54 protein-coding genes and 1 pseudogene (2 of these 55 running past the window's edge) are annotated in these 56,060 nt (G+C 71.2%); 26 read left to right on the forward strand and 29 right to left on the reverse strand.

All coding sequences use genetic code 11. From position 1 onward, the window contains the following. The 5 genes from OG432_RS02340 to OG432_RS02360 all read right to left on the reverse strand — a co-directional run. Positions 1 to 524, reverse strand: partial view of a molybdopterin-dependent oxidoreductase gene (locus tag OG432_RS02340; protein WP_328307178.1) — the 5' end (the start) only. 1,153 nt of this gene lie to the left of the window's left edge; only the first 524 of its 1,677 coding nucleotides appear in the window; it begins with the start codon at positions 522 to 524; the stop codon falls past the left edge of the window. 342 nt (positions 525 to 866) lie between these two features. After that, a complete protein-coding gene (locus OG432_RS02345) occupies positions 867 to 1,409 on the reverse strand; it encodes a hypothetical protein (protein ID WP_328307180.1) in 543 nt (180 codons plus the stop codon). Positions 1,410 to 1,921: 512 nt separating this feature from the next. Further along, a complete protein-coding gene (locus OG432_RS02350) occupies positions 1,922 to 3,622 on the reverse strand; it encodes a HoxN/HupN/NixA family nickel/cobalt transporter (protein WP_328307182.1) in 1,701 nt (566 codons plus the stop codon). Further along, positions 3,619 to 4,908, reverse strand: coding sequence for a tetratricopeptide repeat protein (locus OG432_RS02355; protein WP_328307184.1), 1,290 nt, complete (start codon positions 4,906 to 4,908; stop codon positions 3,619 to 3,621). The genes OG432_RS02350 and OG432_RS02355 overlap by 4 nt, the downstream gene beginning before the upstream one ends. A 145-nt stretch (positions 4,909 to 5,053) precedes the next feature. After that, positions 5,054 to 6,649: a DUF4331 domain-containing protein gene (locus OG432_RS02360; RefSeq protein WP_328307186.1), complete on the reverse strand. Its 1,596-nt coding sequence runs from the start codon at positions 6,647 to 6,649 to the stop codon at positions 5,054 to 5,056. A gap of 652 nt (positions 6,650 to 7,301) precedes the next feature. On the opposite strand from OG432_RS02360, the gene OG432_RS02365 reads away from it, so the two are divergent. Both OG432_RS02365 and OG432_RS02370 read left to right on the forward strand, forming a co-directional pair. Continuing rightward, the gene (locus tag OG432_RS02365; RefSeq protein WP_328307188.1) at positions 7,302 to 7,886 is read left to right on the forward strand and encodes a sigma-70 family RNA polymerase sigma factor; all 585 of its coding nucleotides are present in this window, start codon (positions 7,302 to 7,304) and stop codon (positions 7,884 to 7,886) included. Then, complete coding sequence (locus tag OG432_RS02370) at positions 7,883 to 8,638, forward strand: anti-sigma factor (protein ID WP_328307189.1); 756 nt, start codon at positions 7,883 to 7,885, stop codon at positions 8,636 to 8,638. The genes OG432_RS02365 and OG432_RS02370 overlap by 4 nt, the downstream gene beginning before the upstream one ends. 325 nt (positions 8,639 to 8,963) lie before the next feature. Here OG432_RS02370 and OG432_RS02375 read toward each other — a convergent pair whose 3' ends face one another. From OG432_RS02375 to OG432_RS02390, 4 genes and pseudogenes are all read right to left on the reverse strand, one after another. Then, positions 8,964 to 9,449: a peroxiredoxin gene (locus OG432_RS02375; protein WP_328307191.1), complete on the reverse strand. Its 486-nt coding sequence runs from the start codon at positions 9,447 to 9,449 to the stop codon at positions 8,964 to 8,966. A gap of 102 nt (positions 9,450 to 9,551) precedes the next feature. Continuing rightward, complete coding sequence (locus OG432_RS02380) at positions 9,552 to 10,202, reverse strand: fasciclin domain-containing protein (protein ID WP_328307193.1); 651 nt, start codon at positions 10,200 to 10,202, stop codon at positions 9,552 to 9,554. A 111-nt stretch (positions 10,203 to 10,313) separates the two neighbouring features. Further along, positions 10,314 to 10,775, reverse strand: a pseudogene (locus OG432_RS02385) (Ig-like domain-containing protein); the annotation flags it as partial. An 816-nt stretch (positions 10,776 to 11,591) separates the two neighbouring features. After that, entirely contained in the window at positions 11,592 to 11,789 is a 198-nt protein-coding gene (locus OG432_RS02390; protein ID WP_328307195.1) for a hypothetical protein, read from the reverse strand. On the opposite strand from OG432_RS02390, the gene OG432_RS02395 reads away from it, so the two are divergent. The 3 genes from OG432_RS02395 to OG432_RS02405 all read left to right on the forward strand — a co-directional run bounded on the left by OG432_RS02395 (position 11,788) and on the right by OG432_RS02405 (position 13,955). Next, complete coding sequence (locus OG432_RS02395; protein WP_328307197.1) at positions 11,788 to 12,459, forward strand: hypothetical protein; 672 nt, start codon at positions 11,788 to 11,790, stop codon at positions 12,457 to 12,459. The genes OG432_RS02390 and OG432_RS02395 overlap by 2 nt on opposite strands. A gap of 6 nt (positions 12,460 to 12,465) precedes the next feature. Further along, positions 12,466 to 13,215, forward strand: coding sequence for a class F sortase (locus OG432_RS02400; protein WP_328307199.1), 750 nt, complete (start codon positions 12,466 to 12,468; stop codon positions 13,213 to 13,215). Between the two features lie 281 nt (positions 13,216 to 13,496). Continuing rightward, positions 13,497 to 13,955 (forward strand): hypothetical protein, encoded by a 459-nt coding sequence (locus OG432_RS02405; RefSeq protein ID WP_328307201.1) that lies wholly within the window; start codon positions 13,497 to 13,499, stop codon positions 13,953 to 13,955. A 227-nt stretch (positions 13,956 to 14,182) separates the two neighbouring features. Here OG432_RS02405 and OG432_RS02410 read toward each other — a convergent pair whose 3' ends face one another. The 5 genes from OG432_RS02410 to OG432_RS02430 all read right to left on the reverse strand — a co-directional run bounded on the left by OG432_RS02410 (position 14,183) and on the right by OG432_RS02430 (position 16,822). Beyond that, positions 14,183 to 14,503, reverse strand: a complete 321-nt coding sequence (locus OG432_RS02410) for an ANTAR domain-containing protein (RefSeq protein WP_328307203.1) — start codon at positions 14,501 to 14,503, stop codon at positions 14,183 to 14,185. A 251-nt stretch (positions 14,504 to 14,754) separates the two neighbouring features. Further along, entirely contained in the window at positions 14,755 to 15,180 is a 426-nt protein-coding gene (locus OG432_RS02415) for a hypothetical protein (RefSeq protein ID WP_328307205.1), read from the reverse strand. After that, complete coding sequence (locus OG432_RS02420) at positions 15,180 to 15,800, reverse strand: hypothetical protein (protein WP_328307207.1); 621 nt, start codon at positions 15,798 to 15,800, stop codon at positions 15,180 to 15,182. The genes OG432_RS02415 and OG432_RS02420 overlap by 1 nt, the downstream gene beginning before the upstream one ends. Positions 15,801 to 15,925: 125 nt before the next feature. Then, the gene (locus tag OG432_RS02425) at positions 15,926 to 16,288 is read right to left on the reverse strand and encodes a PRC-barrel domain-containing protein (protein WP_328307209.1); all 363 of its coding nucleotides are present in this window, start codon (positions 16,286 to 16,288) and stop codon (positions 15,926 to 15,928) included. Between the two features lie 348 nt (positions 16,289 to 16,636). Further along, entirely contained in the window at positions 16,637 to 16,822 is a 186-nt protein-coding gene (locus OG432_RS02430; protein ID WP_328307210.1) for a hypothetical protein, read from the reverse strand. Positions 16,823 to 17,144: 322 nt separating this feature from the next. On the opposite strand from OG432_RS02430, the gene OG432_RS02435 reads away from it, so the two are divergent. Then, a complete protein-coding gene (locus OG432_RS02435) occupies positions 17,145 to 17,549 on the forward strand; it encodes a DUF1003 domain-containing protein (RefSeq protein ID WP_328307211.1) in 405 nt (134 codons plus the stop codon). Positions 17,550 to 18,326: 777 nt separating this feature from the next. Here the strand turns inward: OG432_RS02435 and OG432_RS02440 are convergent. Both OG432_RS02440 and OG432_RS02445 read right to left on the reverse strand, forming a co-directional pair. Continuing rightward, complete coding sequence (locus OG432_RS02440) at positions 18,327 to 18,635, reverse strand: hypothetical protein (protein WP_328307212.1); 309 nt, start codon at positions 18,633 to 18,635, stop codon at positions 18,327 to 18,329. A gap of 476 nt (positions 18,636 to 19,111) precedes the next feature. Beyond that, positions 19,112 to 20,077 carry a pirin family protein gene (locus OG432_RS02445; RefSeq protein WP_328307214.1) on the reverse strand — a complete coding sequence of 322 codons (966 nt, stop codon included), beginning with the start codon at positions 20,075 to 20,077 and terminating at the stop codon, positions 19,112 to 19,114. Between the two features lie 192 nt (positions 20,078 to 20,269). Between OG432_RS02445 and OG432_RS02450 the strand changes: the two genes are divergently transcribed. From OG432_RS02450 to OG432_RS02460, 3 genes are all read left to right on the forward strand, one after another. Continuing rightward, on the forward strand, positions 20,270 to 21,082 hold the full coding sequence (locus tag OG432_RS02450) for a COG4705 family protein (protein WP_328307216.1): 813 nt from the start codon (positions 20,270 to 20,272) through the stop codon (positions 21,080 to 21,082). A 103-nt stretch (positions 21,083 to 21,185) separates the two neighbouring features. After that, positions 21,186 to 21,587 (forward strand): tetratricopeptide repeat protein, encoded by a 402-nt coding sequence (locus tag OG432_RS02455; protein ID WP_328307218.1) that lies wholly within the window; start codon positions 21,186 to 21,188, stop codon positions 21,585 to 21,587. Positions 21,588 to 21,848: 261 nt separating this feature from the next. Then, positions 21,849 to 22,898, forward strand: coding sequence for a M4 family metallopeptidase (locus OG432_RS02460; RefSeq protein WP_328307220.1), 1,050 nt, complete (start codon positions 21,849 to 21,851; stop codon positions 22,896 to 22,898). Positions 22,899 to 22,937: 39 nt separating this feature from the next. Here the strand turns inward: OG432_RS02460 and OG432_RS02465 are convergent, their stop codons facing one another. From OG432_RS02465 to OG432_RS02475, 3 genes are all read right to left on the reverse strand, one after another. Next, on the reverse strand, positions 22,938 to 24,194 hold the full coding sequence (locus OG432_RS02465) for a phosphodiester glycosidase family protein (protein ID WP_328307222.1): 1,257 nt from the start codon (positions 24,192 to 24,194) through the stop codon (positions 22,938 to 22,940). A 331-nt stretch (positions 24,195 to 24,525) separates the two neighbouring features. Next, complete coding sequence (locus OG432_RS02470) at positions 24,526 to 25,017, reverse strand: GNAT family N-acetyltransferase (RefSeq protein ID WP_328307224.1); 492 nt, start codon at positions 25,015 to 25,017, stop codon at positions 24,526 to 24,528. A 10-nt stretch (positions 25,018 to 25,027) separates the two neighbouring features. After that, positions 25,028 to 25,999, reverse strand: a complete 972-nt coding sequence (locus OG432_RS02475; RefSeq protein ID WP_328307227.1) for an ArsR/SmtB family transcription factor — start codon at positions 25,997 to 25,999, stop codon at positions 25,028 to 25,030. A gap of 59 nt (positions 26,000 to 26,058) precedes the next feature. Between OG432_RS02475 and OG432_RS02480 the strand changes: the two genes are divergently transcribed. The 3 genes from OG432_RS02480 (at position 26,059) to OG432_RS02490 (ending at position 29,147) form a co-directional block, all read left to right on the forward strand. Beyond that, entirely contained in the window at positions 26,059 to 27,276 is a 1,218-nt protein-coding gene (locus OG432_RS02480) for an MFS transporter (RefSeq protein WP_328307229.1), read from the forward strand. A 63-nt stretch (positions 27,277 to 27,339) separates the two neighbouring features. Further along, positions 27,340 to 28,068, forward strand: coding sequence for a rhomboid family intramembrane serine protease (locus tag OG432_RS02485; RefSeq protein ID WP_328307231.1), 729 nt, complete (start codon positions 27,340 to 27,342; stop codon positions 28,066 to 28,068). 65 nt (positions 28,069 to 28,133) lie between these two features. Next, positions 28,134 to 29,147: an SDR family NAD(P)-dependent oxidoreductase gene (locus OG432_RS02490; protein ID WP_328307233.1), complete on the forward strand. Its 1,014-nt coding sequence runs from the start codon at positions 28,134 to 28,136 to the stop codon at positions 29,145 to 29,147. 52 nt (positions 29,148 to 29,199) lie between these two features. Here OG432_RS02490 and OG432_RS02495 read toward each other — a convergent pair whose 3' ends face one another. Further along, positions 29,200 to 30,639: a dihydrolipoyl dehydrogenase family protein gene (locus OG432_RS02495; protein WP_328307235.1), complete on the reverse strand. Its 1,440-nt coding sequence runs from the start codon at positions 30,637 to 30,639 to the stop codon at positions 29,200 to 29,202. Positions 30,640 to 30,765: 126 nt separating this feature from the next. Here OG432_RS02495 and trxA point away from each other — a divergent pair, with 126 nt between their 5' ends. The 10 genes from trxA (at position 30,766) to OG432_RS02545 (ending at position 42,129) form a co-directional block, all read left to right on the forward strand. After that, positions 30,766 to 31,131: a thioredoxin gene (trxA, locus tag OG432_RS02500; protein WP_328307237.1), complete on the forward strand. Its 366-nt coding sequence runs from the start codon at positions 30,766 to 30,768 to the stop codon at positions 31,129 to 31,131. 340 nt (positions 31,132 to 31,471) lie between these two features. Continuing rightward, the gene (locus OG432_RS02505) at positions 31,472 to 32,002 is read left to right on the forward strand and encodes a hypothetical protein (RefSeq protein ID WP_328307239.1); all 531 of its coding nucleotides are present in this window, start codon (positions 31,472 to 31,474) and stop codon (positions 32,000 to 32,002) included. A 588-nt stretch (positions 32,003 to 32,590) separates the two neighbouring features. Further along, on the forward strand, positions 32,591 to 34,702 hold the full coding sequence (locus OG432_RS02510) for a hypothetical protein (protein ID WP_328314975.1): 2,112 nt from the start codon (positions 32,591 to 32,593) through the stop codon (positions 34,700 to 34,702). A 98-nt stretch (positions 34,703 to 34,800) separates the two neighbouring features. Next, entirely contained in the window at positions 34,801 to 36,351 is a 1,551-nt protein-coding gene (gene pelF / locus OG432_RS02515; protein WP_328307241.1) for a GT4 family glycosyltransferase PelF, read from the forward strand. Continuing rightward, positions 36,348 to 37,736, forward strand: a complete 1,389-nt coding sequence (locus OG432_RS02520; protein WP_328307243.1) for a hypothetical protein — start codon at positions 36,348 to 36,350, stop codon at positions 37,734 to 37,736. Before pelF ends, OG432_RS02520 begins: the two co-directional genes overlap by 4 nt. Before the next feature lie 121 nt (positions 37,737 to 37,857). After that, positions 37,858 to 38,859: an SDR family NAD(P)-dependent oxidoreductase gene (locus tag OG432_RS02525; protein ID WP_328307245.1), complete on the forward strand. Its 1,002-nt coding sequence runs from the start codon at positions 37,858 to 37,860 to the stop codon at positions 38,857 to 38,859. A 31-nt stretch (positions 38,860 to 38,890) separates the two neighbouring features. Further along, complete coding sequence (locus OG432_RS02530) at positions 38,891 to 39,604, forward strand: nucleotidyltransferase family protein (RefSeq protein ID WP_328307247.1); 714 nt, start codon at positions 38,891 to 38,893, stop codon at positions 39,602 to 39,604. Positions 39,605 to 39,611: 7 nt separating this feature from the next. Next, positions 39,612 to 40,520, forward strand: a complete 909-nt coding sequence (locus OG432_RS02535) for an NAD-dependent epimerase/dehydratase family protein (RefSeq protein WP_328307248.1) — start codon at positions 39,612 to 39,614, stop codon at positions 40,518 to 40,520. Beyond that, a complete protein-coding gene (locus OG432_RS02540; protein ID WP_443058542.1) occupies positions 40,517 to 41,179 on the forward strand; it encodes a spherulation-specific family 4 protein in 663 nt (220 codons plus the stop codon). Before OG432_RS02535 ends, OG432_RS02540 begins: the two co-directional genes overlap by 4 nt. Next, a complete protein-coding gene (locus tag OG432_RS02545) occupies positions 41,176 to 42,129 on the forward strand; it encodes an endo alpha-1,4 polygalactosaminidase (protein ID WP_328307251.1) in 954 nt (317 codons plus the stop codon). The genes OG432_RS02540 and OG432_RS02545 overlap by 4 nt, the downstream gene beginning before the upstream one ends. A gap of 33 nt (positions 42,130 to 42,162) precedes the next feature. Here the strand turns inward: OG432_RS02545 and OG432_RS02550 are convergent, their stop codons facing one another. The 5 genes from OG432_RS02550 to OG432_RS02570 all read right to left on the reverse strand — a co-directional run bounded on the left by OG432_RS02550 (position 42,163) and on the right by OG432_RS02570 (position 47,336). Then, on the reverse strand, positions 42,163 to 43,086 hold the full coding sequence (locus OG432_RS02550) for an AEC family transporter (protein ID WP_328307253.1): 924 nt from the start codon (positions 43,084 to 43,086) through the stop codon (positions 42,163 to 42,165). Positions 43,087 to 43,138: 52 nt separating this feature from the next. Then, positions 43,139 to 44,575 carry an aldehyde dehydrogenase family protein gene (locus tag OG432_RS02555; RefSeq protein ID WP_328307255.1) on the reverse strand — a complete coding sequence of 479 codons (1,437 nt, stop codon included), beginning with the start codon at positions 44,573 to 44,575 and terminating at the stop codon, positions 43,139 to 43,141. A 55-nt stretch (positions 44,576 to 44,630) separates the two neighbouring features. Further along, the gene (locus OG432_RS02560; protein WP_328307257.1) at positions 44,631 to 45,815 is read right to left on the reverse strand and encodes a thiolase family protein; all 1,185 of its coding nucleotides are present in this window, start codon (positions 45,813 to 45,815) and stop codon (positions 44,631 to 44,633) included. Positions 45,816 to 45,956: 141 nt separating this feature from the next. Beyond that, complete coding sequence (locus OG432_RS02565) at positions 45,957 to 46,256, reverse strand: hypothetical protein (protein WP_328307258.1); 300 nt, start codon at positions 46,254 to 46,256, stop codon at positions 45,957 to 45,959. 57 nt (positions 46,257 to 46,313) lie between these two features. Beyond that, positions 46,314 to 47,336, reverse strand: a complete 1,023-nt coding sequence (locus OG432_RS02570) for a LacI family DNA-binding transcriptional regulator (RefSeq protein WP_328307259.1) — start codon at positions 47,334 to 47,336, stop codon at positions 46,314 to 46,316. A gap of 238 nt (positions 47,337 to 47,574) precedes the next feature. Between OG432_RS02570 and OG432_RS02575 the strand changes: the two genes are divergently transcribed. Both OG432_RS02575 and OG432_RS02580 read left to right on the forward strand, forming a co-directional pair. Then, complete coding sequence (locus OG432_RS02575; RefSeq protein WP_328307263.1) at positions 47,575 to 48,822, forward strand: MFS transporter; 1,248 nt, start codon at positions 47,575 to 47,577, stop codon at positions 48,820 to 48,822. A 343-nt stretch (positions 48,823 to 49,165) separates the two neighbouring features. Beyond that, positions 49,166 to 49,876 (forward strand): alpha/beta fold hydrolase, encoded by a 711-nt coding sequence (locus OG432_RS02580; RefSeq protein ID WP_328307266.1) that lies wholly within the window; start codon positions 49,166 to 49,168, stop codon positions 49,874 to 49,876. A 24-nt stretch (positions 49,877 to 49,900) separates the two neighbouring features. Here OG432_RS02580 and OG432_RS02585 read toward each other — a convergent pair whose 3' ends face one another. From OG432_RS02585 to OG432_RS02595, 3 genes are all read right to left on the reverse strand, one after another. Continuing rightward, positions 49,901 to 50,539, reverse strand: a complete 639-nt coding sequence (locus tag OG432_RS02585; protein ID WP_328307268.1) for a cysteine hydrolase family protein — start codon at positions 50,537 to 50,539, stop codon at positions 49,901 to 49,903. A gap of 228 nt (positions 50,540 to 50,767) precedes the next feature. Continuing rightward, on the reverse strand, positions 50,768 to 51,760 hold the full coding sequence (locus tag OG432_RS02590; RefSeq protein ID WP_328307270.1) for a GlxA family transcriptional regulator: 993 nt from the start codon (positions 51,758 to 51,760) through the stop codon (positions 50,768 to 50,770). A 207-nt stretch (positions 51,761 to 51,967) separates the two neighbouring features. Continuing rightward, positions 51,968 to 53,404, reverse strand: a complete 1,437-nt coding sequence (locus OG432_RS02595) for an APC family permease (RefSeq protein WP_328307272.1) — start codon at positions 53,402 to 53,404, stop codon at positions 51,968 to 51,970. Between the two features lie 157 nt (positions 53,405 to 53,561). On the opposite strand from OG432_RS02595, the gene OG432_RS02600 reads away from it, so the two are divergent. Both OG432_RS02600 and OG432_RS02605 read left to right on the forward strand, forming a co-directional pair. Next, complete coding sequence (locus OG432_RS02600; protein ID WP_328307274.1) at positions 53,562 to 54,737, forward strand: ROK family transcriptional regulator; 1,176 nt, start codon at positions 53,562 to 53,564, stop codon at positions 54,735 to 54,737. 93 nt (positions 54,738 to 54,830) lie between these two features. Continuing rightward, a complete protein-coding gene (locus tag OG432_RS02605) occupies positions 54,831 to 55,307 on the forward strand; it encodes an SRPBCC family protein (protein ID WP_328307276.1) in 477 nt (158 codons plus the stop codon). Here OG432_RS02605 and OG432_RS02610 read toward each other — a convergent pair. Further along, positions 55,264 to 56,060, reverse strand: partial view of an AMP-binding protein gene (locus tag OG432_RS02610; protein WP_328307278.1) — the 3' portion only. Its footprint extends 643 nt past the window's final position; the window shows 797 of its 1,440 coding nt (coding positions 644–1,440); its start codon lies beyond the right edge, outside the window; the stop codon is at positions 55,264 to 55,266. The two genes, OG432_RS02605 and OG432_RS02610, sit on opposite strands and share 44 nt — an antisense overlap.

Here is a 56,060-nt window from a genome sequence, read left to right on the forward strand (position 1 = left end):
GCGTTGGAGCCTGCCGATGGGACCCGACGATCGGCGGCATCCGGTTCACCTACGGCGCGGTGGGGCGAACGGTGCGTTTGCAGGCGGCCGATCAGCCAGAACAACAGCCCAGCGGCAACCACCGTCCCGACGATCGACGGCACCGCGTCTGCTGCTCCGGTGGAGTCGGGGCGGCTGGTCGCCGCGAGCGCCCCCACCCCACCGAAGAGCAGCACCCCAGCAGCGCCGATCCTCCGGTAGCGCAACGCGACAACGCCGAGCAGCATCGCGAAGAGTGCCAGGACCGCAAGGATGCCCAGCTGAAGGACGAGTTTGTCGTTCGTGCCGAAATGACGGATCGCCCAGTCCTTGACCGCGGGCGGCGTCCGGTCGATCGCGGCGCCCCCCACAGCAACCACCGGGCTCGCCTGAGGGCGCACCGCGGCCGACACCAACTCCGCCACCGCCAACGCCGCGTACCCGGCCAGCAGACCGCTCAAGGCCGCCAGCACTACGCGAATCCAGCCACTCCAAAGCTTCGCCATGCATCGTATTCGACACCGCACACCCCCAAGGAGACCGTCAACGCGTGCTCAATGCGACCAGGAGCCACACGGATGGCCGCTGGACTCTCGCGGAGGAGGGAGCAGCGTTGAGGGCCAGGCAAACGCGCATGGCGCAGCGGTGTGGCTCCGCGGCCGGCGTTCACACCGATCACGCCCACAGCGCCGACCATCACGAGGCGCTCGCGGATCACGCCTCGGCCTGACGGCCGCAAGGCCCAGGAGCGCGGTGGCGCGGTGGCCCGGTGGCGCGGTGGCCCGGTGGCCTCACAGTCGCCGGGCCCAGCCCTTCGCGACCCCGCCAGTCATGGGGCGGAGTGCCCATCAATGATCCGCACACTGATGCTCGGCCAGGAGTGCTTCACGGAGCTGCTGGGCCGCGGCGTCCGGGGGCAGATCCAGGAGGTCGGCTGCCTCGCGGTATGTATGACCGCCGAGAAGAACCAGGCCCAGGAGCGCCTGTTCGGTCGAGCAGAATGACTCGGGCGAGACCGACGGGGATGGCCTGCTGCGGATACCTTTCCGTTGGTCGGCGGCGGGCCCGCTGATCGCGGGACGCACGCTTCGATCAGGATATTGGGGCGGGCAGCCCGCTGCCCGCCAGAGTTCCTCGGCGAGGCGGCGCCGTTGGCAGCGCGGGTCATCCGCAAGGTCGTGCGGATGCGCGCCGAGGCAGGCCATGGCCGTGACGAAGGCACTGCTTGCCTTGCGGTTGTCCTCGCACAGCAATCGGGCGAGGGCGAAGAGCGGCTCGGCGTGCTGGTCGTACGCCTCGCCGAACTGCCCTCCAGTCCGGGGGCCCGATTCAGCGTCAACACGGCTGGCATCTTGGCTCGGGGTGTGCGCGTGCTGGAGAGTGTGTTTCATGATCGGCACCGCCTGCGGCCGGAGGGATCGGACGGCCGGGTCTGGGGCGCGTAACTCCACCCTAGACCTCTCGTCCGAACTCGTCTGCCCCGCCGAAATCGCCCGAGCACAGCGACGGGTGCGCACGAGGCGGCATCCGGCGGCACATGCGGATCGGGGAACGGCGCCACCGCTGCCCCGTTGGCCGAGTGCGTCGGATCGAGCGGTCCAGCCGATGGTTTCTGTGGTGTGCTTGCCGTCAGCTGAGACGCCGCCGCCGGGTATCTCGTTGAGGCGGATGCTGAACCCGGTGCTACTCACGTTGTGCAGCCGGACGCCCCGCGTTTCCGGGCCGGTGCAGGTCTGCACGGTTACCCGCACGATCACGCCCGAGCCCGCCGGGAACGGAGTGGGCAAGTCGACCTGCCTGAAGGGTGCGCACAGCCGAGGAAAAAGCCTTTCCCGGCACCTTCGCGAGCTACGCCCAGACTCGCCGACAACATCACGCCTGCAAGCTCAGTAGCGGAACGGTGTCACGTGATGGGTGTGACGGCGGTGATAGTGAGCCCGACACCGACGATGACGACAAGGACCGCGGTCATCCCGGGCCCGATTCCTGCGAGGTGACGCAGAGCAGCTCGCGATCGAGCGGAGAGCCTCGGTGTGCGCGTTTCCAGGTGGTCGCGGAGGCGCACGAGGAGGAGTCCCGCCGCGGTGAGGGTGGCGGCCATGCCGAGGCCGTAGGCGACGACGAGGAGGACCCCGAAGGCGGTGCGTCCCAGGGCGACGGCGCCGAGGAGAACGACGAGGGCGGAGGGGCTGGGGACCAGACCGCCGGCGATGCCCATCCCGATGAGCCCGCCGCGCCTCTGCCGACGGGCATGCGCGTGATGGTGGTGGAGAGCACTGCTGGAGGGGCTGGTTTCCGTTTTGGTGAGCGTGGCCACCGCGCCAGGCTCTCCCTGCACCGGCGTGACCGGGCGCCGGCGCTGCGGCAGGCGGTCCTTGAGGCTCCAAGGGGCTCCGGGGGGCGGGGGGTTGTCGTGGCTGTGGTGGTGGCCGTGACCATGATCGTGGCCGTGGCCGTGGTCGGATTCATCATCGTGATGGTGGTTGCCGTCGCCATGATGATGGTGACGGTGGCCCGAGCCGTGGTGATGATGGTGACCGTGGGATGGCCGGCCGCGCAGGTTGGCGATCAGGAGCCACAGGCCGATGCCAGTGACGATCAACCCGCTGGCGGCACCGAGCCATTTCAGGACGGTTTCGCCGGCGAGGTGTGTGGCGGAGGGCAGCACGAGTCCGAGTACGAGGACGCCTGCGGTGTGGGTGAGGGTGACGGTCGCTCCGACGGTGAAGGCGTCGCGCTTGGTTCCACGTCGTCCGGCGAGGTAGGCGGCCATGATGGTCTTGCCGTGTCCGGGCAGCACCGCATGTGAGGCGCCCAGGACAAGAGCCAGGAGGACGGCCAGGAGGCCGACGGGCAAGGTCAGTTGGCGGTCACCGATCAGCGAGTCGAAGCGCGCGGTAACGGCCTCGGAAATCCCCGAGGCCCAGCCGCTCCCTGGCAGGACCGCTCCTCCGGGTCCGCTTGCCGTGATCCCGGGTTCGGTGTGCATGTGTGCGGTGTGCTGGTTGAGCGGGCTCGCGGTGGGATCCGCCGGGTAGTGGCGCAGCTCATCGGTGGGTGAGGTGGCGGGGAGTTCCGTGCCGGTGATCGCCAGCCCCTGGCCGTGAGCGGTCATCTCACGCCAGCCGATCCGCTGGGTGTCGTAGGTGGTGCGGACGTTGATGTCGGCGGGTTGGGCGAGGTCGGCGGTAGCCCCGTAGGTGCAGGTCAGGCGGCTGGTCTTGAGGCCGGCCTGACCGCCCTCGTAGGTCAGACCGTGCGCGTCCGAACTCCAGCTCAGCGAACGGGTGTTGACGTCGACGTGGAGTTGCCTGCCCAGCTCGGCGCAGGCGAGGTGGCTGTACGCGCGGACCTCGTCCTGCGTGGTGTCGCCGTCGTGGTTCAGGTCGATGCGGGTGCGTTCCTGGAGGGTGGAGATCTCCGCGCGGTCGACGATCACTGTCGCTTCGACGCGGTCGGGGCGCAGGGTGAGACCCGTGTGGTAGTTCACGGTGAAGTTGCCCAGGGGGTGGGCGAGGGCGGCATGGGCCGCGGAGAGCATGACCGCTGAGGCGAAGGCTGTCGCGACGGCGGTGGTCGCCGTGCGGCGCAGGGTGAGATTCATGAGGTGGTGCCGATCCGCAGGAGCAGGGCACGCGCGGCGGGTGCGTGCAGGGGATGGAAGTGGGGATCGAGCCGCAGTGCCGCCTGAAGGTCCGCGCGGGCTTCGGTGTCGTCGCCGAGAGCGTGGTGGATGACGGCGCGGTGGTAGTGGAACAGCGCGCTGTGCGTGCCGAGGGCCAGGGCCTGGTCGGCCTGGTCGAGGGCCTGCTGGTCCTGTCCTGCTTGGTGCAGGGCCCAGGCGTAGGCGTCATGGATGGCGAGGAACGGCCTTGTTCGCAGGGCTTCTTGGCCCATGGCGGCGGCCTGTTCGGGGCGGCCGTGGTCGGCTTCGAAGAGGATGGCGTCGGTGTCGGGCGGGTTGTTCCCGGTGCGGCGGAGAGTGTCCTGGGCGCGGAGCACGTCGTATTGGGCGTCGGCTTCGGCCTGATGGTCCAGAGACTGCTGGAGTTCGCCGAGTCCGAGGAGGTAGTGCGGCAGCGGTGCGATGGCGATGGCCGCTTCGTAGTCGCGTACCGCGCCGTGTGTGTCGCCCAGGGCGGTACGGGCTCGGGCTCGGGCTTCGAGGAGCGCGGAGTCGTGGGGTGCGCTGCGCAGCCCTTGGTCCGCCTGTGCCAGGGCGCCTCGCGCGTCGCCGTCCTGCAGGTCCAGTGCGGACAGGCAAGCGCGGGCGAAGGCTTGTTCGCCCGGGGTGGCGGCCGCTGTCCAGGAGCGGCTCATCAGCTCGCGTGCCCGTGCGGTGTTGCCGCGCAGTTCGAAGGTGTAGGAGGCGCGGGCCAGGGCGGAGGCGTCCGGGCGCAGGTCGTTCATGCGCTGGACCGCGGTGTAGGAGTCCTCGTAGCGGCCGAGCTGGGTGTAGGCGTCGGCAAGGACTCCGTAGGCGACCGGGCTGTAAGGGGCTGCCGTGGTGGCCCTGCGGGCCCAGGTCAGGGCGGTGGGAAAGTCGTGGCGTGCGGCGGCCAGAGCTCCCATGGCGATCTCCGCGTTGGCGTTGCCGTCCCGCTGGACGGCCAGGGACCGCTCCAGCGCCTGCTGCGCGCGCAGATAGGTGGCGGGATCGGGGGTGGTTCGGGCCTGCTGTACGTACGCCATCCCCAGGGCCGCCCAGGCTGCGGAGTCCTGCGGCAGATGTTTCACCCGCGCACGCAGGGACTCGATGGAGCCTCTCGCCGGTACGGGACCGACCGGTCCCGCGGCCGGCTTCTGGCCGTCGTCGCCGGGCGAAAGACCCAGGGCGCCGACGGTGAACATGACCGCGCCCAGGGCCAGGGCAGCGACGGCGCTGCGCATCGCCCGCCCAGCGCGCCGTGGACGGACTTCGGGTGCGGGGGCGTGCGGGTGCATGAGGTGTCCTCCCCTGGTGCGGTGCGCGTGTCCGGCCCCGCACCCCGAGGGCGGCGCCGGACACGCGTGACTGCTGGTCTCGGAGGCGAGGTCAGCTGGTCTTGGTGCGACGGCGCAGGCGCCAGCCGCCGGCACCCAGCAGGAGAGCGCCGGCGGCACTGGTGCCGGCGGCCACAGTCTGCCCGGTGGCACCGTCACCGGTGGTCCGCTTCAGGGCGGACCGCTGGGCGCGGTCGGATTCACCCGGCCCGCTGTTGACCGACTTGGTGTGGGGAAGTGCCAGGTAGGGGAACGTGGTTCCGAACGGGACCTCGTTGGCGTCGACCTGGTCACCGTCGGCCAGAGCAGGAACGAGCTGCCCGGTCTGGGCGGCGCCTTCGACGGCCTGCAGGGAGATGTCGATGACGTCGTCCGTCAACCGCCGGCCGTTGGGGAATCCGGCGAGGTCACCCGCCAGGACGCCGAGCCGGTTGGGGTTCGCGGCCGGGTGCACACCCATGTTCAGCCGCAGTTCCTCGGCCGGCACGATCCTGCGCCGGTTGGCGTCCTTGTTGAGGCGGTGGGCGTTGAGATCCGCCTGGATCGGCCCGCACGCCTTGCACAGGCCGGTCAGGTAGATCTCGAAGAGATCCTTGCGCGGAGTGGCCGGCGCCGGAACCCCGTACACCTTCTGGATCAGCTTGGGCAGGATCGGGTCCAGGACCTTGTCCACGACGGGCTGCACGGTGCGGTCCTGGTCCGGGTTGAGCGTGTTGAAGGCGTCCTTGTACTTCAGCGGGACGACGACCTCGTTGACCAGCGGGTTGCCCAGCCGCGAGACCTGCTTCCACCGGTCCGGGTGCTGGGAGCGGGAGTCGGAGACCTGCACGCCCTGGCGGTCGGTGGTCGACCAGATGCCGACCACCGGGTTGCGGTCGCTGTTGCCCTTGAGCGCGAGCTGCTTCTTGGGGATCTGCAGGGCCACCGAGTTGACGTTGTAGCCGGCCAGGGTGTCCTGGCCACGCTCGGAGAGGTTGCCGCCGTAGAGGAGGTCGAAGACACGCAGGTCAGCGAAGAACGGGTCCTCGGCCTGCCCGGCGAACGTCTTGCCGCCTCCGGGGAGCGTGCGGATGGCCTGGCCGCGCAGGGAGGCGTAGTTCGGCATGGACGCCGGCCCCACCCGGGACGGTGCGGCGGGAACGTTGGAGAGCAGGACCTTGCTCTCGTTGCCGTGGGAGAGCACCAGGTCATAGACCTGGCGGAAGTTCAGGTTCGGGCTGTTGAGGGAGGTGACGGGGCCGGTGTTGTAGAGGAACTGGTTGGCCGAGTCGCGGACCTGGTTGTGGAACCGCCAGGTGTAGGTGGTGTCGGCGACACCGTCTCCGTCGCTGTCGATCTTGATGTTGTAGCGGAGGTCCTCGCCGAAGGCGTAGAAGTTCGGGCCGCCGTTGGGCTCCTCGAACGGGATCCAGTTCGCCAGGAGCGTCACGGTGTCGGGCTTGTCGGGGCTGGTGAACGCGTACACGTCGGTGTTGTCGGCCCGCGGGTCACCGGCGATCAGCGGTGCCTCACGGTGACTTGAAGCTGCGCTGATGCCCGGCGCCAGGGTCAAGACGCCCAGGCCGGTCGCCATGGCGCCCGCACCGAGGACGAGCAGGGAATGGTCCAGCAGGCGGCGCGAACGCGGCGTGCCCTGAGTTGCCTTCACGGAAATCCTTCCGAGGGAAGCTCCCCCGGCCAGCGGCGAGTTGGGCGCGGCAGGAGGAAAGGAGGCGGAATGACGTCCCGTTCCTGAGGCGAGTGAATCCGCGCGCCCAGGACGCAGGAAGGGCAGCCGATAGGACCGTCGGGGGCTGGGACAGACATCCACACGCACTGCGCAAGCGACACAAAACCACGACCGCCACCGCGGCCGGGGTCATCCGCATGCCCCTCCGAGACCCTCACGGGCCCGAAACAACCACTAACCCCCAGGTCAGGACCGTGCAGCCACACTGCGGAGGCGCGGGAATCCGAGGGCGACACGCTCTCACGTCCTTAGCCCAGATGTGCACCAGCACCCTTATGTGCGAGCAGCGTGCAGTAACGACGAGGGGGTGGACCAGTTCGGACGCTCTCAGCCCAGTGGGAACCGGCCGGGCACCTGGTACCCGGCCGGGCGGACGACGCATGGACGCTGCTCGTATGCCAGGGCCCTTGGCCGCCCGCTCGCTGACAGCGCAGCCCGCGCCGTCTGTTCCGGAGAACGGCCTGCTGGAACTCTCCCGAGATTTCTGTGGATACCTATGAGCTGGAGCAATCCATCAGCGCACCGGTTCCGAATCGGGTGTGTACGGATCGACCTTCAGAAGGATCACCGCGTGAAAGAACCGGCGCACATCAGCGGGCTGCCCTTGGCCGGGCCCGATCTGCCCGACCTGCTCGACCGCGTGGCACAGGGAGACCAGCAAGCATTCGGCTCTCTCTACGACGCGGTGGCCGGCCCCGTTCTCGGGGTGGTACGCACCGTCGTACGTGACCCGGCCCAGTCCGAGGAGGTCACCCAGGAGGTCATGGTGGCCGTGTGGCAGACCGCCGCCCGCTACCGCCGGGACCGGGGCAGCGTCATGAACTGGGTACTCACCCTCGCCCATCACCGGGCCGTGGACCGCGTCCGTTCCGCCCAGGCCGCCAGCGCACGCGACCACAAGGCAGCCCTCCTGGAACAGGCCCCGGCGTTCGACGAAGTCGCCGAAGAGGTCGACCGGCGTCTGGAGCAGGAACGGGTACGCCGCTGTCTGCGTAACCTCACCGAGCTCCAGCGCCAGTCCGTGACCTTCGCCTACTACCGCGGCATGACCTACCGGGAAGTCGCCGAACTGCTTGCCGTGCCACTAGGCACGGTGAAGACCCGACTGCGCGACGGACTGATCCGGATGCGCGACTGCCTGGGGGTGACCGCATGATCACAGCCGACGTGCACACGCTGACCGGCGCCTACGCGCTCGACGCACTACCGGACGCCGAACGCGCCGCTTTCGAAGACCACTTGGACGCCTGTGCCGTATGCGCGCAGGAGGTGCGGGAATTCACCGAAACCGCCGGCCGGCTCGGGCTCGCCGTGTCGGTGAGACCGCCGGTCGAGCTGAAGACCACGGTCCTGCGGCGGATCACCATCGTCCGCCAGGACTCCCCTCACACTCCCGGGCCGCCAGGACGCGCCGGAAGCCGAGTTCGCCGAGCGCGCTGGTCCCCCTTTGCACTGGCCGCCTGTCTCGCGGCGGCGGCCGGGCTCGGCGGGATCGCGGTCTGGCAGCACCAGCAGGCCGATGACGCCCAGCAGCGGGCGGACGCCTCCCAGCGCCAGTCCCAGCAGCTTGCCGACGTCCTCGCGGCGCCCGACGCGAAGGCCACCACCGCCACCCTGAAGAACGGCGCGACAGCAACGCTCGTCGTGGCCCGCAGCAAGAACCAGGCCGCCTTCGTGGCCACCGGACTCCCGCATCCTCCGGCCGGCAAGATCTACCAACTGTGGTTCAACGACTCCGGAACCATGCGCCCGGCCGGACTGATGGACCCAGCACGCACCACCGACGCCGTCCTCCTCGCAGGATCGGTCAACCGGGCCTCCGGCATGGGCATCACCCTGGAGCCCGCTGGCGGCTCACCCGCCCCGACCTCAGCCCCGCTCGCGCTGATGGACTTCACCACCGCCTGAGCGACGCGGAGTCGTCCCGGACGTTGGCACCTGCGCCAAAAGCCGCATGCACAACCGCAGCATGCGGCATCGCCACCCTCCGCCGGCTCTCGGCAAACACGGGCCTCTGGGGCGTGTCTGATCAATGAAATTGATCGTCACCAATCATCGGAGAAGGATCCTCCGACCTACTGCGGAGCCGAAGCGGCAGCCGCCGCCGGGCGCAACGCATGTCTCCAGCGGCAGCCCAGCCGCCGCCAGAGCCCCGACTCGGCGCCTCTTCAGCGGGCTTGGCCGCCATGGGGCAGCCAAGCCCGGCGCGGACACGCCTGCGCACCCGTGCGCCTCAAAGCGCCGCGAGTCGGGCAAGTTGTCGGCTCAGGGTGTCCACGCTCTGGAAGGTGGCACCGAGCAGGGTGACGTGTTTCCAGAAGAGGGTGCCGTCGGGGCCAATGAGGAACACCGCCCGCCGCAGTCCGATCCCAGGGGCGGTGATGCCGAAGGCGCGCGCTACAACCCGCTCCGTGTCGGCCAGCAGCGGCATCGCGAGCTGGTGCTTTCGAGCGAATGCCTCGTGGCTGTCCAGCGACTGCGGACTGATGGCCCACACGTCGGCACCACAGTCGGCGAACGCCTCAAGGCCGCTGGAGTACGAGCACAGCTGGCGGGTGCAGACCGGCGTGTCGTCACCCGGGTAAAAGGTGAGAACCAGGGGCCTCCCGCGCTCCGCGCACAGCCGGTACTCGCCACGCTCGAAAACATTTTGGCTCAAGATGCCACCGGGCAGTGCGAAATCCGGCACGAACCGACCCTGTTGCGGAATGGCCGCCACGGCGCCCTCCTCGTTGGATGCCTCGACACCATGTGCGGGGGGGGCAGGCCGCGATACGGCCCACCCCCACCTCACAGAAGTGCAACTAACCCTTCACTGAAGCTACTTCGGCATCAGAACCGTGTCGACGATGTAGACGGTGGCGTTGGCGGTCGGCACGTTGCCACAGACCACGTTCGCACTGTCATTCACCTTGTACTCGGTCCCGGAGCCGGTCGTGGTGACCTTGCCCTTCTCCAGGGTGTCGAACGAGCCGTTCTCCAGCTGCTTGGGCGCGAGCTTCTGACCGACCACGTGGTACGTGAGGATCTTGGTCAGCATCGCCTTGTCGTTGAGCACCTTGTCCAGATCGGCCTTCGGGATCTTCGCGAACGCGTCATTGGTCGGCGCGAACACGGTGATGTTCTGTGCGTTGTTGAGGGTGTCGACCAGACCGGCCTTCTTCACCGCGGTCACGAGCGTGGACAGGGCCGGGTTGTTGGACGCTGCGGTCGCCACGGGGTCCTTGGCCATCCCGTCGAACGAACCCGCGCCGTCCTTCGGCACCGAAGCACACGCGGACCCAAAAGGCTTGTCCGTCATGGCCGCGTCGCCGCCGGCGGACGACTGTGCGGCCGGCGGCGCAGCGGCCTCGGAGGACGAGGAAGAGCTGTCCTTCTTGCTGTCGGAGCCTCCGCAGGCGCTCAGCGCGAAGGGAAGAACGGCGGCAGCGGTGACGGCGATCGCGGCACGACGGAAACGCAGGGCATTCATGACTACTCCTGAAGTGAAAGGGTGAAATAGAGCGTGCTGGCCGTTAAGGGCCGGACACGCCAGGTGGAGGTGGGGAGTTGCGGTACGCAGAGGCCGCGGGTGGCGGCGCGTTCAGTCCACGGTGACCACCGCCGAGTGCCAGCCGCCCGCGCCGTCGGCAATGGTCCGGGCGCGCTGTTCGGGCTGTACCTGTCCGGTGCGGTCGGTGGCGCGGACCGTCAGCGTGTGGCCGCCGGAGGTTGCTTTCCGTGGCAGGGACCACTGGCGCCAGGTGTCCGTGGTGTCCTCGGCGGCCAAGTCGGCCCGCATCCAAGGACCGTCGTCGTCCACCCGCACCTCGACGCGGTCGACACCCCGGTGCTGTGCCGAGGCCGCTCCCGCGATCATCACCGTGCCGTCCACCGATCGGGCCACCAGCTGATCCGCCGGACCGCCGCGCGACGGCGGCTTCGCGCCGGCCTCTTTCAGCAGGTCGACGAGAGGGACACCGACCAAGCGGGCGTTGCCGACATAGGGGCCGCCCACGTCGTTGGACAGGGCGGCCGGCGGAAGGCGGACCCCTCTGCTCACCACGTTCATCACGGGTCCTATTCGGAGCCCGCGAGCAACGGGATTGGTCCCTCACCCCAACGAGTTCACATCCGCTGGGGGCTGACGAAGACCGGGCCCGTCGCATCGCTCCCACCGGGAATGCCACCCGCTGGAACAGGTAGCTGCACGCGTGCGATCGGAGTCGAGCGGAGCCGAGCCGGAACCGGTGGCTCACTGCCTCGGACACCGCGCCGACGGCGGATACGGATGGGATCCACCATCGGCGCGGGTCCGGATGTCACCTTCCCCAAGGCTGGCCCGTCATGGTCACCCCACGCGGGCCACGACTACTCGCTCGCTCAGTGCCCCTCACCGAAGCCGCCCCGGTGGTCCATGGGCCGGCCGTGCATGCCCATGTGACCGTGCATCTGGGAACCCCTGGTCATTGCGAGGCGCGCGAACTGGCCTGTCGTGCGCTGGATCTGCATCCCCGGCTCCGTATCGTCGCGCACGCCCTCGCACACGCCGAGCACGAGCTCGCAAGCGTCGGGTGGTGGTGCGGTGATGGAGCACGCCGGCCGTGTGTGTTCGCCCGTGTCGACGGGGGCGCGGGCTTGGGTGTCCTGATGTCCTGCGCGACGAAGCATGCAGAAGGCGCAGGCAGGGGTAGCTGGCACAGCTCCGCAGACGACTGACGGACATCGACACCCATCCGCCGGGTCCGCGGCTCCGAATCCCCTCAGAGGCCCGATTTCGATGCGCCCCGGACCCGGCGTTCGGCCCTTCCCGTCATTGACTCAAGCAGCCGCAGCCCGCCACGGCACGCGTTCCCGTCCCATCGGAATGCAGAGGTGGTGATCACCTGCACCCCGCTTCGCGACGAGTCATCGCACGTCTGAGCACCACCACGCAGTTGGAGGAGAGCACGATGACGAACACGAGGAAGACAACGGCCAGGGTCCTGGCCATGACGGCCCCGGTGGCGCTTCTCGCACTGCCACTGGCCTTCACCAGCTCGACGGCGAGCGCGCGGTCGAGCGACAGCACGACGTACATGGCGACGCTGAAGCCTCTCAACCATTCCGGCGGCTCGGGCATGCTGATGCTGCAACTGACCGGCTCCAAGGCCGTGGTCACCGAGGACGTCAAGGGGCTGGCAGGGACGTTCATGAAGGCGCCGTTCCCGCACGTACAGCACATCCACATCAACGGGATGGGCAAGTGCCCGGACGCCTCGGCGGACAAGAACGGTGACGGCGTCGTCAGCACCACCGAGGGCGGGCCGGCCTATGGCGCGATCGGCACCACGCTCGGCCTGACCGGCGACACCAGCCCGGCAGCCGGCACGGACATCAAGATCGCGCCGTCCGGTGCGGACTTCCACTACTCCCGCACCATCACCCTGGACGCGGCGACTCAAGCCTCGATCAAGGCCGGCAAGGCCGTCATCGTCGTCCACGGTCTCGATCCGACGACGCTGAGCGCCAAGGCCCAGGCCGAGCCCAGCGACCTCGTGCCGTCGCTGCCGCTGGCCGCGACCTCCCCGGCGCTGTGCGGGCCACTGGCCACCTCGCAGATGGCCATGGTTCCCAGTGGCAGCGTGAACACCGGCGGTGGCGGGACCTCGGGCATCCATGACTCCTGGCTGTTCGCGGCCGGCGGGGGCCTGACAGTCGCAGCCGGCGGCACCCTGGTCCTGCGTCGACGGACCAGCGCCGAGAAGTAGGCCGTCATGTCTTGGCCGACACGACTGTTCGGCAGTGGCCGCCGACGCCTGCTGGCGTCGGCGGCCGCCGTCCTGCTCCTGGCAGCGGGAGGGACCGTGTCCCTCGGGATATCCAGCCAGCACCACGCGCCCCAGCCGCCGGCTTCGGCCGCGCTGCCGACGGGCGTCCCCCCAACTTCCGCCCCGGACAAGGCATTTGGGGCCGGAGGTAACACGCCGAGTCCGACCGGCAGCCCGTCCGGCGTTCCGGCGGGGCCCACGGCCGCAACACCGGCGGCCCGGAACGCCCCGGCTGTGACTCCCACCGCGATCAGCATCCCGGCGATCGGTGTGCACCACAGGCTGCTGAGCCTCGGGCAGAACAAGGACGGCACCCTGGAAGTGCCGCCGATGTCCGACGTCTCCGCACCGGGCTGGTACCGGAACTCACCAGCCCCCGGCCAAGTGGGCCCGGCGGTCATCCTCGGCCACATCGACGGAACCACCGGAGCCAAAGGCGTGTTCTACGCGCTGGGCGCACTGCGCCCCGGCGACACCGTGAGCGTCACTCGCAGGGACAACAGCGTGGCCGTGTTCAGGATCGACGGCGTCAACACATACCCCAAGGACGCCTTCCCCACCCTGACCGTCTACGGCAACACCACCAACTCCCAGCTCCGTCTGATCACCTGCGGCGGCCGGTTCGACCACGCCACCCAGCATTACCTGGACAACACCGTCGCCTACGCCACCCTCACCGGAATCCACCCGGCCTGACCGCACACCGACCCGCACCCTCATCCCCATCCGTACGAGGAGGGACGATGAAGAACCAGAGGCAACCGAACAACGCAGCAGGACCTCCCAGTTGCCCACACCGTGATCGACGGAGGAGCCGCCTTCTCGCTCTGGCCAGTGCCGTGGCCTTCGCCGCTCTGGCGGGCGGGTGCGCCTCAGGGAACGGCGCCACCCACTCGGCGCCCGGTGCAGCCGCACCCACCAGCGCATCAGCGCCCACCGGACCATCAGCGTCCGCGGCGGGATCCGTGCCGCCGGGCATGCGCATGCCCGGCATGACGCAGGCCGCCGCGCCTTCGGCGTCGGCGCTGATGGTGTGCGGGCCTGAGATCCGCGAGGACGTGGTCAAGATCCTCGCGCCTCCTCACACGCCGACCACGACCACCACCTGGACCGATCACCTCTACACCTGCACCTACCACCTGCCCGGCGGCCACCTGGTCCTGTCGGTGAAGGAGTCCCCCAACACCGCCTCCGCCAACACCTACTTCCAATCGCTCCGCAAGCAGTTGGGCACCACCACCCAGCTGACCGCCGCCCAAGCCCTGGGCAACCCCGGCTATGAATCGGCGGGCGGCACGGTCGTCATCCTCAAGGACGGCAAGACCCTGCGCGTCGACGCCACCGGTATGCCGGCTACGTCCGGACCCCACCAGCTCTCCCGAGCCGACCTGGCCTATGAAATCGCCAGCGACATCCTCGGCTGCTGGAGCGAATAGCCAAGGAGCCCAACGGCCGGACGCAAGGCACCCGCTGTTGATGGCCGGACACTCCCCGGACCATCCACCGGCAGCGCTACGCTACGCAGCGCAGCGCAGCGCATCGAAGCGGTCCGGAGAACGTGCTGGACAAGGCCCTCCGCGCTGGATCGTGCCGGAAGGACAACCCCTTCCTGGGCGAAGGCAGCCTCGTCAGCCACGAGAGCCCCGATCCTGGCCCTGGCGGGTCAGTGTTGTTCTGCGGAACGGAGCCGGCGCAGAGCGCGGCCGATCTCGTGCTGCATGACATCGGGGAGCTCCTCGCCTTCCGGGCCGGCCACCAAAGCTGCGGCCACCGCTCGCAGGCTGACGTCGCAGTGCCGGGCCACGTCCACCAGCAGGGCGCGGGCTCGCTGCCCAGTGCAGGGCACCAGGACGGTCACCATGCCGAGTGCCCGCTCGATCACCATGCGGGTCGCGGCAGCACGCCGTACCTTCTCGCTCTGCGCACGAAGTGATGCCAGTTGGCGGTCGAAGCCGGCCTCTGGGCCCGACGTCTCGATCGTCATTGACCACCATTCATGATGCTCTTCGTGCGTCGTGCCCGTTCGGTACATGAGATCCACCTCGCCGTGAGATCCGTTGCTGCGGGAGAGCTGACGCTGACGCCCCTGATCACCGTGGTCCTGTGGGGTCCTGTGTGGTCCTGTGTCTCGACGGGCGACATTACTGAGCGCTCATGGCTCCCGCACTGACAGGGACACAGAGGCACTTCACTTCGGAGAGGGCCTCTGGCCACTGGAGACACGGTGGCTCGCGTCTACATCTGGAGCAGCTGTTCGGTGATCTCCCGGTACGCCTGCAGGGCGACGCGCAGGTCCTCCGTTTCGGCCTGGGTGTCCGGGCTCTGCCAGTTCGCGCGGAGGGCGCGTTGGCGTTCCCCGAGTGCGCCGTTCAGACGGCTGACGACCTCGTCGAAGGTGCCGTCGGCCTCCTCCACGGCGTGGCGCGGGCTGTCGATGAAGTTGTTGACGGCCTGGCGGAGTCGGACGGAGAGCTTGTCCCGTTCACCGGCCGGAAGCAGCTGCTGCTCGAAGCCCGCGGTGCGGGGCTGGCCGTCGGAGCCGGTGAACGGTGCACGCGGGTCCGTGGCGGGACCGGGTTCCGGAGCTTGCGGAGTGTGCCGCCCGGGAGGCTCCGGGCGGGGGGCCGCAGGCTGCCGTGCGCGTTCGGCGTCGTACATCATCAGGTGGTGCTTCCCTTCGTATGGTGCCCACCGGGGGCCTGGTGTTCCGGGTCGCGCCCGTCGTGGTGGTGCGAGCGGTGCCGGCCCGAGGGGGCGGCTTGCTCAGTGGTCAGTGCGGTGACGAGGCCGCGGGCCTGCACCATGGCCTCGCGCATCTCTTCGGTGCTGCCGTGGCCATGGGCCGTGGTGTGCAGGTCGCGGTAGCCGCGGACGTGATCGCTGTGGTGGACGGAGAGCGCGGCCATCTGATTCTCGAACGGGTCGCCCGGCGGGAAGCCCCGGTCCTCGGCCAGCCGTGACAGCAGCATGTCGGCCTCGGCGACGGCCTTGTCCGGCGATTCGACGAACCGGTCCTGGATACGGGCCCATTGGGCGCAGTACCCCTCGCGCGCCTCGGGTGACAGTGTCCGTTCCTCGAGGGAGCCGTGCCGCCGCACCCGCTCGCCGAGCTCCGCTTCGGCCGCCTTGGTGTCGCCGTTGTGCCGCTGGACGACATGGCCGTACTCGGGGCCGAAGCGCTTCTTCAGCCCCCGTCCACCGCGTTGCCCGAAACCGATGACGAGGACGGCCGCCACGATCACGACGACCATTGCCACCATCACGAGCACGAACATCAACATGACACGCCTCTCAGCTGCGTGGACGGGAGCGGTCCGAACGGACCAGCCGGAGGCAGGACACCGGGTGCCGGCCGGTCGGCCACCCGGCACCCGGTCCTGGTCCCGGCGGGGAGGCCGGGGCCGGCTCACATCATTTGGGGCGGGCGCGGGCGGCCGTAGTAACTGCCCACTTCCTGGTGGTAGTCCGGGTTGCCGAGGTGCTTCTCCTTGTTGAACTCGGGAGCACCCTTGATCTGCTCCTTGCTGCGGTCGACATAGATCTTCTTCTCCTCGCGGTCGACGCGCACCACGACCCCGGCCGGCAGGAGGACCTCCTTGCCGAAGATCCAGGCTCCGGTGTCGACGACGATGTACGCGGCGCCGACGTCCTCGGAGTGCTTGTCGACCTTGCCGATGCTCCCGTCACTCGCCTCGACCTTGTATCCGGTCAGGTCCATGCCTGTTTGGTGGGCGGCCATCGGCCGGTAGCCCCACACGTTCTCGTTCACGGAAGTACTCCTTCTCATCGAGGGTGAGCGGGGAGGGAGAGGTGTCCGGTTTCCCTCGGCCGCGAGGAAGTTCGCTGTGCGAGCCTGTTCAGCGCCGGAAGGCGCCCTTGGTCATCTCGCCGGCTTGCTCGAGGTCACCACCAGCCTGTTCACGACGGCCTGTGCGCTTGAGGTGCCCGCTGCCGGCGGCACGGCCGGTGCCTTCCTTGAGCCGGCCGCGGAAGGACTGGGCACTGTTCCTGAGTCTGTCGCGAAGCCCATGACGGTTCCCCTTCCCGTTCGGTGAGGCTCCGGGAGGAGCCTCCCGGCACGGCCGGCCCTCCCCCAGAGGGGGCGGACGGGCGGTGGTCACAGGTCGCTTCCGGCGGATCGGCGCGAGCCCGTACGGCCGTGCGTGAAAAGGCCGATGACCCATGGGGCCAGCGGTGCTGCGGCCGCGTACGACACGGGGTACAGGGTGAAGCCGAACCCGAACAGCGCCAGGACCGGCACGATCGGCAGGACCGGCACGATCGGAAGGATCCAGAGAGACATGGCCGAACCTCCGGTTCGCAGGAGTGCACTCTGCGTTCCGCGGGGTCCCGGCGAAGCGAGTGGCGGGGGGTCGCGTCCCGGAACTCCCGGTGCGTCATGGCCCATCGCCCACCCGCCAGTCAACGGCCGTGTGCACTCCTTGTCAATGCCTACCTATGGCTTGGTCGCGCCGGGGAACTGGCGCCAGGGGACGGGCTGTTGCGCGGCCGAGGGCAGCGCCCGGCCGCGCTTGCGGCTGGAATGAGCCAGTGTCCCGCCTCTCTGGCAGCATGCAGCGAGCCAGCACGGTTGAGTGCCGATCGACGGAAGTGGGCGGACGAGAATGAGCAGTCATGACGCAGCGAGGCGGCACCATCCCGTCGTCGTCGCACACCGGGCCGGCCGGGCCGGCAACGTCCAGTTGCGTATCGCCGACGCGATCACCAAGTTCGCCGGCTCCATGACGTTCGTCTACCTGCACGCGGTCGGCTTCGCACTCTGGATGTTGTTCGTGGAGACCAACCCGTGGCCGACGCTGACGCTCGTCGTGTCCCTCGAAGCGATCTTCCTGTCGACGTTCGTCATGATCGGCCAGAACCGGCAGGCGGAATTCCAGCAGGCCAAGGCCGACCACGACTTCGTCGAACAGGAGCTGGAACTCAAGACCAACACCGAGCTGACCCGGGCCATCCACACGATGACCGCAGAACTGCACCGCCGCCTTCTCGCCACCCCCGAGGAGCACTAGCACCGGCGCGGCACACAGTGGTTCGTGGACGGGTTGGAGGCGGCCAAGTTCCTCCCCCCAAGACCGATGCGGGCTGCACGAGGGGAAGTTCCCCGACGATCAGCCGAGCGATCGCCCGAACCAGAGCCCACCGGCCGACGGACACGTGGCGAGCGCGGGCCGCGCCGAGGCGGCGGAACCGGACTTCCCGGGCGCCGCACGGTGGCCGAAGGCGCGGCTGTCTCCGGGGCGACGCCAGACCTGCGACGGGAGTTCGTCCATCGTGCCAAGACGCGCCGTTGCGACTACCTCCTCACCCGCTGGGGTTGGGGCAGGACATGGTGTCGCAACCTTCAACAGTGCCTTCCGCTGAGGCGGGATGATGCCTGCGGCCCGCGAGATGCACGGCAGTTCCCCCGCACCGGCTACGACATCCTGCTGGCAGCCCGGGAGGCCGCCGGCACCGGCCCGGCCGACCACCAGGTCATCGGCCTCGACTTCGGCACCGAGTCACGGCGGGCCTTACGAGGGCGTCGTCACAGGTCCTTGGCCGCATGAGGACGGGTGCCGCTGCTCCGGGGACGTAGTGTTTGACGCCCCGAACTCCGACCGGCAAGTGGATTGACACGTACCTCCAATCCGAGATCGGTGGACGTGATGTCCCTGCGTGCACCTTGGAGCCGCGGACGGACTGAGCAGGGAGGCGCCCCTGGTCCGAAAGGCGGCCCTGGCATGATGCCGGGGCCGAGGCCGAGGAATCTCTGCCGGCCCCGGCACCAGCCGCGCGTGTCCACCCGGTCAGGTGTTCTTCCAGGTGATCCGTCCGCTGATGGAAACGGAGCCGGCAAGGTCCTCAGGGAGCGTCGCCGTGATTTCGCCTTGCGCTTTCTCGCCGGCCGCCAGGGTCTCCCACCGGCTCGTGACGGTGCTCTCGGTGATGGCGGAGGGACCACTGACGTGTGTAATCGGAAGCGCCGGGGACAGCTTGTGCGTCAAGACGACCTTGGAGGCCTTCTCGGGCAGGTTGTTGACCACCTGCCAGCGCCAGCTCACCGAGTCCCCTTCCTCGGAGATGTCCGGTGCCTCATACGTGAACTCCACGGCCATGACGATGCCTTCCTTCCTCAACGGTGGGCGCGATCCGCGCTGGAAACCCGATCATGCTCAGCCCGATGCTCTCCATGGAGGGTTTCGTCCGGTCCTTCATCCCTTAGGGCAGCGGGCTGGCCGGACTGTGACGCCACAGTGACCGGTAGTCGCCCTGCGGGCTCGGTGAACCGAGGACCCGACACCAGAGTGCGACGCGGGAAGGGCTTCGAGGTTCCGGCGATGATCGAGGCGTCGACAATGCCGCCGCCTCCCGGCCGGCGCTGTCCGACCCAACGGACACACACCTCGATCGGGTTGTCGAATGTCCACACATCACAGACTCGGCAGCACACTCGGCCAAAAGGTCACGTCCAGGACGGCAGATACCCTCCCGCGCCCCGGAATCGGGAGGGTTCCACACGATGTCGACCGGCCGCCTCCAAAGTTGACTCCTCCGCCGCCCATCGGCCGGACCGATCCCGCACAAGCCTTGATCAGCGCACCCGGCCCCGCGGCTTCAAGGGCACTCCCGGCAGTTCCGGTGCCGGGATCGGGGGGCCGTCGTAACCCTTCACCTCTCCGAACCTCGAACCCGTCATCCACTCCGAACGGGCCTGCTGGATCTCCTCGTTGGAGCGGGCGACGAAGTTCCACCACATGAGGATCTCCTCCTCGAACGGCTCGCCGCCGAGCAGCATCACGGCGGCGTCGGAGTCGGCGCGTACGGGGAGTTCGGTGCGGCCGCAGCCGAGGTAGAGCATGGAGCCGGGGAGTACCGGCACGTCGTCCACGTGGGCCTCGCCCGACATCGCGAGGACCGCGTATTCGAAGTCGGGGTTCAGCGGGAGCCGCGTGTCGGCGCCCGCCGCGAGGGCGAGGTCGGCGCCGACGATCGGGGTGTAGGTCGAGCCGGGTGAGAGCGCGCCGTCGAGTTCACCCAGGATGACCGTGGCGTCGACGCCGGGCGCGGTGACGTGGGGCAGGTCCGCGTGGTGCTGGAAGTGCGGCTCGACGGCGCGATGGGCGTCGGGCAGGGCGACCCACAGCTGGGCCCCGTGCAGGAACCGGCTGTGCGACCTGGGGGTCTCCTCGGAGTGGCTGATGGCGCGGCCCGAGGTCATCAGGCCGAGTTCTCTGGGACGTACGGTCTGGAGGCTGCCCAGGCTGTCGCGGTGCAGCACCTCTCCCTGGTGCAGCCAGCTGACGGTCTGCAGGCCCATGTGCGGGTGCGGAGCCACCTGCATGCCCGCTTCGTCGGCGATGTCGTCCGGGCCGTAGTGATCGACGAAGGCCCAGGCGCCGACCATCCGGCGGCCGAGGTTCGGCAGCAGCCGCCGCACTTCGGTGGAATCTCCGAGCCGCACGGTGCGGGGCGAGAGGAGTTCGCGCACCGGTTCTGCCACGACGAAGCCGCGTCCGCCACAGACGGACAGCGTGGGCCGGCGATCGAGGTTGCTCATGCGGTCAACCTATTCCCTCACGGGTGTTCGGCACTCCGACCCTCCCCGACGACCTCACAACTCCATCGTCTACAGTCGCGTAGACATTCACCGGGCGCCGACCGCCGTCCGGTTCGAATCATTGAACCAACCGCGCCTGAAACAAGGGCAGTTGACGGCTGGACGCGGTGCGACGGGAGGACGGGAACGACCATGGGACAGCCCATCAATGAGGCGATGACGAGGCCGGCGGAAGAGGGCCGCCGGCATCGGGCCACCTCCCCGGACGGCTCCGCCCTGAGCAAGGTGCCCGAGATCACGGCCCTGTTCTGGATCGTCAAGGTGCTCACCACCGGCATGGGCGAAACCGCGTCGGACTATCTGGGCCGCACCCTCGGCCCGGTCCCCGCCGGAGCCCTCGGGTTCGCGGGACTGACCCTCGCACTGGCGGCACAGCTGCGCGGCGACCGGTACCGGCCCTGGACGTACTGGTCGGCGATCGTCATGGTCAGCGTGTTCGGCACCATGGCGGCCGACGTGATCCACGTGATCGCGGGCGTCCCGTACGCACTCTCCACCGCGGCCTTCACCGTGGCGCTGGCCGGGGTGCTCACCGCCTGGTACCTGAGCGAGGGAACGCTGTCGATCCACAGCATCCGCACCCGCCGCCGAGAGGTCTTCTACTGGGCCACCGTGCTCGCGACCTTCGCGCTGGGCACGGCGGTCGGCGACCTCACGGCGGGGACGCTGCACCTCGGCTACCTCACGTCGGGCATCCTCTTCGCCGCGCTGATCGCCGTACCCGCCCTGTCCGGCCGCTACCTCGGGCTCGACGCGGTGGCCGCGTTCTGGTGGGCGTACGTCCTGACCAGACCGCTGGGCGCGTCCTTCGCCGACTGGATGGGGGTTCCCGCCGACAGGGCGGGCCTGGGCTGGGGCACGGGCCCGGTCACCCTGGCCCTGATCGTCCCGATCGCCGCCCTGGTCGCCCACCTGGCGAAGCGGCACAGGGCCGGCCTGCGCTGAGCGGCCCGCACCACCGCCGGTTCGGTAGTGGAATGTTCAACAACATGTTCGCGTTGTGCGGGGTGCGGGCCCCAGCCCCGGGGCCACGGAACAGGACGCACCCATGAGCAGCCCACACCGTCACGTCACCGACAGCTACTACGAGTTCGGCACGGCCGCCGACCGCTGGGGCCGGGCCCTGATGTTCTTCGACGCGAAGGAGTACGTCACGGCCGCCGACATCCTTGCGGGCCTGGTCGCCGAGACACCCGAGCAGGTCGCACCGCGGCTGCTGCTGGCTCGCGCCTACTACCACTCGGCCCGGCTCCGGAAGGCCGAGGCGGAGCTGAGGGCGGTACTCGAACGCGATCCCGTAGAGCAGTACGCCGCCCTCATGCTCGGCCGCACGCTCGAACGCCAGGGCCGTCCCGCCGAAGCCGCCCCGCACCTGCGGATGGCGGCGGCCATGGCGGGACAATTCCCCCCGCCCGACTCCACCCGCGGCGCGAGCTCGGGTCCTGGCTAGACCTCGGGCGCGGGGTCGGGCGCGGGGTCGGGGTCGGGTTCCGGCGCAGGTTCCGGCGCGGGCCCGACCGGCCCGGCCTCCGCCCGGGGCTCCGGCCCCGGCCCCGGCCCCGCGCACCCGCACCCGCACCCGCACCCGCACCCGCAGGAGCCTGTAGCACTGGGCGCCCCCATCGACCAGGGGCGGTTGCCAGACGGCACTTTCCAGCCAACTCGACTGCGCGCAGTGACAGTTGCGTCACGCTGTGCCACATTGCTGCTCATGAACAATCCCGCCCCTTTCTGCACCGTCGTACCTCCCCACGTCCTCGACCGGCTCGCCCAGCACGAGGACCCCGCGGTGTACCGGCCCGCGCGCCGCACCCTGGAGCACGACGCCCAGCTGCGTACCCAGCGCCGGATCACCACGGTCCGCGCCACCGCCGCCCCCACCGGCACCCCGTCCGACAAGCCCGTGCGCACGATCTACGACGCCGGGCACCAGGAAACGCTGCCGGGCACCGAGGTGCACGCCGAGAGCGACCAGCCCTCGTCCGACGCCACCGTCAACCGCGCGCACGCCGGGCTCGGTGCCACGTTCGAGTTGTATCTGAAGGCGTACGGGCGCCACTCCATCGACGACTCCGGGCTGCCGCTGCTCGCGTCCGTGCACTACGGCGAGGGCTATGAAAACGCCTTCTGGAACGGCGAGCAGATGGTGTTCGGCGACGGGGACGGAGAGCTCTTCCTCGACTTCACGCTGCCGGTCGACGTCATCGGCCACGAACTGACCCACGGGGTCACGCAGTACACCGCCAATCTGGACTACTTCGGCCAGTCGGGCGCGCTCAACGAGTCCGTCTCCGATGTGTTCGGCTCACTCATCAAGCAGTACGCCCTCGGCCAGAGCACCGACCAGGCGGACTGGCTCATCGGCGCCGGGCTGCTCGGGCCCCGCATCCACGGCGAGGCGCTGCGCTCGATGAAGGCCCCCGGCACGGCGTACGACGATCCTCAGCTCGGCAAGGACCCGCAGCCGGCGGTCATGGACGACTACGTACGCACGAGCCGCGACAACGGCGGGGTGCACATCAACTCGGGCATCCCCAACCACGCCTTCTACCTGGCGGCCACCGCGCTCGGCGGCAACGCCTGGGAGCGAGCCGGGCGGATCTGGTACGCCACGCTCACCGGTGGCGAGCTGGGCACGGACGCCCAGTTCGCCGACTTCGCCCGGCTGACCGCGCAGACCGCGCGCGGTCTCTACGGCGACGGCGACGAGATCCAGGCGGTGCTCAAGGCCTGGTCCCAGGTCGGCGTGCCGGTGACGTAGCACTCAGTGACCCGTCCGGCCCCGCCCCCCACCCACCGGTCACTTGGCATAGACGGCGACGAAGTCCCTGGTGGCCTGGTTGTAGTAGCGCTCCGGCGGGTTCTCGAAGTCGAGGATGTTGGTGGGCTCGGGGCTGGCCGGGTTCTTCGCGCCGTCGTAGCTCATGAAGGAGGGCCAGGCGCGGTTCATGTCCAGCGGCATCGCGCGCACGGCGCCCGCCTGCCGCATGACCTCGGCCAGCGTGCGCGCGGTGAGGGCCTGGCCGACGACCATGACGACGTCGCCCTGGGCGGTCACCCCGACGCCCGAGCGTTCCACGAACATCCGGCTCTGGTCGGTGGCGCCCCACTTGGAGTCGACGTCGATGTCCGGAACGACCTGGCCGTTGTCGACCATGAGCTCCAGGCACTGGCGCACGCCGATCACGTCACGCGTCATCCGCACGTCACGCCCCCATTGACCGATCTTGATCGAGCCGTCCTTGTAGAAGACCTCCGACGCCGCGCCGTCGCGCAGCTCACCGGCCGTCTCGCCGTGCAGGTAGAAGCCGCCGCGCGAGCCGCCGTCGGTGACCTTGAAGCCTCCGTTCCAGGTGGCGAGCAGCCCGGTGCGGCTGCCCTCCGGGATGGTGGGCGGCACGTCGAAGGAGCCGCCGGGCTCCCGCACGCCGGGGTGCAGTTCGAAGCGCGCCTTCTTGCCGCTGATCCAGGCGATGGCGGCCTGATACGAGGTGTGGTCGCCGTCGGGGCGTACGTACGTGCCCTGCACCACGGGCTCGCCGTGCGCGACGCTCAAAGCGCGCCACACGCCCTCGCCGGGCAGCCCCGGGGCGACCAGGGGTCGCATCGGGGCGCGCAGGGGCACGCCGCGATGGCTGATCGGGACGGCCGGGGCGGTCGCCTTCATGCGGGCCAGGGCCGCGCTGGGCAGGCTTCCGCCGACCTGGGGCGGGTCGAGTTCGTACTGGAGGTTCTCCAGCTTGTCGACGACCGGTCCGAGCTCGTGTTCGCGGGCCCAGCCGGCGAGCCGGGCCGCCGTGCTGTCGTCGCCGGGATAGGTCAGCGCCTCCCCCACCGAGTAGCCGACCGTGCCGACGCACAGCAGGCACACCGCGAGAGCTCCGCGCGTGGCCAGCCTGCGTCGTTTGAGCTGATGCGGCGTCAACCGGCCGCGGGGCTTCCAGGGGACCAGGCGCCGTCGGCCGGAAGCCCCCTCACCGGCGGCGACTCCCGGTTCCGGACCGCTCCCGTCCTGCCGAACGCCGCCGTCCACCGACCGTCCCGCCCTGTCCGCCATGTCGCCCTCTCTCGGCCTTGCGGAGACCTCGCGGCCCCGTCGCGCGGAGGCGTTCCCCTCCGCGGGCGGCGGCCGGGGTAGTACCGGCCCGCCATACCGATTGACAACATAAGCGCGCTTATCCGACATCTCGACCGGTGTGGAGCGACCGGATGACCCGCCCCGCGCGTCGCCGACCCGCGCCGCTCCGGGCGAAGTGACGGATGCTCACCTCTGCCGCCCCTCGCCCGGAGCCGCGGCGCACCCGCCTCGGGTCACCGCGCCGAGAAGGCCGCCTCCGCCCGCGGCAGACGCACGGGACGAGGCGCTCCCGCTTCCCGGACGACGCCAACTACCCCTCGGCTGTGACGAGTTCGAGCTCCGGCCGGTCCCACATCACGGCCGGCGGACGGGCCCGTACGGTGCCGGTCCGCTGGGCTCCCACTCCGAGGTAGAAGCCCTCGGCCGGCGGATGCGCGACGATCCGCACCCGGTCGAGACCCGCGGCGCGCGCCTCCCTCAGCAGGTGTGCGACCAGGAGGCGGCCGACCCCGCGGCCCTGGGCTGCGTCCGCGACGAACATCAGGTCCAGTTCGGGCGGGTTCAGGATCAGCGCGTAGAAGCCGAGCACCCGGTCGTCCGGGCCGACCGCCACGAAGACCCGATGGGTCTCGATGTAGTCCGGGCCGACCCGGTACCCGGCGATCATCGGCGCGTACGGACCCTCGTAGGCGCCGGAGGTGCGCACGAGGCGGGTCAGCCGCTTGGCGTCGCGCGCGACGGCCCGCCGGACCCGCACCCCGGCGTGCGCCCCGTCGCCCGGATCCGTAACACGTGAAGTCATGGCGAGAGTATTACTCATGCGTGGACGCCGCGACGAGCGCGTCCGCGGCCGGCGTCCGGTAGTAGAGGACCGAGCGCCCCGAGCGGCGCCGCCCCACCAGCCCCGCGTCGCGCAGGACCTTCAGATGGCGGCCGACCGAGCCGAGCCCCTGGCCGGTCAGGGCCACCAGATGGGTGGTGCTCTTCGGGGCGCCCAGCAGGACGAGAACGCCCGCGCGGGCCGGTCCGAGCAGCACGCCGAGGGCCTCGGGAGCCCGCGACCGGCCGGCTTCGGCGAGCGTGCCGGTGCACGTGTACACGACGGCGTAGTGTCCCCGGTCGTCCCAGGTGACCCAGCGGTGCCGCGGCGTGACCGGCAGGAACAGCAGCTGGGCCGCCGAGATGTCCTGTGGCGCGTGGTCGTACGCATGGATCTGGAGCCGGCTCTCGCCGAGCCAGCGCATACCGGGCCGCATGTCGCCGAGCGCCGCGGCCCAGCCGCCCCGGCCCACCTGCTCGGTGCGCGCGATGATGTCGGCCTCCATGACGCGGCGCCGGCGTGCCCAGTCCGGCCGCACCGCACGCTCCCACAGCCAGTCGAGCAGGTCTGCCGTGCGGTCCTGGAGGTCGGGGCGGAGCAGCGCGGAGGGCAGTGGGCCGCCGATCGTCTCGGCCAGGTCGGCATGGACGGTGGCCGTCGGGGTGGCGCGGATCTCCGCCAGCTCCGCGGGGAATGACCGCTCACCGTCGCCCGTGGGCGTCGGAACCAGATAGTCCGCGGTCCAGCGGGCGGTGCGCACGGCCGCCATGAGCCGGGCGGTGACCGGGTCCGCCGCCAACCGCGCCCGGAACGCGGGCAGATGGGCGTCGAGCCAGGCCCGTTCGCCCGGGTGGGCCGCGGACGGCGCGAGCAGCGCGAAGAGGCTCGCGGTGGTCTCGGCGAGCGGCGACACGACGAAGCGGCTGCCCGCCAGCGTGTCCGCGCCGACCTGCCACCACCCCATGGTTTCGCCTCCCCGCGAAACAGTAACGTCCGCGCGGAGCGGCCATCGAGACTCCCGGCATGCCGACCTACCAAGAGCTGCGGCGCACACCGGAGTTCACGCCCCTCGTCCTCGTCTGCGCCCTCCAGGCCGCCGCGACGACGGTGAGCGGGCTCGCGCTCGCCACGCTCGTCTACGCGGCCACCGCCTCGCCGCTCCTGGCCGCGCTCAGCATGTTCGGCGGCTCGTTCGCCCAGGTGGCCGGGGCGGCCGCGCTGATGTCGGCGGCCGACAGGCTCGCGCCGCGTGCCGCGACGGCCGCGCTCGCGCTGGGCTTCGCGGTGAGCACCGCCCTGCTCGCCGCGCCGGGCCTGCCGCTCGTCGCCGTCTTCGCCGTCCTGCTCTGCCAGGGTCTTGCCGCCTCGGTCGGCGGCGGGGTGCGCTTCGGACTGCTCGGCGAGATCCTGCCCCGGGAACACCGGCTACTGGGCCGCTCGGTGCTCAACATGAGCGCCGGCGGCGTGCAGATCTGCGGGTTCGCCGTCGGCGCCGCCCTGCTCGGCGTGCTGACCCCGCGCGGCACCCTGCTGGCGGGCGCGTTTCTGTACGCGGCGGCCGCGGCGGCCGCACTGCGCGGGCTCGGCCGCCGGGCGCCGCGGGCCACGGGACGCCTCTCGGCGGGTGCGACCTGGCGCGTCAACTCCCTTCTATGGGCGTCACGTTCGCGACGTCTGCTCTATCTGGGACTGTGGGTTCCCAACGGCCTGATCGTCGGGTGCGAGTCGCTCTTCGTGCCGTACGCGCCAGGCCACGCGGGGCAGCTCTTCGCCGCCTCGGCCGTCGGCATGCTGGCCGGAGACACCGTCGCCGGGCGCCTCCTCGGCGCGCGCCTGCGGCGCCGGCTTCCCGTGCCGCTCCTGCTGCTGCTCGCGGCCCCCTACCCTCTGCTCGCTTCGCGCCCGCCCCTGCCGGCCGCCGTCGCCGCACTGGCGGTGGGCTCCTTCGGGTACGCGGCGAGCCTGCTCCAGCAGGAACAGCTCATGGCACTGGTTCCCGACGGCCTGATGGGCCAGGCACTCGGACTGCACTCCTCGGGCATGCTCGCCTGCCAGGGCCTGGGCGCCGCGCTGGCCGGCGCGGTCGCGCAGCGCGTCCCGGCCGGGACGGCGATGGCGGTCATCGCGGCGGCTTCGGTCGCCGTCACGCTCGCTCTTGCGGCGGGATCAGGACGAATTCGAGGGCCCCGCCGCCGCGTTGAGCGCCGCCGCCGCGCACCGCAACGGGTGTCCGAGGGGTGAGGGGGCGTGGCCGATACCGCGTGGTGATGTCGGGACAGGACGGTCACGGGGTAGATAAGGATCATGACCGACCATATTGTCTCGCCCGCTCTGTACGTCTTAATGATCGTCCTGGTCATGAAGGTCATGGACGGTCTGCCCCAGCGCAGGTTCAGTTGGCGCGAGCCACCGAGGGTCGCGATCGGCCTCTGGCTGATCGTGGCGATCCCCTCGCTGCTCCAGTTCGCGTTCCCGGCGATCTACGACGTCCTGCACCGCGACTCGGACCAGATCATCGACCACGGCCAGTGGTGGCGGGCGTACACCTCGTTCATGGTGCAGGACGGCGGGGTCGGCGGAACCGCGTTCAACCTCTTCGTCCTCGCCCTCATCGGCTTCGCCGCCGAACGGGTGTGGGGTACGCGCATGATGCTGGCGTTCGTCCCGGCGCTCATGATCGTGTTCAGCGTCGACACGTTTCTCGTGCACGGGCCGCCCGGGGGCGGGAACTCCGGCCTGACCTTCCGCCTCGCCACCAGCATCGCCGGTCTCGCCCTGCTCACCCGCCCGCGGCGACGCCACTATCTGCTGGCCGCCGCGATCGTCGTCGACGGCGCGGTCCTGCTGCTGATCGGCGACGGTCACGGCGAGCCGATGATCACCGGCATCGTCGCGGGCCTCGTCGCCGCCCTCGTCCAGCGTCACTGGCCCCGCGTGTGGCGGCCGGTCGCCCAGGACCCGGCGGCGGTGGAACCGCGCTCGCCCGAGCCCGGCCGGCCCCCCGAGGCGGAGGGCGACCTGGAGCGCGGCTGACTCCATGGGCCGTACGTGGGAACGGAGTTGACTGAGAGCGCACTCCAGCTCGTAGCGTCGCCACCATGACTTCTTCGCAGCAGCACACCCCCCAGCGGCGGACCGGCTCGGGATTCGGGGCCCTGAGCACCACGTCCGACGTACTCGCGGGGATCGACCTGACCGGGAAGCTCGCCGTCGTCACGGGCGGCTATTCGGGCATCGGCCTGGAGACGACGCGGGCACTGGCGGGCGCCGGCGCCCGTGTCGTGGTGCCCTCCAGGCGGCTCGACGTGGCCGAAGCGGCCGTGGCGGATCTGCCCGGCGTGGAGGTCGAGGCCCTCGACCTGTCCGACCTCGACAGCGTCGGCGCCTTCGCCGGCCGGTTCCTCGCCGCCGGCCGCGGCATCGACGTCCTGGTCAACAGCGCCGGCGTCATGGCCTGCCCCGAGACGCGGGTGGGGCCGGGCTGGGAATCCCAGTTCGCGACCAATCACCTCGGCCACTTCGCACTCGTCAACCGGCTGTGGCCCGCCCTGACGGCGGACGGCGGCGCCCGGGTCGTCGCGGTCTCCTCCCGCGGACACCAGCTCAGCGCGATCCGCTGGGACGACCCGCACTTCCGCCTCGGCTACGACAAGTGGCAGGCGTACGGCCAGGCGAAGACCGCCAACGCGCTGTTCGCCCTGCACCTGGACGTCCTGGGCCGCGACGTGGGGGTGCGGGCGTTCTCGCTGCACCCCGGGGAGATCAACACCGCCCTCGTGCGCCACGTCTCAGACGAGGAACGGATCGCGGCGGGCTGGGTGGACGCGGACGGCAACTGGTCGCTCGACTTCAAGACCCCGCAGCAGGGCGCCGCCACCCAGGTGTGGGCGGCGACCTCCCCGCGCCTGGCGGGCCTGGGCGGCGTGTACTGCGAGGACTGCGACATCGCGGAGCCCGCCGCACCCCCGGCGCCGAGCGGCGCCGCCGACGGCGAGCTCGACCACTCCGTCCTCACCAGCGGTGTCAGCCCGCACGCGAGCGACCCCGCGCAGGCCGCCCGGCTGTGGACGCTGTCGGCCGGGCTCACCGGGGTCGACGCGTTCGCGGTGTAGCCGGGCACCCGCGCGCCGACGCGGATCCGGTAGGTCCCGGCCCTCGTACGCCTCAGCCCCGGTAGGTCTCCAGGAGGCGCAGCCACACCTCGCTGATCGTCGGGTACGAGGGAACGGCGTGCCACAGACGGTCCAGGGGAACCTCGCCCGCCACGGCGACCGTCGCCGAGTGGATGAGCTCTCCCACGCCGGCCCCGACGAAGGTCACGCCGAGCAGGACGCGCCGGTCCTCGTCGACGACCATGCGGGCCATGCCCTTGTAGCCGTCGGCGTACAGGCCCGCGCCGGCGACGCCGCTCATGTCGTAGTCGACGGCCCGCACCCGGCGGCCCGTGGCGTGCGCCTCGGCGAGGGTGAGGCCGGCCGATGCGGCCTCCGGGTCGGTGAAGACGACCTGGGGGACGGCGGCGTGGTCCGCGGTCGCGGCGTGGGCACCCCACGGGTCGCTCTCCAGGACCGGGGTCCCCGCGGCGCGGGCGGCGATGGCCGCGCCGGAGATCCGTGCCTGGTACTTGCCCTGGTGGGTCAGGAGCGCGCGGTGGTTGACGTCGCCCACCGCGTACAGCCAGTCGCTGCCCTCGACGCGGCAGGAGTCGTCGACGTTCAGCCAGGAACCGGGGTCGAGCCCGATGGTGTCCAGGCCGATGTCGTCCGTCCGGGGCGCGCGGCCGGTGGCGAAGAGGATCTCGTCGGCCTCCAGGCGCTCGTCGCCCTCGGGGCCGCGCACCGACACCACGACGGCGCCGGTCGCCGCATTGCGCACGACGTCCGTGACGGAGGTGTGGGTACGCAGCTCGGCTCCGGCCTCGCGCAGGGCGTCGGCGACCAGCTCGCCGGCGAACGGCTCCATCCTCTCCAGCACGCCGCCGCCGCGCACCAGGACGGTGACGTGGGCGCCGAGCGCCTGCCAGGCGGTGGCCATCTCGACGGCCACCACTCCCCCGCCGACCACCACGAGACGACCGGGCACCCGCTGGGCGCTGGTGGCCTCGCGGCTGGTCCAGGGCCGCACGTCGGCCAGGCCCGGCAGGTCGGGCAGCCGGGCGCGGCTTCCGGTGCACACGGCCACGGCGTGGCGGGCGGTGAGGACGTGGTGCTCGCCCTCGGGGCTGGTGACGCTGACCTTGCGGGTGCCGTACAGGCGTCCGTGGCCGCGGTAGAGGTGGACACCGATGCCGTCGAGCCACTCGACCTGGCCGTCGTCCTTCCAGTGGGAGGTGTACTCGTCCCGGTGGGCGAGGACGGCCTCGGCATCCAGCGGGCCCTGCACCGACTGGCGAAGGCCGGGCACCCTGCGCGCCTCGGCGCGGGCGACGACCGGGCGCAGCAGTGCCTTGCTCGGCATGCAGGCCCAGTACGAGCACTCGCCGCCGACGAGCTCGCTCTCCACCACCGCACAGCTCAGGCCCGCCGCCCGCACCCGGTCCGCCACGTTCTCGCCGACCGGGCCCGCGCCCAGGACCACCACGTCGTATTCCTCTGCTTCCGTCATGGGCCCAGTCTGGTGCGCGGTGTACTCCGTGGCCACAGGGGCACCCGCCAAGGAAGGAATACCGCGGCGGAGCACGCGGTTGTGCGAGGCGGCCCCACCCCCGGGGGCCGGGAAGAGGTGTAAGTGATGGCGACCGTCGAGCTGACCAAAGAGAACTTCGACTCGGTCGTGTCCGGCAACGGATTCGTGCTGATCGACTTCTGGGCTTCCTGGTGCGGCCCGTGCCGGCAGTTCGCCCCGGTGTACGACGCCGCCTCCGAGCGCCACGAGGACCTGGTCTTCGCGAAGGTCGACACGGAGGCCCAGCAGGAGCTGGCGCAGGCCTTCGACATCCGGTCGATCCCCACGCTGATGATCGTCCGCGACAACGTGGCGGTCTTCTCACAGCCGGGCGCGCTGCCCGAGGCGGCCCTTGAGGACGTCATCGGCCAGGCCCGCGCGCTCGACATGGACGAGGTCCGCAAGTCGGTCGAGGCGGAGCAGCAGAAGTAGGCCTCCGGGCCCCGTTCCGGGCCCCGCCCCGGCAGACCCGGTCCGGCGCCCGGCGCCGTTCTCCCGGTCCCCGCGGCCCCCTCCCCGTACGGGAGGGGGCCGTCGTGGTGTCCGGAGCGGAATGCGCCATTACCGGTGGGTGCGGCCGGGGGCGGTTATCGGTCAGCTGTTCGTTCCGAGCGGTCCCCGGTGGCTCTCCGGGCTGCACGGGCCGTGCGGTCAAGATGCCAACGGACGCCAATCCACGGCCAGTTCACATCCACAGGGTTCGAGCCAGCGGACCTCCACAATGTGGCGATGCGGCGGACGTTGCGTGGTGTTCCTCCTACTCTCCGTCCTCATGCGAATCACACACCTGAGGCGTTTCAGCCTCGCCGCGGCCCTCGCCTCCTCCCTCGCCCTGTTCGGCGTGAGCCAGTCCGCAAGCGCCGACACCCCCGATGTGAGCTTCAGCGCCGACCAGACGGCGGCCACGCCCGGTGGCACGGTCAACCTGAGCATGACGTTCACGAACAACCAGACGACCGACGTGTGGTTCGTCTACCAGTCGGTGCAGCCGACGTGGGCCACCACCCAGCGCCCCGACCTCAAGTACTCGCTCGCCTCGTGTTCCGGCACGGGCGTGACCTGCACCGGGACCGGCACCACCACGGTCGGGGTCAACTACTCCGTGCCGGTCGCCCCCGGCACCAGCCGCACCGTCACCATCCCGGTACAGGTGGCGGCCGACTCCGGCTGCAACGGCAACATCGCGTTCTACTCGTACGTCTACTACGAGTACAACGACAGCCAGAGCCACAAGGACGGCGTCTTCAACTCCCCGACGATGCGCATCAACTGCGCCACTCCCGCCCCGGCCGGCGCGCACTAGGGAGCGTCGGGCAGAGCCCGTCGGCACACGGCAGACCGCCGATCCCGGCGGCCCACGATCACCGGTCGGCCCCTCCCCCCGGGTCGGCCGGTTTCGTATGTCTGAAAAGAATCGGTCGAGGCCTGGAATCGCGTGAATGTTTCGCTCGCGTGGCCGAAAACCGGATACGTCCCGGATCGCCTGGTTGTCTGGACCATTGATGGTTTGCGCCCGCGTGCGCCCCCTGGTCCGAAAGCGTTTGCCGTGCGGAGCCGCTCCGATTTTCCAGGCCCGGCGCGTAACGGCGCGATCGCTGATCAGCGCTCCCGAGGGGTCGTGCACCGGCCTGCGCCCCATCACGACGGACACAGTTTTTCGTCATGTTTCACAGTAGCCACTCGAAAACTCCTCGAAGACCCGCACTATGTGACGCAGCAGAGCGGAACGGCGGGCCCTCCTCATCGGGGCGCGGCCGTTGCGCCGTGGGCGGGGTCCGGGCTGGCAGGGGAGAGCCGAACGGACCTCCAGGGGAGGGGACTTCACCGCGTGAAGCGGAATACACATCGCAGACGCACCATCGGTCTCGCCGTTGGCACCGTGCTGCTCGCCATGGGCTTACCGGCCGCGCCGGCCTATGCGGCGACGCCCGCGCCGCGCGTCGACCTCAAGGTGCTCGTCGTCTCGGACGGCGGGCCCGCCACCGCGGCCATCACCGCCGAACTGGACGGCGAGGGCACCCCGTACACCGTCGTCGACCTGCAGCAGTCGGGCCGGCCGGTGATCAACGCGGCGTTCCTCGCGGACACCGTGAACGGCGGGCCCCGGGCCAAGTTCCAGGCCGTGGTGCTGCCGAACGACAACCCCTTCCCGGCCGGCTCGGCGGAAATGGCCGCGCTCTCGGCCTACGAGACGACCTATGCGATACCCCAGGTCGACGCCTATACCTACGCACGCCCCCAGGTCGGCCTGCAGCCGGCCGCCACCAGCGGCTACAGCGGGTCGGCGGACGGCCTCAAGGCCCAGGTGACCGCCGCCGGGCGCGGCACCGGGCCGTTCGGCTACCTGGGCGGCAGCGTTCCCTTCGAGGACAACTCGCCCTCGGTCAGCGAGAGTTACGCCTTCCTCTCCCCGCCCGCCGCGGGCGCGGACTTCACGAGCTATGTCGAGGCCCCGATCCCCGGCAGGACCGGCAACGGCAGCCTCGTGGGCGAGTACCGCCACGACGGGCGCCGCGAACTGGTCGTCACCTTCGCGTACAACCAGTACCAGGAGCAGTTCAAGCTGCTCGCGCGCGGCATCGTCGACTGGATGACGCAGGACGTGCGGCTCGGCGCCTCGCGCAACTACTTCGCGGTCCACGTGGACGACGTGTTCGCCGGGGACGACCGCTGGGACGCCACCCTCAACTGCACGCCGGGCGACGTGGACTGCCCGCCGGGCCAGGGCGTCGAGGACTCGATCCGGATGACCCCGGCGGACGTGCAGAACGCCGTCGCCTGGGAGAAGTCCCGTGGCTTCACGCTCGACCTGGCCTACAACGGCGGCGGGAGCGTCGAGTACCGCGAGAACCACGACGGCGTCGACGAGCTCGCCGACCAACTGGTGGCCGACAAGGGCGACTTCCGCTGGATCAACCACACCTACGACCACGCGTTCCTCGGGTGCGAGCAGGACGTCTCGGTCCTGCCCTGGAAGTGCGCGACCAATCCGAACGGCTCCACCAAGTACGTGAGCCAGTCCGAGATATCCAAGGAGATATCGGACAACCAGCAGTGGGCGCAGGGGGCCGGACTGCCCACCGAACCCGATGAGTTGATCACCGGCGAGCACTCCGGGATGAAGCTCCTGCCGCAGCAGCCGCAGGACAACCCGTACCTGGCTCCCGCGCTGACCGCCAACCACGTCGACTGGCTCGGCGCCGACATGTCGCGCGACCCCGAGCAGCGCCAGGTGGGCCCCGCGCTGACCGTCGCCCGCTACCCCATCAACATCTTCTACAACGCGGGACACGTCTCCGAGCAGGTCGACGAGTACAACTGGATCTACACCAGCCGCACCCAGGGCGGCAGCGGCCTCTGCGACGACCTGCCGAACACCACCTGCCTGCCGGCGCCGCTCGATCCGGCCACCGGCTACTCCGGGCACATCGTCCCCCTGGAGACGCAGACCGCGCTCGGCCACGTCCTGGGCAACGACCCCAGGCCGCACTTCATCCACCAGTCCAACCTCGCCGAGGACCGCATCGGCTACCCCGTGCTCGACGGCGTGCTCGACCAGTACAAGACGCTGTACGCGGCCAGTGCCCCGCTGGTGAACCTGCGGATGAAGGACATCGGAGCCGAGTTGCGCAACCGGGGTGCCTGGAACACCGCGGTGAAGGCCGGCCAGGTCACCGCGTACCGGATCGGCAACTCCGTGACCGTGCAGGCCCCCACGGGCGTGGCCGTCACCGCGACGATGCCGGGCGGCACCACCCAGGTCCTGACCGGCGGCACCACGCCGTTCGGCCAGGCGTACGCCGGGAGCGTGTCGGGCTGGGTGTCGCCGCAGTCCGGCCAGAGCAGCATCGCCCTGACGCTCGCTCCGGCGCCCGCCCGTGCCCTGGCACCGCGGGCACACCCCACGTCGTCCGCCGATCGTGCGGTGGCGTCGAGCACACCGCACACGCCGGTCCCCGCCGGTGTCACCAAGCCGGTTCCCTACGGCGCCGAGCGGCGCTGACACCGGTCCTCCACCACTCCGAAGGCCCGCCGCCGCCGCGGCGGCGGGCTGCCGCCGACTTCACCACCCACCGCTCTCTTCAGCCGCGGAGCGCACGCATGCACGTACCACACCGCGCGCCGCGCTCCGGCGCGGCGCGGGTCACCCTGCTCACCGAGGGCACCTATCCGCACAGCCACGGCGGGGTGAGCGTCTGGTGCGACCAGCTCGTCACCGGAATGCCCGACATAGATTTCGACATCATCGCGGTGACCGGCACCGGACGCGAAGCGACCGTCTGGGACCTTCCGCCGCACGCCGCCGAGGCCGTATCGGTCCCCATGTGGGGCCCCGCGCCCGGTGGTTCGGCCCCGCGCGGCCGACAGGAACGGCGCCTCATGACGGCGTACGAACGCTTTCTGACCGCTTTGCTCGACCCGTCGGCCGAGGACGGGTTCGGCCCGGCCCTCTACGAGATGGCGCGGGCCGCGAGGGACGGACAGCTCAGTCCCGCGCTCCGCGGCGACGCGGCGATACGGGTCATGACCGAGGTGTGGAACCGGCCGGGACTCGCCGTGCGCGAGGCCAGGCCCACCCTGCACGACGCGGTCACCGCGACCGCGCTCCTGGAGCACGCGCTGCGGCCGCTGGCCGCGACCCCGCCGAGCCAGGGCGTGTCCCACGCCGTCAGTGGCGGAGTGGCCGTGCTCCCGGGACTCGTGGGGGCCGAACTGCACGGCGTACCACTTCTGTTGACCGAGCACGGGGTCTATCTGCGCGAGCGCTATCTGGGATACCGGACCGCGCCGTACCGCTGGCCCGTCAAGGCGGTGCTGCTCGGGTTCTTCCGGCTCCTAGCCGAGGAGACGTACCGCAGGGCCGCGCTGATCACTCCGGGCAACCAGTACAACCGGCTGTGGGAGGAGCAGGGCGGGGCCGATCCCGAGCTCATACGCACCGTCTACAACGGGGTCGACCCGGCGGCGTTCCCGCCCGCGGGCCCCGAGCCCAGCGCTCCAACCCTGAGCTGGGCAGGGCGAGTCGACCCCATCAAGGACCTGGAGACCCTCATCCGCGCGTTCGCCAAGGTGCGCGCCGAACTCCCCGCGGCGAGCCTGCGCCTGTTCGGCGGCACGCCGCGCGGGGGCGAGGCCTACCGCGAGCGGTGCGAGGCGCTCGCCGACTCGCTCGGCCAGGGTGACGCGGTCACCTTCGAGGGCCGTGTCGAGGACATCAGGGACGCCTACGCCGCGGGCAACGTGGTGATGCTGTCCAGCATCAGCGAGGGCTTCCCCTTCACGTTGATCGAGGCGATGAGCTGCGGCCGGGCCACCGTTTCCACGGATGTGGGCGGGGTGCGCGAGGCGGTCGGCGAGACCGGTCTCGTGGTGCCGCCGCGCGATCCGGACGCGATGGCGGCGGCTGCCCTGGAACTCCTGGGCGATCCGGTGCGGCGGGCGGCGATGGGGGAAGCGGCACGGCTGCGCGTCGTCGAGCAGTTCACGCTGCGCCAGACCGTCGACACGTTCCGGGCGATCTACCTCGAACTGTCCGTACGCGGCGGGCTCGTCCCGGCGCGACGCAGGAACGACAGCGCGGACGCCACCATGGCGCTGCGCCTGGTGCCGGCCGGAGTGCCGGCCGACGGACTGAGCCGGGTGGCGGGGTGAGCGGGCCCATCCGTCTGGAGCCGCCCGACGGCCGCGACGACACGCTGATGCTCCGGCTCGCGACGGAGTCCACGATGACCCTGCGCCTGCCGCGCCGGCGGGCCGCACGCTGGGGCAAGGACGCCGCGGTCGACCGGCTCGCGGCCCAGCTCGCCGAGCAGATAGGGCCGGCGGTGCACGCCTACGAGGTGGCGGCGCTGCTCGAATCGGAGGGACTGACGGCCCAGCAGATCGCGGACGAGTACGGGCACGGCAACCTCTTCTCGCTCGCGGAGGACCTGTACACGCGGGTACCGCGCAGCTTCCCCGAGCCGCCCGCGGCCGCCGATCCCTGGAAGCCCGACCCGGTGCGCTGCGGTCTTCGCGGCGCCCTGTTCGCACTGCCCGGCCTCGCCTACCCGCTCACGGCCCGGCTGTGGCAGAGCGACCGGGCGGTGCTCGCCCTGGTCGTGGCGGGACTGATCTCGTGGGCCTGGGGACAGGGCCTCGGTCACCGCGCCTATCTGCGGATGGCTTCGGGACGGGCCGAGGCGGCCCGCACCCTGAGGGTCGGCGCCCCGCTCGGCGCGCTGTTCGCCTTCGTGACGGGGCTCGCGATCTCGGGGCCGAGTCCGGCGGCGTTCTTCGTGGCCGGACAGTCCTGCTATCTCGCGGCGGCGGGGATCCTGCTCGTGCTGGCTCGCGAGCGGCTCCTGCTCGCGGCGCTCACCCCGCTGATGGCGGGGGCCGCGGCGCTGGTGTTCAAGGAGCCGGGCGCGCCGCTGCGGATCGGGATCAGCGTGTTCACGCTGGCCCTGGTGGTGGCGGCCGTCGTCCACTGCCTGCGCGAGACGCTGAAGCTTCCCGCGGCCGCGGCGCCGGTGGTCCCACGGCTCGTGTCGTCGCTCCCCTACGGCCTGTTCGGGCTGGCCGCCGGGGTGCTCGTGGCGTTCGCCGGACAGCGGCATCCCCTCGCGGTGATCGCCCTCACCCTCAGCATGGGGCCCGCCGAATGGCTGCTCTACCGCTACCGGGGCCTGTCGGTCGCGGCGCTGCGCGCGACGGCCACCCCGGCCGCCTTCCGCTGGCGCTCGGCCGCCGTCCTCGGAGGCTGTCTGCTCGTCTATCTGCTCCCGCTGTTCCCCGCGGCGCTGCTCACCGGCGCCGAGCCCGCGCCACTGCTCGCGCTCGCCGCACTGCTGTGGACGGCGCTCTTGCTCCAGGCGTTCGGCATCGCCTGGCTGCCGGCCGCGGTGAGCCTGGCGGCCGCGGCCGGGGTCGCGTCGGCGAGCTTCCTCGCGCCGGTGCCGTCGCTGCTCACCGAATACCTCTGCTGTACGGCCGCCGCCCTCGTCCTGACGGGCAGCACCCTGCATCTGCTGGGACGTCCCACCGCGCACTCCTGACCCACGCACCACGGCCCGGCCCGGCACACCGGCCGCACCACGGGCCTCACCCACCGCACCTGAACGATCACCGAACGCACCGAACACTGCACCTACCGAACCACGTTGAGAGGAGCGGCAGTTGACCTCCGCACCGCTTGTCGCCGTCACCGGAGCCGAAGGCTTCATCGGCTCCCACCTCACCGAGGCCCTCGTGGCCTCGGGCCACCGCGTCCGCGCGATGGCCCAGTACAACTCCTTCTCGTCGTACGGCTGGCTGGAGACGCTGTCCGCCGACGTCCTGGACCAGGTGGACGTCGTCCTCGGTGACGTCCGCGACCCGGGTTCGGTGCGCGGCCTGATCGAAGGGGCCGAAGCCGTCTACCACTTGGCGGCCCTCATCGCGATCCCGTACTCCTATCAGGCCCCGCACAGCTATGTGGACACCAACGTCACGGGCACCCTCAACGTCCTTGAGGCGGTCCGCGCCCTGGAGACCCCGCGCCTGGTGCACACCTCGACCAGCGAGACGTACGGCACCGCGCAGACCGTCCCCATCACCGAGGACCACCCCATCAACACCCAGTCCCCGTACGCCGCTTCCAAGGCCGGCGGGGACCGGCTCGCGGACAGCTACTACGCGAGCTTCGGCACGCCCGTGGTGACGCTGCGCCCCTTCAACACCTACGGGCCGCGCCAGTCCATGCGGGCCGTGATCCCCACCGTCATCGGCCAGGTCGCGTCCGGCTCGCGCACCATCACCCTCGGCGATCTGCGTCCCACGCGTGACTTCACGTACGCCGCGGACACCGCGCGGGCGTTCCTCGCGGTGGGCACCGCCCCCGCCGAGCGGGTGGTGGGACGGACGTTCAACGCGGGGACCGGCACCGAGATCTCGGTCGGGGACCTGGTGCGGCTCATCGGCAAGGTGATGGGCGCCGAGCTCGACGTCCGCGAGGACGATCAGCGCATCAGACCCGCCAACTCCGAAGTGATGCGTCTGGTCGCGGACGCGAGCCGGCTCGCCGAAGCAACCGGCTGGCAGCCGGGGTTCGGCCTGGAGTCGGGCCTTGAGCGGACCGCGGAGTTCTTCCGCGACCCGGGCAACCTCGCGCGCTACAAGACCGGCATCTACAACATCTGACTCTGCAGTCCCCACTCTCAGGGAGGCTCCCATGCACGCAGTGATACTGGCCGGAGGCAAGGGTGTCCGGCTGCGGCCGTACACCACGGCGCTGCCCAAGCCGCTGGTCCCGATCGGCGACCAGCACGCGATCCTGGAGATCGTGCTGCGGCAGCTCGCGGCCGCCGGATTCACCAGCTGCACCATCGCCATCGGCCACCTGGGCCACATCATCCGTGCCTACGTGGGCGACGGCGAACGCTGGGGCCTGAAGATCGACTACAGCACCGAGGAGAGCCCCCTGGGCACCATCGGCCCCCTGCTCACCATGCGCGAGCGGCTGCCCGAGTCCTTCCTCGTCATGAACGGGGACATCCTCACCGACCTCGACTACGCGGACGTACTCACCCGGCACCGGGCCAGCGGGGCGCCGCTGACGATCGCCACCTACGCGCGGAAGGTCCACATCGACTTCGGCGTGCTGACCACCGACGACACCAAGGTGGTGGGCTTCACCGAGAAGCCCAGCATGGACTACCGGGTCTCGATGGGGGTGTACGGCCTGTCCCTGGACACGCTCGCGCACTACACCCCGGGCCTCCCGCTGGGCTTCGACGAGCTGGTCCTCGACCTGCTCAAGGCCGAAACCCCGCCGCACGCCTACGCGTTCGAGGGCTACTGGCTCGACATAGGCCGCCCGGACGACTACGACCGGGCGAACGCCGAGTTCACCACCCACCGCTCCCTGTTGCTCAAGGGGGCCTGACCGTCCCATGCGCATCCTCGTACTGGGTCACAGCGGCTACCTGGGCGGCCATGTCGCCCGGGAGCTGCGCGCCCTGCCCGGCGTGCAGTTCCTCAGCGGCGGGCGGGGGCCCCGCGCCGACCTCGCCGTGGACCTCGCCACCGTCACCCCGGGGCCGCTCGCCGAGCTGCTCTTCTCCGTCGCCCCCGACGCCGTCGTCAACTGCGCGGGGGCGGTCGGCCCACAGCCCGTGGCGCTGGCCGAACTCAACGTACGGGCGCCCGCCGTGCTGTGCGCGGCGCTGCGGGAGGCCGCGCCCCGCGCGCGGCTCGTCCACCTCGGTTCGGCCGCCGAGTACGGGCCGACCGGGATCGGGGAGCGCGTCACCGAGCGGTCGGCGACGCATCCCACCACGCTGTACGGCGCCACCAAACTGGCGGGCACCTTGGCCGTGACCTCCTCGGGTCTGGACGCGGTGGTGTTGCGGATCACCAACCCGGTCGGTCCCGGCGCGCCCGCCGCGGGGCTGCCGGGCCGGCTCGCCCGCCGGCTGCGCGACCTCGAACCGCACTCCGTGGTGCGGCTCGGTGACCTCTCCGCGCACCGCGACTTCGTCGACGCGCGGGACGTCGCCCACGCCGCGGTCCTCGCGGCGACCGGCGGCACCCCGCTGCCTCCGGTACTCAACGTGGCGGCCGGACAAGCCGTCCCCGTAAGGGAGTTGGTGCGCGAGCTCGCACGCGTCGCCGGGTTCCAGGGCCAAATCGAGGAGGACGCCGAGGGCTCGGACCGTTCGGCGGGCGTGCCGTGGCAGTGCTCCGATCCCGCCGCGGCGCGCACCGCGCTCGGCTGGTCCGCCCGGCACTCGCTCGCCGACTCGGTGTCCGCGCTGTGGACGGCCGTCCGGGCCGAGCCCGACCGGGAACCGGTGCACTGATGCTGCTGGTTCCGCTCTATGTCCACCCCGCCGAGGACCCGGTCGCCTGGCAGCGGCTCGCCGAGGCGGCGTCCGGCCTGTACGGGGTGGTGCTCAACGCCGCGGACGGGCCGGGCGAGCTGCCCGACCCGGCGTTCACGGGTCCGGTCGAGGCGCTGCGCGCGGCCGGTGTCCGGGTGCTCGGCTACGTCGATCTCGACTACGGCGCGCGCTCCCTGGCCGACGTGGTGCGCGACATCGAGCGCCACCGCGACTGGTACGGGGCGGACGGGTTCTTCCTGGACCGGGCCCCCGCCGACCGCACCGGCCTGCCGTTCGTGCGCCGCGTCGCCCGTGCCGCCCGGCACGCCGGCGGGGCGAACCTGGTGCTCAATCCCGGCGTGCACCCCGCGCCGGGATATCTGAAGGTGGCCGATCTGATCGTCACCTTCGAGGGACACTGGTCGACCTATGTGTCCACCTTCACCAGGCCCGGCTGGGCCGACCGGCAGCCGCCGGAGCGCCTGTGCCACCTGGTGTACGGCGTGCCCGACGCGTTTCTCGCGCTCGCCCTGCGCACGGCGGGCGAGCGCGGCGCGGGCGTGTGCTGCGTGGTCGGGCGCGAGTTGCCCAATCCGTGGGCGGCGCTGCCGCCCGTGCTTCCCGGAAAGACACCATGAACCGCACCCAGGCCCGTACGCCGACGGCGCTCCTGTCCACCGCCGTCGCCCTTCTGCTCCTCGCCACGGCCTGCTCGTCCGGCGCGTCCGACGACGACGCGGACGGCCCGGACGAGCCCACGCCGACCACGAGCGCGCACGCCCCTGCCCCTTCCCGCCCCGCCTCTCCCGGCGCCCCCGCGCCCAGCCGGTCCGCCGCCTCGCCGTCGCCCGCCTCTCCCTCCCCTTCGGGGAGCGGTCCGGCCAAGGCGACGATCTGGCGGCCCAGGCCCGGCACCGCATGGCAGTGGCAGCTCAACGGCCGGGTCAACGAGGGCCCCGATGTGCCGGTGTACGACATCGACGGCTTCGAGAACACCGCGGCCGACGTCGCCGCGCTGCACCGCGAGGGCCGCAAGGCGATCTGCTACATCAACGCGGGCGCCTGGGAGAACTTCCGGCCCGACAAGGAGGACTTCCCCGCCGGGGTGCGGGGCGAGAACAACGGGTGGGACGGCGAGCGCTGGCTGGACATCCGGCGCATCGACGTGTTGCGGCCCTTGATGGAGCGCCGCTTCGACATGTGCAAGGAGAAGGGCTTCGACGGGGTGGAGCCGGACCTCATGGACGGCTACCTCAACAAGACGGGCTTTCCGCTCACGGCGGCCGACCAGCTCGCCTACAACCGCATGCTCTCCACGATCGCGCATGCGCGGGGCCTCGCGGTGGGACTCAAGAACGACCTCCAGCAGGTCCCGGAACTGGTGCCGGCCTTCGAGTTCGCGGTCAACGAACAGTGCGCGCAGTACGACGAGTGCGCCCTGCTCACGCCGTTCGTGAAGGCCGACAAGGCGGTGTTCCACGTCGAGTACGAGCTGCCGACCAAGGACTTCTGCGCCGAGTCCGACAAGCTCGGGCTCTCCTCGATGCGCAAGAACCTCAAGCTGGACGTCTGGCGGCAGCCCTGCTGAGCGCCGGCCCCGTCGTCGGCCGGGTCGGCCACGTCAGCCGAGGAGCACCGCGATCAGGGAGAGGGACGCCATCGAGAGCAGCGTCGAGAGCAGCACGGTGTCCCGGGCCAGCGCGGTGTCGAGCCGGTACTCGGAGGCGAAGATGAACGCGTTCTGCGCCGTGGGCAGCCCGGAGCAGAGCACCACCGCGAACAGCTCGTGGCCGCCGAGCCCGAAGACCCACCTCCCCAGCACATAGGCGAGCAGCGGCTGGACGGCGGTCTTCAAGGTGACGAGCAGGGTGCGCTCGGCCCGCTCCCCCGGGTCGGACGCGGCCCTGCCGGTGAGCGACATGCCGAGCGCGAACAGGGCGGCGGGAACGGCCCCGCCGCCGAGGATGGTGAGCGGTGAGGTCACGGCGGCGGGGAGCTTCAGGCCGAGCGCGGCGACGGCCACGCCCGCGATCGAAGCCCCCACCACCGGGTTGCGGACGGGGAGTTGGAGCATCCGCAGCCAGGGCCTGTCCGCGTCGCGGCGTACGTCGAGCTCTATGAGCACGAGGATCACGGGCGTGATGAACAGCATTTGGAAGAGGGCCGCGGCCACGATGAACGACGTGTCGTGCAGGACCTGCACGGCGACCGGGATGCCGAGGTTCGCGGAGTTGATGTAGGAGGCGGCCATCGCGCCGATCGCCTGCTCGGCCTTCTTGCGCCGGAACAGCCGCGCGCTCACCATGAGCCCCGCGGCGAACACGGCGAGCAGGCTGAGGGCGAAGACCGCCACGCCGGGCTGAGCGAGCTCGCCGGGCCGCGACTTCGCCATGGTCAGAAACAGCAGCGCGGGCATGGCGAAGGTGAACGCGAAACGACCCAGGACGTGTTGCGCCTGGTCGCCCAGCAGGTTGAACCGCCCGGCTGCCCAGCCGAACGCGGTGATGATCCAGATGGGCAGAAAGCCGGAGGCGACCGAGTGCACGTTCCCAGGATGCCCGAGCGGTGTCCGCCGCTCGCGACCGGGGTCGCGCCGCTCAGAAGGGGTGGTCCGCCGGTTCTCGGCGCACGGTGGTCCAGCGCAGTTCGGTGAACGCCTCCAGGTTGGCCGAGCCTCCGAAGCGGGCGCCCGTCCCGGACGCCGCGATCCCGCCGAAGGGCGCGACCGCCTCGTCGTTGACGGTCTGGTCGTTGATGTGGGCGATCCCGGTCGGGATGCGGTCGGCGAGTTCCAGGCCCAGCGCGGTGTCACGGGTGACGATGCCGAGCGAGAGGCCGTAGGGGCCGGCGGCGGCCAGGACCGCGGCCTCGTCGAGGGTGGCGAAGGGGCGTACCGGTGCGACCGGCCCGAAGACCTCTTCGGCGTAGGCCGGGGTGTGGTCGTCGACATCGGCGAGGACGGTGGGGCGGTGGAACAGGTCCTGGTGGGTTCCGCCGGCGGCCAGGCGGGCGCCGCGCGCCGTGCTGGACGCCACCAGGTCCTTGATCTTGGCGAGTTGGGCGCGGTCGATGACGGGTCCGAGGTGGACCTGCTCCCGGTAGGGGTCGCCGACGGCCAGCGCGTCGGCCTTGGCGGCGAGCCGCTCCACGTACTCCTCGTAGAGGGAAGCGTGCACGAGGTGGCGGCCGGTGGTCATGCAGATCTGGCCCTGGTGGAAGAAGGATCCCCAGGTGGCCTGGGCTATCGCGCCCTCGATGTCGGCGTCGGCGAGCACGACGAGAGCGGAGTTGCCGCCCAACTCCAGGTGTGCGCGCTTGAGTCGACGCCCGGCGGCCTCGCCGACGCGGCGCCCGGCCGCAGTCGATCCGGTGAACGAGATGACGGGGACCAGCGGGTCGGCGACGAGCGCCTGCCCGGTCCCTGCGCCCCCCGGCAGGACGTGGAGCAGCCCTTCGGGCAGGCCCGCCTCCGCGAAGACGGCCCCGAGCGCGAGCCCGCCGCACACCGCGGTGCGCGGGTCGGGCTTGAGCAGGACCGCGTTGCCGAGCGCGAGCGCCGGGGCGACGGAACGGATGGAGAGGATGAGCGGGGCGTTGAACGGCGCTATCACCGCGGTCACCCCGACCGGCACCCGGCGGGTGTAGGAGAGCCGCGGCTGCTCGCTCGGCAGCACCTCGCCGAGCGGCCGGGAGGCGAGGGCCGCCGCCTCGTAGCATTCCTGGGCCGCCACATGGAGCTCGAAGTCGGCCTTGCCCGGCACCGATCCGGACTCGCGGATCAGCCATGCGCGCAGCTCGTCGGCGTGGTGGGCGAAGAGGTCGCCCGCCCGGCGCAGGACCGCCGCCCGTACGAAGTGCGGGGTGCGCGCCCAGGCGGACTGGGCCGCGGCGGCGCACCTGGCCGCCGCGCCGACATCGCCGTCAGCGGCCAGGCTCACGACACCGAGCGATTCCCCGGTGGCGGGCTCCACGACCTCCCGCTCACCCCCGAGGAGCGGGGTGGGCTGCCACGTCTTGGGGTCGAGCAGGTTCATGAAACAACTCCCGTCACGTCTCGTCCGGCCTCGGGTCGTCCTGCCTCGGGTCTGTTCAGCGCTCCAGGACGAGGGCGATGCCCTGACCCACGCCGATGCACAGCGCGGCGAGTCCGGTGCCCGAGCCGGCGGCGGCGAGCTGGTGGGCGACGGCCCCGGCGAGCCGGGCGCCGGAGGCGCCGAGCGGGTGGCCGATCGCGATGGCACCGCCCCGGGGGTTGACCACGGCGGGGTCCAGGCCGGGCCACGCGGCGAGGCAGCCGAGCGCCTGGGCGGCGAACGCCTCGTTCAGCTCGAAGGTGGTGAGGTCGCCGAACTCCTTGCCCGCCTTGGTGAGCGCCCTGCGGACGGCCTCCACGGGGCCGAGCCCGAACAGCTGGGGTTCGATGCCGGTCACGGCGGAGCTGCGGATGCGGGCGAGCGGCTCGCGGCCGGTGGCGCGCAGCCCCTCCTCGTCGACCAGGAGCAGAGCGGCGGCTCCGTCGTTGAGCGGGGAGGCGTTGCCCGCGGTGACCGAACCGTCCGTGCGGAAGGCGGGCTTGAGCCGGGCGAGCGCCTCCGGGGTGGAGGACTCGCGGATGCACTCGTCGCGCACCAGGTCGATGCCCTCGTACGGGACGACCTCGCCGTCGTACAGACCCTTGGCCCAGGCGTCGGCGGCCTTGCGGTGGCTGTCGAGGGCGAACGCGTCCTGCTGTTCGCGGGTGATGCCGTGCCGGTCGGCGACGAGTTCGGCTCCCTCGCCGAGCGCGACCGTCCACTGGGCGGGCATCCTCGGGTTGGTCATGCGCCAGCCGAGCGTGGTCGAGTACATCTGCTGGTGGCCGGCGGGATAAGCGCGCTCGGGCTTTTGGACCACGAAGGGCGCGCGGGACATCGACTCGACGCCACCCGCCACCGCGATGGAGGCGTCGCCCACGGCGATCGCGCGGGCCGCCTGGATCACGGCTTCCAGACCCGAGCCGCACAGCCGGTTCACGGTGACGCCGGGCACCGAGACGGGCAGCCCGGACAGGAGCACCGCCATGCGGGCCACGTCGCGGTTGTCCTCGCCCGCGCCGTTCGCGTCGCCGAAGTACACGTCGTCGATGCGCGCGGGGTCGAGGTCCGGGGCACGGTCCACCAGCGACGCGACCACGTGGGCGGCGAGGTCGTCGGGCCGTACGGAGGCGAGCGCGCCGCCGAACTTTCCGATCGGGGTGCGGACGGCGTCGACGATGTACACGTCGCGGATGCTCATCGGGTCTCTCCCACGGATCTCTTCAGCGCTCCGAGGCCGCGGTGGCGTCCCGTTCGCCCAGTGAAGTGATGTTCATGAAGGGTCGCGCCCGAGTCTCTGCTGCCCCGCCGTCCGCTGTCAACGGACCCCGGAAAGAGGGGTTCAGCGGCGCGGTGACCCCGGCACCTCCCTGACCACGGCCGACAGGCCGATGTCGAGTTCGGACCCGTCGACGAGCAGCGCCTCCACCGCGCGCGTGGCGGAGTCGATCTCGGCCTCGATGCCGTGGCCGGCGTAGCGCGGGTATCCCGAGACACCCGTCTCCCCGGTCGCCTCGACGACGGCGGACCGCACGGCGCTGTCCGCGACCGATGCGCTCCCCCGGTCATCGACGTGTTCGGGCACGAGCAGGATCTCGAAGCGCCGCGGGTGACGGCTCGCGTGGTGCGGTTGGTTGCTCATGCTCCGACGCTAGACACGCGGCGCCCCGGCCGCACCCCGCCGCACCGGCCGCGGCCGTCAGCTCGATTCGCGCGGCAGTGCCCGTGCGCCCATCAGGTCGTGTCGTTCCGGCGCGCCGTCGGGGTCGCGGACCACGCGGTCGACCAGCTCGGCCAGGTGGCGGCCGGTCACCATCTCCACATGGACGGTGCTGAGGCGGGGGCGCAGCAGCCTGCCGAGGAGCAGGTCGTCGGCGCCGATCACGGAGACGGCTCCCGGGACATCGATGTCAGCGTCCTGGAGGGCGCGCATCAGGAGCATCGCGTACTCGTCGTTGTAGGCGAACACCGCGTCAAGGCCCAACTCCCGCCAGTGGCCCGCGAGTTCGGCCGCGGATTCCTCCGTGTAGGCCATCGTCACCGGCTCGACCGCGGCGTCGGTGCCGTGCACCGCCTTGCGGGCGCCGGCCAGGCGCGGCTCGGAGAAGAGTTCCAGGCCGGGTTCGGCGGGCATCAGGACGCCGATGCGGCGGCGGCCCCGGTCGCGGAGGTGGGCGACGGCGCTCTCGCCGATCTCGCGCTGGTCCATGACGAGCGCGTGGGCGCCCTCGACGCGCTGCGGCCCGAGGGTGATGACCGCCCGTGCGCCGGAGCGCTTGAGCAGCTGGACGCCCTGCGGAGTGAGGGCGATCTCGCCCAGGGACACCACGGCGACGGGCCTCAGCTCGGCCCACGCGCGGGCCGCGTCGTCCCCGCTCAGGCCGAGGCTTCCGTACTGGACGACCGTGTAGTCGAGCCGGCGCAGCTCCCACTGGAGCTCGTTGAAGAACCGGCTGTAGAGCGGGCCGACCGGGATGTGCGCGGTGGGCAGCAGCACGATCCGGGTGTGCCCGGCGCGCAGGCTGCGGGCCGCGGCGTGGGGCACGTACCCCAGCTCCTCGGCGGCGGCGCGGACCTTGATCCGGGTGGGTTCGCTGATCCGCACGGCCGAGGTGTTGTTGAGCACGTAGCTGACGGTCGCCCGGGAGACCCCGGCCAGGCGGGCCACATCGGCACTGGTCGGGACGGGACGGTCGGCAGGCTGCTTGGGTGTCTGGCTCATCGCGCTCGGCATCCTTCCAGACGCGTACCGGCCGGGGTCTAGCGGATGGCGTGAATTCGATGCTACACAGTGGTTACACGAGAAACTGACACGTGTCACCACGGCTTCGCACCGCACCGGGCCAGGGGTGTCACCAGGCGGTCCCGACCACCCGGAGCCGGCCGTTCCGGCCGGTCGGGGCCGCCGCACCGGACCGCTCGTGCACCCTCGTCCGCCTCATTCCCTCTCGGAGGGCAGCGTGGCTCTTTCCTCTCCGGGCACCGGCATTCCGGTGCCCGTCACCGCTCCGGCTCCCCGCCCCGCACGCGGGCTGCTGCCGCTGCTCCTGCTCGGCAACACCGCCATGTACGCGCTCTACATAGGCGTGCCCGGCGTGCTGCTCGCGCTGCAGATCGAGCACATCGACGCGGCGCACAAGGTCGCCGGCTTCGGGCTCGTGTCGGGTGTCTCCGCGATCTTCGCGACGGTGTTCAACCCCGTCGCGGGAGCCCTCTCCGACCGCTCGGGGCGCCGCAATCCCTGGATCCTCGGCGGCGGGCTGCTGGCCCTGCCCGTGATGTTCCTGCTGGGCACGGTCCATACGATTGCGCTGGTCACCATCGTGTGGTGCCTGGGCCAGGCCGTCCTCAACGTGTACCAGGCCGCCCTCACCTCGGTCGTGCCCGACCGGGTACCGATGGCCGCACGCGGAAGGGCGTCGGCCGCCGTCGGGCTCGGGTTGCCGTTCGGATCCGTCGTCGGCGCCCTGCTCGGCGCCGCCTTCTCCGACCACTACCGCACCGGCTACCTGATCTTCGGCGCGCTCCTCGCCGCCACCGCGGTGGTCTTCACCGCGGGCACCCGCGAGGAGCGACGGCCGGCCAAGGCCCCGCTGCCATTCGCGAGACAGCTCGCGGCGTTCACCGGAGCGCTGAGGAACCACGATTTCCGCTGGGCGTTCATCGGCCGGGCGCTCCTCGTCCTCGGCTACTTCTCGGTGGCCGGATATCAGCTCTACATCCTCCAGGACCACACCCGGCTGCCGTCGGGGCTCTCGCCCGAGCACGCGGTGGCGATCCTCATGCCGGTCAACGCGGTCGCCATGGTGGTCTCGACCGTGCTCGGCGGCTGGCTCTCCGACCGCTACGACCGGCGCAAGCTGTTCGTCGGGGCGTCGGCCGCGCTCTCCGCGGCGGCCCTGGTCATCCCTGCCGTCTCGCCGGGCTGGACCGCGATGATCGCCTTCTCGGTCGTCAACGGCCTCGGCTTCGGCTGCTACATGGCGGTCGACACCGCGCTGGTCACCCTGGTCCTGCCGAAGGCCGAGGACGCCGCCCGCGACATGGGGGTACTGAACGTGGCCAACGCCGGTCCGCAGATCATCGCCCCGTTCGCGGCTTCGCTGATCGTCTCGCTCAGCGGCGGCTACACCGCCCTGTTCCTGGCCGGGGCGGCCCTCTCGGTCCTGGGCGCGCTCGCGGTGCGCCCGATCAGGTCCGTGCGCTGAGCCGCCAGGACCGGGGGCCGGGCGCATTCAGGAGACGCGCGCCGCCCGCCCCCGGACTCCCATCCGTACGGGCCCGGCCCGGCACGCACCTGACGAGCGCGCCGCGTCCGGACCCGTATCCGTACGGGTTCGGGGCAGGCACGCACCTGACAGCGCGCACCGGCCCACGATCCGTACCCCATACGGATACGGGGCAGGCACGCACCTGAGGGCGCGCCGGCCCACGACCCGTATCCGTACGGCCCCGGGGCGGGCCCACGCCTGACCGTGGCGCCCGCCCCGGAGCCGTACACCGCCGTACACCCACTGCCCGAAAGCACCACCCGCACCGAAAGGCATCACCGTGCAGCTCAACACCCGGACCTGGGGCGAGGGCGACCGCGTCGCACTCCTGATTCACGGGATCATGGCCGACCACCGCACCTGGCGGAAGGTCGGGCCCGCGCTCGCCGCACGGGGCTACCGCGTCGTCGCGGTCGACCTGCGCGGCCACGGAGCGAGCGGGCGCGGCGCGTACACCGCCGAGCTGTTCGCCGACGATCTCGTGGAAACCCTTCCGGCCGGTGCCGAGTTGGCGATCGGCCACTCCCTCGGCGGGCTCTCCCTTTCGCTCGCCGCCGAGCGGCTCCGGCCGTCCCGCGCGGTGTACTCGGACCCGGCGTGGTCGGTCGGCCCGCCTCAGAACGGGCCGAGTGCGCAGAGCATCAGCCCGGACCTGTTCGCCCAGTTCAAGTCGGCGACCCGGGAGATGGTCGCGGGCCTCAACCCGCGCTGGGAGGACGAGGACATCGACATCGAGCTGGAGACCCTGAAGGTCTGGGACGAGAACACCGCGTTCGGCCTGGCCGCGATGTTCGGCGCGGACCTGGCCCCCGCGAAGGCGGTCGTCCCCTCGCTCGTCCAGCTCGCCGACGCGAGCTTCCTGTACGACGCCGCCGAAGTGGCCCGCCTCCAGGCGCGCGGCTTCGAGGTCCGTACGGTCAAGGGCGCCGGGCACACGATCCACCGTGACGACTTCGAGGGGTTCATGGCCTCCCTCGACGGCTGGATCTGACCACGGCGCCCGGCGCCGGGCGGATCAGGCCGGGAGCGCGTCGACCGTCGGGACCACGGTGCCGAAGAGGTCGGTGACCGTGGTGAGCGCGGCGCGCTGGAGCGCCGCGGCGGGCAGGACGCTGCCGTCCGGGGCGGGAAGCGCCCGGGTGGCGGTGGCCTCGGCGACGACGGTGGGCCGGTAGCCGAGGTTGAAGGCGCCCTGGGCCGTGTAGTTGACGCACATGTGGGTCATGAACCCAGCGATGACCAGCTCCTTTCCGCTGCCCGGCGCGGCACCGAGGTCGGTGAGGACCTTTTCGAGTTCCGTTTGGTGGAAGGAGTTGGGGAACTGCTTGACGACGACCGGCTCGCCCTCCTTCGGGGCCACCTCGTCGCTGATGGCACCGATGTGGGCGCGGATGTCGTACGGGCCGTTCTCCCCGCCGTCGTTGATGATGTGGACGACCGGTGTTCCGGCGGTGCGGGCGCGCTCCAGCAGCCGGGCCCCGGCCGCCAGCGCCTCCTCCGCGCCGTCCAGGGTCATCACGCCGCTGCGGTAGGTGTTCTGGAAGTCGACCATGATCAGGACGGCCTGGCTCAGCCGGGGCGGCCGGCTGTCGAGGCCGACCACCTCGCGCAGGGTGGCGGAGGGACGGTCCACGGGGGTCTGCTGGGTGCTCATCAGGGGCCTTTCGCAAGGGAGTTGATACGGAAGAGAAAAGGACATCGGGTTCGGGCCTCGCCGGGTACGGGGCCTCGCCGGGTACGGCGTACCGGGTATCGGATCGGGAGTCGGGCATGGCAAGGCTGTCCGGCTCGGGTCGGGTCGGCTCGGGTCGGTTCGGTTCGGGTCGGTTCGGTTCGGGCGCGGCCGGGGCGCAGGGTGGGGTGGTGTTCTGGTGACGGCGCGTCAGGCGCGCCGGGTGCGGAAGCGACGGCGGTAGGCGGCGGGAGTGGTGGCGAGTTGTCGCCGGAAGGCCCGGTGCAGGGTTTCGACCGAGCCGAGTCCGGCCTCGCCCGCGATCTCGTCGAGCGGACCGTCGGTGGTTTCGAGGAGCCGGCGGGCCGCCTCGACGCGGGCCGCCTCGACATAGGCGGCGGGGCCCGCGCCGGTCTCCTGCTTGAAGACGCGGGCGAAGTGCCGCTCGCTCAGGCACATGCGCGCGGCGAGCGTCTGCGCGGAGAGCTCCTCGTCGAGGTGGTCGGCGATCCACAGGCGCAGCTCGTCGATGTCCCGCCGGGAGGTGGCGGGCCGGCTGAGCGGCACGGAGAACTGGCTCTGGCCGCCCTGCCGCCGGAGGTACATGACCAACTGCCGCGCCACGGCGAGAGCGACGTCCTCGCCGTGGTCCTCGGCGACGAGCGCGAGCGCGAGGTCGAGGCAGGCGCTGATCCCGGCGCCGGTCCAGGTGCGCCCCTGGTCGGTGCGTACGAAGATCGGGTCGGGGTCGACCGTGACGGCCGGATGGTCGGCGGCGAGCTGGGCGGCGGTCGACCAGTGGGTGGTCGCCGTCCGCCCGTCGAGCAGTCCGGCCGCGGCCAGGACGTGGGCACCGACGCACACCGACGCGACGCGCCGGGCATGCGGGGCGGTCTCCTTGACCCAGGCCACGACCGCCGGGTCGACGCGGGCCACGGGGCCCGCGTCGGTGAGATCGACCGCGCCGGGCACGAGCAGGGTGTCCACGCGCGCGCCGACCTCCTCGAAGGACAGATCGGTGAGCAGTCGCACCCCTGCCGAGGTGCGCACCTCGCCGCCGTCGGACCCGGCGAGCCGCACCTCGTATCCGGCGCGGCCCGCGGTCTCCCGGTTGGCCAGGGCGAAGACCTCGGCCGGGCCGGTGACGTCGAGGAGGTCGACATCGGGGAAGACCGCGATGACGACCCGGTGCGAAGTGGGCATGGCCCCATCGTCGCTGGCGTCGGCGGTGGCCGCAATGACGATTACCTGTCACATCCGGACATGGGTGCGGGTCTGGGCCGGAGCCCCAGCGACCCCGGCTTCTGGGGCGAAGCCCCAGCGACTCCGGCCCTCGGGGCGGACCGTGCGTGGCCGGGCGCGCAGTTCCCCGAGCCCCCCGACCACTCTGCCGCCGGCCCGCATGCCCCCTCAGCCCGCCGCCGACGCCTCCGCATACTCCTCGTGGATCTCGCGCGGCCCGAAAGGCCACACCTTCTCGAAGCGCGCCCACACCGCGAAGGCGACGCAGCCGAGCACGAGCCAGGCCAGCGACCATTCGATGGGGTGGCGGCCCGGCGAGTTCTTGTCCGAGTAGCCGTAGATGGTGAGCCAGCCGATCAGGGCGACCAGGCTCGGCAGCGGGTACAGCCACATCCGGTACGGGCGCCGCAGGCCCGGCTGCCGCTTGCGCAGCACCGTGACGGCGAGGATCTGGGCGAGCGCCTGCACGATGACCATCACCGTGGTGAGGAGCTGGATGAGGGTGGTCAGATCGGTACGGCGGCCGATCATGAAGCCGATGGCGGTGATGACGCCCATGGTGGCGAGGCCCAGCACGGGAAAGCGGTGGCGGGAATGCAGCTTGGCGTAGGGGCGGAAGAACACCTTGTCGCGTGCGGCGTCGTACGGCACCCGTGAGCCGCCGAGCAGCCCGGCGAAGACGGAGGCGAACGCGGTGATCAGGATGAGCACGGTCACCACGTCGGCGGCGCCCTTGCCCCAGGCCTTCTCCAGGACCGCGGAGGCCACCGAGGACGAGGCGATGTCGTCGGGGTCCAGCATCCGGTGGTAGTCGATCACACCGAGCGTGCCGATCTGGAGCAGCAGATAGATCGCCATGATGCCGAAGATCGAGTAGATGATGGAGCGCGGAAGCGTGCGCCCCGGGTCCTTGATCTCGGCGCCCATGTAGGCGGTGGTGTTGTAGCCGAGGTAGTCGTAGATGCCGATGGTGAGCCCCGCGGCGAAGCCGACCCAGAAGTGACCGCTCGTCAACTCGAAGGCGCCGGAAGGGTAGTGGAAGGCGAGCTGGGGGCTGAAGTCGGTGGCCGCGGCGATGATCACGAGGCTCACCGAGGCGATCATCACGACCCACATCACGGCGGTGATCCTCGCGATGTTCTCGATGCCACGCCACAGCAGCAGTACCACGAGGGCGATCATGCCGAGCCCGATCACGTCACCGGCGGTCCTGTTCAGGCCCGGCGCGAGGTAGCCGAGGTACTGCACGAACCCGACGACGCCGGTGGACATGGCCAGCGGGATGAAGAGCATCGCCGTCCATACGAACAGGAACGGCATGAGGCGGCCGGTGCGGTACTGGAACGCCTGGCGCAGATAGACGTAGCTGCCGCCGGAGCCGGGGAGCGAGGCGCCGAGTTCGGCCCAGATCAGGCCGTCGGCGAGGGCCAGGATCGCGCCCGCCACGAAGCCGATGACGGCCTGCGGACCGCCGAAGGCGGCGACCATCAGCGGGATGGTCACGAAGGGGCCGATGCCGCACATCTGACTCATGTTGATGGCGGTGGCCTGGAAGAGTCCGATCCGGCGGACGAAGCCGCCGGTGGGCGGAGGGGTTGCGGACACGGGGTCCTCCCTGGCTGATGTCGGGAAAAGGAAGCTACTGCCGATGCACCGGCACGGGGACTCCCCCGACAGGGGGCGTGATTAAGTTAGGTACCTTTACTTTCACGGTCAAGGGGCCGTCCACGACCGGAGGGGGCCGATGCGTGAGAATGATGCGATGAGCAGCAGCGACGAGGGTGGCGACCTGCCCTGGAACCCGCAGCGGCAGCGCAGTTCCAACGAACGTCTGCTGCTCGACCGGCTCCGCGCGCAGGGGCCCGCCTCCCGGGCCCAACTGGCCCGCGACACGGGCCTGTCCAAGCCCACCGTGTCCAGCGCGCTGGCCTCGCTCGAAGGCGCGGGTCTGGTGCGGGAGGCGGGCACGATCACCCCCGAGCGCGGCCGGGCCGCGGTGCTCTACGCGCCCGATCCGACCGCCGGTCACGCACTCGGCATCGACATCGGCCGGGCCTGGCTGCGGGTGGCACTGGCCGACCTCGACGGCACCGTCGTGGCCCGCTCCGAGGTCCGCAACCACGCCCGCACCTCGGCCACCATGGCGGACCTGGTGGTGACCAGCGCGCACCGGCTCATCCAGGCGTCGGGCGTGGACGCGGACCGGGTCACCCAGGCGGTGGTCGGCACGCCCGGCGTGTTCGACGCCGACAAGCGGCGCGTGCGCTACGCCCAACACCTGCCGGGCTGGGGCAGACCCGGCCTGTTCGACCAGATGCGGGAGCGCCTCGGCATTCCCCTGACGGTGCACAACGACGCGAACCTCGCCGCGCTCGGCGAGTACACCTTCGGCGTCGGCGCGGGCAGCAGGCTCTTCGTGTACGTCATGATCGGCACCGGTCTCGGCATGGGCGTGGTCAGCGACGGCCGGCTCTTCACCGGGGCGCACGGCGGCGCCGGGGAGATCGGCTTCCTGCCGTGGCCCGGCCGGCACAAGCCCGACACCCTGGAGGGAGCCGTCTCCGGCGACGCGGTCGTCGAGGCGGCCCGCTCGCTCGGGATGGCGGGCCCGCTCACCGCGAAGGACGTCTTCGACGCGGCGCGGGCCGGAACGCGTCCCGCGATCGAGGCGGTTCAGCTGGAGGGCGAACGGATCGCGCACACCGTCGCCGTGGTCGCCGCCGTTCTCGACCCCGACCTGGTGGTGCTCGGCGGCGGCGTCGGACACAGTGCCGACCTGCTGCTGCGCCCCGTCAGGGAGACGCTGCGCACGCTGACGCCGCTGCGGCCGAAGGTGGCGCCGAGTTCGCTCGGGGAGGACGCGGTGCTGCTCGGCGCGGTCGCCACGGCCCTCGGCACCGCGCGGGACGTGGCCTTCGAGCGGCGCGCCGCGCACTGACGGCACCCGGTCGGCCCAGCCGCGTTTGACCCGCGCTACCCGGCTGCCCAGTGTCGACCTGTCGACGCGACGCGCGTGACGGAAGGAGACCCCGTGGACAGCAAGACGTTCGTCTACGTCACCTACATCCGCACCACGCCCGAGCGTCTCTGGCAGGCGTTGACCGAGCCGGCCTTCACCGAGCGGTACTGGGGTGTGCGGCTGGAGAGCGACTGGGCCGAGGGATCACCCCTCGCGTGGACGCAGGCCGGGGTCACCGTGGCCGACCCCGAGCAGGTCGTCCTGGTCTCACAACCGCACCGCCGACTCGTCTACACCTGGCACACGTTCACCCCGGCGTGGGCCGAGTCGGTCGGCCTCGGCGAGGACGTACGCGCACGGATCGCGGCCGAGCGCCGGTCGTCGGTGGCGTTCGCCGTCGAACCCCGCGGCGAGCAGGTGAAGCTGACCCTCACGCATGACTTCGACCCGGCGGGCGTCGTGCACGCCCTGTGCACCGAGGGGTGGCCGCCCGTGCTGTCCAGCCTCAAGACCCTCCTGGAAACGGGTGAGCCCCTCCCCTCCCCGTGACGCCGGGCGGGCCGGCGCGGCCGTGGGTCACCACCAGATCGCCGGCGGCGGTACGGCGCGCGAGGACACCGGTGCGGAAGTATCCGTCGGGGGTGAAGCGGCGCTCGTCGTGGCCGGGCGCCCGATAGTAACCGCGCACCGTGGACGGGCCGCGGGCCAGGAGTTCGCCCGGTTCCCCGGCGGGCACCTCCTGGCCGTCGGCGCCGACGACGCGGATCTCGTCGTCGGCCGAGAGCGGGCGGCCCTGTGTGGTGCGTACGGTCTCGTCGGGATCGCCGGGCCGGGTGAGCGTGAGCGGTCCCTCGGCCATGACGAAGACCTGCTGGAGGCGGCGGCGGAGTTGAGGGCCGAGGCGGTCGGCGAGGGGCCGCTCCGAGGAGCCCGCGGCGTCCGCCGGGACGTGCTCCGCGGTCGGGCGCTCCCCACCGACCTGGATGATCCTCAGGGCGCTCAAGTCGGCCTCACGTGCGCCGAGTTGTCCGAGCCAGAGCCGGGCGACGGAGGCTGTCACCGAGGTGAGGGTGACCCGTTCCCGTACGAGGCTGTCCAGGCACGCGGCGGGCTCCGCGCTCTCGGCCAGAACGACGGTGCCGCCCACGGAGAGCGTGCCCATGATGCCCGGACAGCCGAGTGCGAGCGGGGAGTCGGCGGGCAGCGCCGCCAGATACACGTCGTCCTGGGTGAGCGCCACCGACGCGGCGGCGGCCCGCAGCTGGCAGTCGTAGTCGTTGTGGGTGCGCGGAACGAGCCGGA

This window comes from Streptomyces sp. NBC_00442 (assembly GCF_036014195.1).
GTDB lineage: Bacteria > Actinomycetota > Actinomycetes > Streptomycetales > Streptomycetaceae > Streptomyces.

Excerpts from the sequence above, each read along its gene's own strand:
- OG432_RS02345 (WP_328307180.1), bottom strand. The coding sequence starts at position 1,409 with ATGAAACACACTCTCCAGCACGCGCACACCCCGAGCCAAGATGCCAGC.
- OG432_RS02350 (WP_328307182.1), bottom strand. The coding sequence starts at position 3,622 with ATGAATCTCACCCTGCGCCGCACGGCGACCACCGCCGTCGCGACAGCC.
- OG432_RS02355 (WP_328307184.1), bottom strand. The coding sequence starts at position 4,908 with ATGCGCAGCGCCGTCGCTGCCCTGGCCCTGGGCGCGGTCATGTTCACC.
- OG432_RS02370 (WP_328307189.1), top strand. The coding sequence starts at position 7,883 with ATGATCACAGCCGACGTGCACACGCTGACCGGCGCCTACGCGCTCGAC.
- OG432_RS02380 (WP_328307193.1), bottom strand. The coding sequence starts at position 10,202 with ATGAATGCCCTGCGTTTCCGTCGTGCCGCGATCGCCGTCACCGCTGCC.
- OG432_RS02395 (WP_328307197.1), top strand. The coding sequence starts at position 11,788 with ATGGCGACGCTGAAGCCTCTCAACCATTCCGGCGGCTCGGGCATGCTG.
- OG432_RS02390 (WP_328307195.1), bottom strand. The coding sequence starts at position 11,789 with ATGTACGTCGTGCTGTCGCTCGACCGCGCGCTCGCCGTCGAGCTGGTG.
- OG432_RS02400 (WP_328307199.1), top strand. The coding sequence starts at position 12,466 with ATGTCTTGGCCGACACGACTGTTCGGCAGTGGCCGCCGACGCCTGCTG.
- OG432_RS02405 (WP_328307201.1), top strand. The coding sequence starts at position 13,497 with ATGCGCATGCCCGGCATGACGCAGGCCGCCGCGCCTTCGGCGTCGGCG.
- OG432_RS02410 (WP_328307203.1), bottom strand. The coding sequence starts at position 14,503 with ATGACGATCGAGACGTCGGGCCCAGAGGCCGGCTTCGACCGCCAACTG.
- OG432_RS02415 (WP_328307205.1), bottom strand. The coding sequence starts at position 15,180 with ATGATGTACGACGCCGAACGCGCACGGCAGCCTGCGGCCCCCCGCCCG.
- OG432_RS02420 (WP_328307207.1), bottom strand. The coding sequence starts at position 15,800 with ATGTTGATGTTCGTGCTCGTGATGGTGGCAATGGTCGTCGTGATCGTG.
- OG432_RS02430 (WP_328307210.1), bottom strand. The coding sequence starts at position 16,822 with ATGTCTCTCTGGATCCTTCCGATCGTGCCGGTCCTGCCGATCGTGCCG.
- OG432_RS02435 (WP_328307211.1), top strand. The coding sequence starts at position 17,145 with ATGAGCAGTCATGACGCAGCGAGGCGGCACCATCCCGTCGTCGTCGCA.
- OG432_RS02440 (WP_328307212.1), bottom strand. The coding sequence starts at position 18,635 with ATGGCCGTGGAGTTCACGTATGAGGCACCGGACATCTCCGAGGAAGGG.
- OG432_RS02445 (WP_328307214.1), bottom strand. The coding sequence starts at position 20,077 with ATGAGCAACCTCGATCGCCGGCCCACGCTGTCCGTCTGTGGCGGACGC.
- OG432_RS02450 (WP_328307216.1), top strand. The coding sequence starts at position 20,270 with ATGGGACAGCCCATCAATGAGGCGATGACGAGGCCGGCGGAAGAGGGC.
- OG432_RS02455 (WP_328307218.1), top strand. The coding sequence starts at position 21,186 with ATGAGCAGCCCACACCGTCACGTCACCGACAGCTACTACGAGTTCGGC.
- OG432_RS02460 (WP_328307220.1), top strand. The coding sequence starts at position 21,849 with ATGAACAATCCCGCCCCTTTCTGCACCGTCGTACCTCCCCACGTCCTC.
- OG432_RS02465 (WP_328307222.1), bottom strand. The coding sequence starts at position 24,194 with ATGGCGGACAGGGCGGGACGGTCGGTGGACGGCGGCGTTCGGCAGGAC.
- OG432_RS02470 (WP_328307224.1), bottom strand. The coding sequence starts at position 25,017 with ATGACTTCACGTGTTACGGATCCGGGCGACGGGGCGCACGCCGGGGTG.
- OG432_RS02475 (WP_328307227.1), bottom strand. The coding sequence starts at position 25,999 with ATGGGGTGGTGGCAGGTCGGCGCGGACACGCTGGCGGGCAGCCGCTTC.
- OG432_RS02480 (WP_328307229.1), top strand. The coding sequence starts at position 26,059 with ATGCCGACCTACCAAGAGCTGCGGCGCACACCGGAGTTCACGCCCCTC.
- OG432_RS02485 (WP_328307231.1), top strand. The coding sequence starts at position 27,340 with ATGACCGACCATATTGTCTCGCCCGCTCTGTACGTCTTAATGATCGTC.
- OG432_RS02490 (WP_328307233.1), top strand. The coding sequence starts at position 28,134 with ATGACTTCTTCGCAGCAGCACACCCCCCAGCGGCGGACCGGCTCGGGA.
- OG432_RS02495 (WP_328307235.1), bottom strand. The coding sequence starts at position 30,639 with ATGACGGAAGCAGAGGAATACGACGTGGTGGTCCTGGGCGCGGGCCCG.
- trxA (WP_328307237.1), top strand. The coding sequence starts at position 30,766 with ATGGCGACCGTCGAGCTGACCAAAGAGAACTTCGACTCGGTCGTGTCC.
- OG432_RS02505 (WP_328307239.1), top strand. The coding sequence starts at position 31,472 with ATGCGAATCACACACCTGAGGCGTTTCAGCCTCGCCGCGGCCCTCGCC.
- OG432_RS02510 (WP_328314975.1), top strand. The coding sequence starts at position 32,591 with ATGGGCTTACCGGCCGCGCCGGCCTATGCGGCGACGCCCGCGCCGCGC.
- pelF (WP_328307241.1), top strand. The coding sequence starts at position 34,801 with ATGCACGTACCACACCGCGCGCCGCGCTCCGGCGCGGCGCGGGTCACC.
- OG432_RS02530 (WP_328307247.1), top strand. The coding sequence starts at position 38,891 with ATGCACGCAGTGATACTGGCCGGAGGCAAGGGTGTCCGGCTGCGGCCG.
- OG432_RS02535 (WP_328307248.1), top strand. The coding sequence starts at position 39,612 with ATGCGCATCCTCGTACTGGGTCACAGCGGCTACCTGGGCGGCCATGTC.
- OG432_RS02545 (WP_328307251.1), top strand. The coding sequence starts at position 41,176 with ATGAACCGCACCCAGGCCCGTACGCCGACGGCGCTCCTGTCCACCGCC.
- OG432_RS02555 (WP_328307255.1), bottom strand. The coding sequence starts at position 44,575 with ATGAACCTGCTCGACCCCAAGACGTGGCAGCCCACCCCGCTCCTCGGG.
- OG432_RS02560 (WP_328307257.1), bottom strand. The coding sequence starts at position 45,815 with ATGAGCATCCGCGACGTGTACATCGTCGACGCCGTCCGCACCCCGATC.
- OG432_RS02565 (WP_328307258.1), bottom strand. The coding sequence starts at position 46,256 with ATGAGCAACCAACCGCACCACGCGAGCCGTCACCCGCGGCGCTTCGAG.
- OG432_RS02570 (WP_328307259.1), bottom strand. The coding sequence starts at position 47,336 with ATGAGCCAGACACCCAAGCAGCCTGCCGACCGTCCCGTCCCGACCAGT.
- OG432_RS02585 (WP_328307268.1), bottom strand. The coding sequence starts at position 50,539 with ATGAGCACCCAGCAGACCCCCGTGGACCGTCCCTCCGCCACCCTGCGC.
- OG432_RS02590 (WP_328307270.1), bottom strand. The coding sequence starts at position 51,760 with ATGCCCACTTCGCACCGGGTCGTCATCGCGGTCTTCCCCGATGTCGAC.
- OG432_RS02600 (WP_328307274.1), top strand. The coding sequence starts at position 53,562 with ATGAGCAGCAGCGACGAGGGTGGCGACCTGCCCTGGAACCCGCAGCGG.